Below are 45,747 nucleotides of genomic sequence, written 5' to 3'. Positions count from 1 at the left end.
CAACAAGTTTTGCGGCGATGGTCTCATTGGCCTGCGCTATGCGGTGCTTGCGACAATACTTTACGTACAGAGCCTAGTAATGCCGCACAAAGAGCAATTAGAGCGGGCAAAATACGGCGTGCTCTGGCCATATAGAATCCGATTACAGAGAACGGCGTAGTCTTACTGCGCTCTAGGCCCTCAACTACAATGCCAGTCATCAGGAAACCAGATATCGCGAAGAATATATCTACACCAACAAATCCGCCTGCAAATCCATACACGCCGAAATGGTAGAAGATGACTGCTATTACGGCTCATGCACGAAGGCCATTAATGTCATCTCTAAATTTTCTACTCTCAATGCTCATTCTGAAATTGCTTTCCTTGCTGTAGCGTGGCTGGGGGGGGGCGATTTAAAGGCAACGCATAATGCCTGAATGCTGGTGAATGTTGAAATAGAGATCTATCTGAACCTCTACATCAGAATCAGAAACCAGATGTGCGACCATCGGAGCTTGACTTTCACTTTTTCACTAGAGACGCCCAGGGAGAATGTCGGACAGTGTGATCCCGCGACCTTAGCAGAAGATCTTTGGATCTCATAAAAGGACGTTGATGAGTTCAAGATGCTAAATCCCTGGGCATGGAGCATGGAGAGAGGAGAAATAACCTCAGTGGCATTGCGAGTGACATCGTTACTCGTTATCCAGCAGCAATGGGCGCCGTTGCCGCGAGCGCCCATTGCTGGAGTCCCGTTCTTGCTGGCGCGAAGTTAGCCCAGCTTGAATAGGGTGCTAGGGTCTGCAGACTTTTTTATTGGCTACAGGAAAATGAGGCGTTCCGAAGCTTTAGGGGTGGCGTCCGAATGAGTGGGCATCATTTACCAGGACTCCCGCATACCGCTTTTGCTGAGAATGAGATAAGGCGTGGTGTGAGAAGCATTGCGCGGCATGCTGGGGTCAAGCAATAGCCCGAGACCGCTGCGACCGATACGGGTGTCAGTTGAATGCCCGGCGCTTGCCCGTTTTGGGCCATGGCGTGTTGATTGCGAGGCAGAGGGGCAGCAGTTGCATAAGAGATATCTGTCAGAAAAGGCTTACTTACAGCCTTGAAGTCGGGTGCTAGGTTCTGCGCTTTAGCTTCTGGAGCATAAAGGTGCGACCTATTTACAGAAGAGTGCTGGTAGCCCTGGCTGTGATTCTGAGCATCGGATTGCTGGTCGCGCTGTTCAGTTATTACCGCTTTGGCAGCAATCCCCGGTTGGCCTATGGAATGTTCGAGAACTGCGCAGCGGCGGTATTTAAACTGGTCAAGAACCCCGAAGAGGTGGTCCTGCTCAGGGCGCGCATCTTCCCCGAAGGGCTTGAAACCTTGCCCGTGGCTGATACGACTGCATTGGAAATTCGTACGCGCTACAAAACCATTGTTGAACAGGGGCAGGGCACGTTTCTTTACCCGGCCATCAGGCTCGCATTCAAGGCTGCCAATGATTCCGGGTCACCGCACAATGATGAGGTGACCTGCCAATACGGAGGGGTCAAGCATAAGGACGGCACCCTGTTGAGCATGCGCCTGATGTATGTCGACCTCGGAACCGGCGCAGTCAAAAATCCGTTTGTTTACAAGGAAGACGGCTATCAGGGCTGGGTCAGCCAGAGGCTTGAGGAATGGGTCGAACTGCGGAACAGAAGTTGTGCTGAATCTACCTGAGTACGGCGGCCAGGCACCGGGCTGGATCTGAGCGGTTGGCGAAGCCGCTTTCTTCGACCCGCCCGGTCTTGGTGCAAAAGCGTGTCTGCCAGAGGTGCTCCCTGTCCAGCCATGGTTTGTCGATCACAATGGAGCGGGCCGCGTCTTTACCTGGGCAAGTTCAGAACAGCCGCCCCTGCGACAGGTCGTCCTGCTGCGCGCTGACCACAGGTCTGGAGCCTAAATAACGGAGAAAGGCCGCTGGCGACGCAGTGGCCTGTTCGAGGTGGTTTCTCTGCTGCAGGGATACGAAGAGCGCAACCGAGTAAGCCTGGCAATTGATGGACTTTTGCGGGTTGAACTCAATGTCGGTGAACGCAGAATAGGCCGAGAGTGGCTCCGCCAGGTCCGCCCGGTGTTTCAGCGCGCTGATATACAGCCAGTCATAAAACGCTGTTTGCGGTTCCAGTGGCCATTGCACGTTCGCGAACTCGAAGCCTGTAAGCCTGCCAGAACAACGCAGCCGCTCATCACGTTTTGCCTCGCGGGAGGTCATTGCATAGATATCGGTAAAAGGGCCGCCTTGTTCGAACACCTTGCTGCCCTGGAAAGCGCATTCGACACTCAAGAAATGGCCGGGCACCGAGTGAGCAAAGCACAGATTAAACGCGCTGAGGGCGACGCCCAGAGGCTCCGTGGACTTGCTGGACACCTCCAGCACCTTGTCCATACCGGGTAATGCATGGGCTGCCTGATGCAGTGCGCCGATGGATTTTTGTTTCTGGGACAGGCTCAGGCCTGCAAACCATTGGAAGTCCAGGTTGCGTGTACTCACCAGTGCCTGGCCTTCAAGGGCAGGGATAAAAACGGGTCTGCTGGCCATCAATAAGTCCATCCGGTTTTGCGCGCATAGGTTCTTGCGCCGAGAAAGCCACGGCTCTCAGTGTGCAGGTGCGCAGGTTTGTCTGCTATGCAGTCTTTATACGTTTGCAGGCTGTGCGGGTCACTGAAAACCACGCCCTTGATAAGCTCGGGCGGCAATATGTCGAAGACTAAAACCTCGGCTTGTACATCGGTAGGGTCGCAGGGCAACAGCCTGCTTTCTTCACGGGAGGGCAGATGGCTCAACGGCATAAACAGGCTGTCGAAGGCGTCCAGGGTTTTAAGGTCATCGAGGGGGCGTTGGCGAATTCGGTGATCTGCAGCATTCAGAGTGCAGAATGCCGTATCCAGTGCCCATAAAACGCTGCGATCAATCACCAGTACGGCCCAGCCTTGCTCAGGGTTTTTCCAGCGGTAACTGGCGAACATTTTGTCATTGGGATGGCCGATAGATAGGCAAATGGCGCTGGGCTGCCCCTCAAGACGTAAATGATCGTTAAACCTGAAGTCAATCTGTTGCTTATTCAGGGTGGTGATGGAGCACAGGCCATGCTGCATGATCGAAGGCAGGTTCTCGACCCGGGTGAAATGAACCAGATAGGGCAGTTGCAGGGCGCGCACCCGTGTCTCGAGTGCCTGTTTGCGCAGAAGCCCGGGGAAATAGCCTATTGAGACAGGGCTGAGTACCACGGGTGTGTGACCATCAGCCGTTGACGTCTGCACCTTGCCCAGTACCGCGCCGAACGTAAGACGCGCAGGCGGTTTGTGGACCTGCGCCGCTATGCGGGAAATGCACTCCCAGGTCTTTTCGCCGCCCATCTTGCACAGCTCATCAGCCATGGCAGTGCGAAGGGGGACGTTAGCCCAGACTTGCTCAACAATATCCCTGAAAAACCTGTCCCGCTCGCTTTGAAGCTGGCGCTTTTTGGCCTCAATGGCAATCGCCAGAGGGCTATCTCCCTCACCGGGGGCGCGGGAAAAATCGGCAAGCCTCCACTCGGCTGCAGATGCGGCCACGGCGCCGCTGGTACTGAGCTCGAGCGCTTTGCTGTACATGGCCTGCGCTTGCAGATAGTGCGCCCAACCTTTCTCGCCATGTTCCTGGCGCCAGGCTGCCAGCTTTAACACCGCTTGCGCGCGTAGCAGGGCCTTTTCAGTGCCAAGTTTCTCAGTGAACACCACGGCTGCGAGCGAGGCAGTGGCTTTATCAACCTCAAGGCTCAAGCAGACCGAGGCATTGAAGGACGAGACGGCAGTGTTTAGCGTCTCGATAGAACGAAGAAAAGCGCCCTCCGCAGGCGGACTTTCAATGGGCGTTGCGGCTGTCGGCTGCTCATCGGCAGGCGCTGAGGCAGGCGCCTGCACGGTGTTGTTTTTTTTGCGCTTAAAAAGCCAATAGCAGGCCCAGATAGTCAGCAACTGGAGCAGGAGCAAGCCGGGGATAAACACCTTTGCAAGGGTAAATAAAGACCATGCAGCACAGGCAATAACCAATGACTTTTTACCGACGAGGCTCGCGAGGTAAAGAGTAACGATGATTAAAAGCTGAAAATAAAGAATGGCCATCCATTGCACCTGACGAACGCTGTGAGGGCTGCCCCCGGTACCCAGGGATATAGAAGGGGGGCAAAACCGCTGGCGTGGGTAACCGCCAGTGGTTAATCGACAAGCTCCGGGGTGGGCTCTGTGACAGCTTTGGGTATGGCCTGTGGGGTGGGCTCAGATGTAGAAATATGCGCCTGGGTATAAGGCGTTAGATCCCCCGCTTGCCAGCGCTCCAGCCGGTGCATTTTTACCCGAACCCACAGCCAATAGCAGAAGCTCAGCAGCGCAACCCCCATCCCGATCTGCAGGCTGAGGGTTTCCAGTAAAGGCACGCCCTTTTGCGCGTTGGCGCCGTACCAGGTCAGCACAGGAATCGCCAGCAAGGCCCAGGTGGCGAACCAGGCCAGCAGGCCGGCAAGCAGGGTTCTGAACAGCATTTTATAAGGGCTGCTGATTGCGCGATTGCGCAGCAGGCTGTGCTCTTGGCCGGCAGGCCGTACAGCGGCGATAACCAGCGCTTTATTGAACCCGGGGGCGTAAAACCAGACCCGGCTTTTGCCACTGCGGTCAGCGCCCATCAGGTGGTGATAAAGGTCATGGGTCATGGCCAGGCGTTTGGCCGTGCGCCCATTGATACGGGCAGTGAACTCGTCACGGTGAAAGTCTATTTGTTTAAGATCGGTTATTACGCAGTCCGTATAAAAGAACTTCGGCACACAAAACATCCTGTTTGGGTGGGGGTTGATTGATGGGATGATATCATATCGCCATGTATGTTTTCTGTCGAGAAGATGAGATTGTTTTGTTGAGTGGTTAGAGTGGGTTAATTGGCGGGTATATTGACGCCAATTTAATGGCTGGCAACTAAAGATGGATAAGAGTGTTGGAGTTGTTATTGCGGAGGGGGTGTTGAGTGCGAATTTGAAGGAAGAGTCACGGAGGGAGTAAGGGGCGGGAGGTACGGGGGGAGTGAAGCTATTCAGTGGGTGGGAGCGAGCCTGCTCGCGAAGTTTTAAAGAACATCGCGAGCAGGCTTGCTCCCACAGAGGTAGGGCGCTCTACTGTCAGTAAATATCTTTCGAGATCAAAGTCAGCGGTGTCTTGATCATGATTTTGATATCGAGCCAGAGCGACCAGTTATTAATGTAATCAAGATCGATCTCAACGCGTTTTTGCATCTTTTCAATGGTGTCGGTTTCGCCGCGGCAACCGCTGATTTGTGCCAGGCCGGTAATACCGGGTTTGATACGGTGGCGGGCCATATAGGCGTGAATCTTGCCAGTGTAATAGTCGTTATGGGCAACGGCGTGAGGACGTGGCCCCACTAATGCCATATCGCCATGTAACACATTAAACAGTTGCGGCAGTTCATCCAGCGAAGTGCGGCGGATAAAGCGGCCAACTGCTGTTACCCGTGAATCGTTGCGGCTGGCTTGTTTAACCTGTTTGTCATCATGAACTTGCATGGAGCGGAACTTCCATACCTTGATGACTTTGCCATTCCAGCCATGGCGATGCTGTTTAAACAGGATAGGGCCGGGGGACGATAACTTCACGGCAATGGCAATCGCTGCAAGCACCGGGCTCAGGCAGATAATGGCGACCAGTGACAGCGAGCGCTCCATCAATGCCTTGCTCAAGGCAGCAGTTGGATAGCTGGTAAGCGGGCTTTCATTCAAATGGATGGCCGGGCGGCCGCCAATTTCACTGACCGAATGGTTAAGCAGCATCATGCTGTCCAGGTCCGGTACCCAGACCACGTCGACATTCAGGTCAAGCAGATCGATATAAAGGGCTTCAATACGCTGGGCTTCTTGTAGGGACAAGGAAATATACAGCCGGCGGATATTGTGCTCGGTAATCAGTGAGCGTAGCTGGGCCAGTTCACCCACGATCAGAGGGGAATTGGTGGCGTCCTCAAAAGGCGAAGCGCTGACCACCCCCACCAGCGGAAAATGATTTTGCTGAATAAAGCTGTCGGCCAGTTTAAGGGCAACACCATCAGAACCAATAATAAGGCTGTTGTAATGGTGGTTGTTACGCTGGTGATAAAATCTGGACAGCCGATGCAATATCAAATACGGCGGCACCTGTACCAGAAAGCCCAGCGCGGCCCAGCTGAGCAGGGTTTCCCGGGAAAACAGTTCGCCGGATTTGGTCAGAAAACCAATGGTGCTCATGCACGCCAGGGTCAGGGTCCAGCCGAGAAACAGGCGGACGCAACCGTTAAAAGCCGTGTGCCTTTTATAGTAAACATGGGTGGCGGAATAGGCGGGCACTGATACCAGCAGGGTCAGAACGGCGAGGATGCGGTAATGGATATCGACGCTGCCGAATTTGGTATAGACCAGTGACATCAACAAGGCAATGACAAAAGCCATGGCGACAGCCCACTGCCCCCAAAAAGTAAGCCCTCTGGCCACGGTTTTACGATCTAGACGTGTATGAATCAAGGTAGCAGCCTTGTGATAAGTACTTGACTATGGGAGCAACTGACAGGAATAAATCACAGCACTCTTCCATGTGCAGGCGTTGAGTGGCGCTATAACTGAAGTAGATAGTGGCCACACGAAACCTTGATAGTAAAGGTTATCAGTAGCAGGGGGTCGACGTTTTATAACAATGCTTGGGTCAGATGTTATTTTCAATAAATCAAAAAATTATGGCGTGGAGTGATGTCGATATAATAGCTAACTGCCTGTATCTGGTAGTTAGATGATTGCGTTATGCCACTTATTAGGCGACTTGCACATCTTGAACCAGGCAATAACCACGATTGCGTACCGAGCGAAACAGGCGCTCGCCAAACACCGCTTTAAACTTGCTCTGCAGTCGGCTCAGGCACATTTCCAAGCCGCTATAGCTGTATGTGTCTTTATTAATGCCGATAATAAGTTCCTGCTTGCTGCAAATGCGCTCATCTCTTTGGCTTAAGGTCTTGATCAGCAGTGATTCAATGGCGGTCAGCTGAATGCAGGCGGTGTTATTGCACAGCTGTTGTGCCTCAAAGCAAAATAACCAGGTATCAGGGCTGCTGGAATAGTGTGCGGTGGCGGTAGTGGCTGGGGAGGTCGGGGTAGTTTTCAAAGTAGGAATAACAGTCAGGCCCGGGGAGTAGGGGTGGATGTCCAGCAAGTAAGGTTTGCTTACCGTTATCGCGCGAGAAACCTCTGACACGTGATTGAAGGTAGATACCATGCCATGTTGTGCATTTGCCCAGCAACCCCAGGGTGCGAAATGCGTCTTGCGCCATAGATGACGGTCGGATTCGCAGGTCTGCTGGTTTGCAGGCTGTAGTTGATAGGTTGCGCAGGGCAAGCCATAGGTATGTGCAATCGGACTGTGATTGGCCGAGGGTAGATAGGCGGAAAATCTGAGTGTTACCTTCATGCTTCAACGTCTCCATTCGTCGGTGTCAGGCTGATGCCTAGTGGCGAACTACAGCGGTCTGCAGCGCAGCTCATGAAGTAATAGTTATTTCAGGATAGTGCCCCGACGCAGTCGATATCCGAATGCGCGAACACTAAAGATCAATTCCAGGTTATAAGCTTTTTTAATCTTTGTTCTTAGGCGACTGATGGTTTTTTCCAGTGCCCGCGGGTCATAAAAAACAATATTGGGATCCAGGGTTTTGGCAATGCTGTCCTGGCTCAGTACATGCTGAGGCGCCTGTATCAGTGCGTCGATAATGATCATTTCTGTGTATGAAATTTCAATTTTTTGCCTGTCGCTGCACAATAACAGTCGTGTGCGATCAAGGGTCAAACGGGTGTTTGTGGCCCAGTGTGATTCCTCGAAAGTGCGTAACAGCACGGCCTGCTTTTCCAGCAGGTCAGTTGGTAACTTGATGCAGTGGTCGGCGCCGGCAAGGTAATAATTGATACTGCTGAAAGACTTGTTATGGGTTACCAGAATAAAAATACAGGCGACCTGATTGAGCAGGCGGATATGCTTGAGCAATTCCAGACCATCATTGATGGCCTCCGGTGCATTCACTTCAATAAAAACAGCTTCTGTGCGACTAAAATCGTAAGCCATATTCCCCAGGGTATCGCAGGCGTCAAGATGCCTCACCTCAGCAGTGACAAGCTGTGCTATATCTTCGACCAGCGCTTCGCTGTAAAAAAAATTAAGCGCTTTGGGGGCCTGAATATCGGTAGTGCATCCTGCGGCAAGCATATCACCTAACCCAAGTACTTAGAGGCTGTGGGATTTTGCCATATAAGCCGATATCGAAGCAGACATTTTATAACATTTACTACATTTAGTGTTGTTTTAGCTGGCAATTTGTCAGCTTATAAATATCGAAGGTCGATTTTTCAGGATAAATACCGTTGCCAACAGTAAAATCGGCCCGCGATAGCATGCCCATAGCGCTTATTCAATCCTTAATGCTATGGCGCGAACAGCACCCTGCCACTGCAAGGCCCAGGGCTACCCCTGCCGTATTGGCAAGCGCGTCGTAAAACGAAGCAGTGCGCAAGGGCAGAAGAGCCTGGGCATATTCAATCAGCAGTCCTGCCAGCACGCAGCTAATGGCGAGCCAAAGTAGCCGGATATGCAAAAATGCAAGGCGGCAACTGAATGCCAGGGCGAAAAAACCAATAAAGTGATGCAGCTTGTCTTCCTGGGCAAAAACCTGCGGAATTGGCCGCGTGCGCAAACCGGTAAACAGCAGGCCAGCGCACACGGCCAAAAACAGCAGTGCGCGCAGCCAGAAGGGCAGATCAACCAGGCGTTGAATCAGCTGCCTCACTCGGTGATCTTCTCGAAGTTTTCATAGAAGGCATCACGATTGCGGCCATCGGTCATGGTATGCAGCGAGTACTGGCGATGCAGCATGGCGCCACCGTCCCGCGTAAGCGGTGCCCAGGCGATATTGGCGCGGCTCATGGTCGAGACACTCATCATCTCGTCGAACGGAATCGAGATATAGATACCCTTGTCGAAACTACCTTCGCCATATTCTTCACTGGATGCCGTTGTGCGGGTTACCCAGCCACCGAACTTAACCCCATTGGTAAATTCGCGGGAGATATCAATGGTGGTACCCCAGTCCCGGGCCAGATATCGACCTACGCTGACTGCGGCGTCCAGATCGAATGGCAGCTTGGTGTAAGAGGTGATATGGCCGGTTACTGTGCGGTAATCACGTAGGCCAAAGCCCTGGTCAAATTCCCGCTGCCGCACATAGTTCAAATCGGCACCGATCGACCAGCGTTCACCCATGGGGCGATACAAGAGTTCGCCGCCGACACCGGCATACATGGACTCCAGATAGCCGCCGTAGACCATGCCATATAGATCCTGGTCCAGGCGTTTGGCCTTGTTAAGTTGCAAGGCGGGCATGGTGATATCTGAGGTGGTGACATATTGGCGCAAGTCAGTACGTACGCGGGGCAGGTTGCTTGGCGCGTCATATTTGAACTTGTCGAAGTTGTTCAGCAGGTTGACGCTGATCCCGCCACTTGCCCATGTATTTGGGGTAAAGCGATATTGCCCCTCGGCATAAGCGCTTATCTGGTAAAGCAGGAACCCATCAGGCCCACCGAGGTTTTGCTGGTAGCCCAGACCAAAGCCATAGGTAAAGGGGTCAGGCTTGTGCTGATACAAGGTTTTATCATAGTGGGCAGTAGCGCGGTTGACCTCGGTGGTGCGATGCAGATTGACCAGATCCTGTTCGTTATTGACCACGTCACGAAAGGTCGAGCGCGGGACGCTGATTTCTTCCACGGGCATGTCATAACGCTTGTTCACCATCGTAAACCACTGGATCTGATCATTGGCGGTATTGTCCAGAATACGACTGGCCCGGCCTGCGCCTTTAGCTGCGTAGAAATATTTGGACTGCTCGCCATATACCATCAGTTCGGAATCGCGCTGGGCGATTCGCTCGACTTTATAGCCGGCATTTTTTTCCAGCTGTTGCGATACCGTAGCCCAGTCGACCTCTCCCAGAGGCGCGACAGGTGCCTGTGCTGGTAGTGGTTGCGCCGGCGGATCATAACTTTTGACCGGAGCCTTGCGGCTGACAAAGTTGGTATGCAAGGTGATACCGAACAGGGCGGTATTGCCGCGCTCCCAGCCTGCGGTCAGATCGATATTGTCGTTCAGCTTGTAGACTGCGCCGATATTGATCGGGGAGTCTTGAACCTGGTTGTTGTTTTTAGGCTCATGTTTGTAGTCGTTACCGTCGTATTCAATCTTAAGGCTTAAAGGCGCCCACGGTGTTTGATACGCAACGCCGCCGAACAATCCCGGCTTGCCCCGAAAATAAGAACTGGTGTTTACATCCCCCGTCCCTTCAGTATCGGGGCGGGTGTCGAAGCGATCATCGAAATACCCTAGCGGGTTGTCCAGGTCGCCACGGTTACCGATATAACCCCAGGCAATCCCCAGGCTGAAATCCAGGTTCTTGTAACGTTTGTTGGCCACAAAGTATTCACTGGAGAACAGGCCGGTACCGCCGATATCGCGAAAACCCAGTGCTACTTCCGGTAGCCAGTGGCTTTCTTGCCAAAGGCGTGCTTTCGCATCTACCGCTTTATCCTTGTAGCTTTGGTTGCCAGTAATATCGGCCGGTCCGTATTTAATGTTACTGATAGAGGTATAACGAAACGTGCCTTCCAGCCAGTCAAGAGGCTGCAAGGACAGGCTATAGCGTGAATAGGGTTCGGTGCGGTTGGCGTTCAGGCTTAACTCACCTGCAGGGGCCATGCGTGCAGTGGGTGTTTGCAGCAGGCCGACACCACCAAAGTCATTCTGGGTATAGCGTGGCTCCGCATGGGCCAGGCTGTAGGGTAACAAGGCGACAACAACAAAACGTAACTTCAAGGTGCAACCTCAGCCAGCGGTTGGGTGGCGAGGAATTGCGCCAACTGCTCGTTTAAATCAGGTGTGGGCAAATCGGCATTGTCATTGCGCACGGGCACCAGAATCTTGCTGCCCGCCACGGCATATATGCCGTCCTCACGGTTCCAGGCAGCAATGGCAACACGCTTGTAAGTGCCATCAGGGTGTATCAGCCACAAGAAGTCCGACTCTGCCTCTTTTAGCCGCGGGCAGCTGTCGAGGTAGTCACGTACTTGCTGCAGAGGTTGATAGGGCAGGGTGCAGTCGTGCTCCACGGCGCCCAGTACGGTCACGCTATCGGTGCGCGCCGGGTAACTAACCTTGTCGCCATCACTGAGCAGATAGTTGTGGGCAAAACCGACTTCCAGCGCGATCGGGTCTAGGTTAACCACTTTACGGCCAGTGACAGGCAATTGGCTGATGTCCTGGTGCAGGCGTGCCGCCACCGCCGCGAGGCCGTGGTTGTTATTGAGCAAGGCGCCGCGCTGCAGCATTTTCAGGTCAAACAGCACCCCTACCTTCAGCCGCGTTTGTTTCTCAACTTCCGGCTGATGCAGCCATGCGGCTGCCAGCCAGTAGCTTTCAGGGTTGGGCCGGGCCTGACTGATTACATCCAGTAAACGCATGCCGGGTTTATAAGCCACGCTGACGGGTTTAAGCACATCACCGCTGACGGATACGGCGGCCTGACTGATCGCGGTATGACTAAGCAGCACGCACAGGGCCAGTTTTTTAAAAGAGATCACTGGGCAGCCTCCCAGTCAGGGCGCAGATGGACAATGCGTAGCTCAAGCCCTGGCGTAACATATTGTTCGCTTTGCAGGATCACCCCGTCTTCGGGTCGCACCCAAAAATGGTTGGTGCCGCTAAAGCCCAGGGCCGGAATTTCAAATTTTTCATCGATGCGCTGCAGCACATAAGGTTTGTCGAGAATGGTCACGGTTTCCAGGCCTTTACGCACAAAGCGGCTATTCACCGCTAGGCCAACCTGCTCACCCTGATAGATATCGATCCAGCGCGTGCTGCGCTCGCCATCCGCCACATGCTGCAAACCGCGCTTGAATGGTGACTGCCCGTCGAAACGGGTGCCATCCAGGCCGGGTTGCAGCCCGGTGGTACGAACCACCAGGCCGTTACGCATCAGCAATACTTGTTTGCCCGAGGCGACCCAGTACTGCAGGTCGCCCTGCTGGCGAAGTCTGGCCATAACACCTTCACTGGAAGGTGTTGTCACCAGGATTTGCGCATAAGGCACGGCCGCGACATCGGCGGCTGTCAACTGCAGCGGCTCCACGCCTTGCACGGCGGCCTTAAAGGTATCGAGAGAACCCTGCATCAGCGGGCTACAGCCACACAGCAACAGGCACGCCATCAGGCATGAGCGGTTACGAAGAGTTTTCAAAACGGCTCAAACCTTATCGGCTGCTGGCTTCACTGAGGTTGTTACCGGCTGCAGCGCCTGTACCCAGAATGGTTGCCGATGGCAGCAATTGACTGATCAGACGGTTCCAGCGGGTGACTTGTGCAGGGCCAACGTAGACGATGTCCTGAGGCTTCAGCTCAAAATGGCGGGCAATCGCAAAGGATACCGGCGACTCTCCATTTAGCTGGAAGACCTTGACTGGTTGCGTCTCAAGGTTCTCGGCACCACGTATCACATAAAGCGCATTGCCGTTGGAGGTGGTCTGATTCAAACCACCAACGGAACCGACCACATCAGCAAGGTTGATGTTTTTGGTTTTGAAGCGTATTGCCTGGGGAGAAAGCACTTCACCCATAACATAGATTTTTTTGCGGTCATTATAAGGCAGGTACAGTTGGTCGCCGTCCTTCAAAAACACATTCTGTAGCTGTGAACCGTTGTTGTTCAGAGCATCGATATCCAGCACGTATTCCTGACCGTCACGGGTCAGTATGAGGCCGGACATATCTGCAGTTGATGACTGAATACCAGCTGCACCCAGAGCTTCAACCACACTTAGCGGTGAAGTAGTGATAGGCATCGGTCCGGCTTTGGTGACGGCACCGGCAAGAATTGCCTTTTGGCTGGCAAAACGCAAAACGTTCAAGTCCACCTGAGGGCTGTCAACGTATTGCTGAAGGCGATCAGCAATAGTCAATCGCAGCTCTTCAATGGTTTTGCCCGCTGCTTCTACCCGCCCAATATAAGGATAAAAGATTGTGCCGTCAGGACGCACCAAGCGACCGTTAGAATCAATTTGTTGTTGCGGGCCGGAAGGCGCTGTCAACTCCGGATGATCCCAAACGGTGATATACAGCACATCGTTGGCACCGATCCGATAAGCCTTAGGCTTGAATGCGAGCAATTCTGCCGGCACCGAGCTTGAAACGTAGGTCGCCGCGTTTTGCGCAATCAGTTTTGGGGTGATGGGGATTAACTCGACCCGACTGCTTTCTGGAGAGCCTTCAGTTCCGATCTCACTGGTATCCAGGTACTGACCGGGCGCAAACATACAACCTTGCAGGGCGAACCCTGCAAGTACCGCGAGCGACAAACTACGAATCATCATTGAGGACACTTGTAAAGGAAACACATCAAAATCAAATGCCTGGAATTTTCCAGGTGGTTTAGTCCTTTCGACCTGGCAGGTACTTAGTTGGTACCGGTAGTGCCCGTGGTGCCAGTAGTGCCTGTAGTACCAGTAGTGCCGCCGTTGCCACCGCCACCACCACCACCGCCCGAAGCTGCGGCTGCAATGCCGGCTGCTGCGGCAACGCCCAAGCCAACTGCGGTAGTAGTGCTTACGCCACCCAGAACGCCGGTTTCAGTTGCCAGGGAACCTGCTTCTGCAGCGGGTGCTTCAGCTACAGCGTCGTCAGCAGGTGCTGCAACAGGTTCGGCGGCAAAAGCAGTAGTGCTCAAGGCCAGGGTCAGTGCGGAAACGATAAATTTATTCATAGGGAAATCCTTTTGAAAATCCAGTCAGTATTGACGTTGCTGCTTGAGCGTAAGTACTTGATGTTACGAACTCACATCAAGTGCTCGGGTGCTGCATGATACGACAAACTTTTAGCCAAAGTCGTTTCATCGCGAGCATTTAATTTCACAATACCGCCCTAAGACTACCCGCGCCAACAGGTGCGGGTAGCTGACGATTTATAACGTAGAGCTTCATATAGCAGTGAATATCGCATGCTTGAGCGGGTATAAACGGCAAATGAGTTCAATCGTCATCTGCTCTCTGAATGCTGACTCATGCTCTAGGGATAGCTTTTCTCAGAACACCAGAAATGATAATGGACGCTAAACCTACCTTTCCAGTAACTGGCGTAGAGTAGGGTTGGATTGATCCTTTGCAGACAACTTTGGTGTCTCCATCGGCCAAGGAATATTGACCTCAGGGTCATTCCAGATCAGGCCGCCTTCGTCCTCAGGATAGTACAGGTCTGTGCACTTGTACTGAAAATCAGCAGTGTCACTTAGTACGCAGAATCCATGTGCGTAGCCCGGTGGAACCCAGAATTGACGATGATTATCATCGTTGAGCTCTACGCCTACAAATTGACCGCAAGTCGGTGACTCCGGATTAATATCCACCGCGACATCATAGACTGAACCTCGGCTTACACTGACCAACTTGCCTTGTGGTCGCGATCGCTGAAAATGCAAACCGCGCAACACTCCTTTCTGCGAACGAGAGTGGTTATCCTGGACGAAGGGCTGCGTGATACCGGCTTCACGATAACGTTCGGCCTGAAAGGTTTCGAGAAAGAAGCCGCGCTGATCACCGAATACCTTAGGCTCAATGATCAATACGCCTGGCAAAGCTGTTTCAATAACCTTCACTTACTAGCCTCCAGAGTAAGCAGGCGCGCCAAGTATTGTCCGTAACCAGTCTTGCTGAGGGCTTCGGCCTGAGATGCCAACTGCTCTGCTGATAGCCAGCCCTGGTTATATGCTATTTCTTCAAGGCAAGCAACTTTCAGGCCTTGGCGCGCTTCAATGGTGTGAACAAAGTGGCTGGCTTCCATCAACGAGTCGTGAGTGCCTGTGTCCAGCCATGCAAAGCCACGGCCCAACAAGCTCACATGCAAGTCGCCGCGCTGGAGGTAAGCGTTATTTACATCGGTGATCTCCAATTCGCCACGGGCAGAGCGCTTTACTTGTTTTGCAATTTCGACAACTGAGTTGTCATAGAAATACAATCCTGTTACAGCATGGTTTGATTTCGGTTGAGTGGGCTTTTCCTCGATGGACATTGCTTTTCCAGTCGTATCAAACTCAACTACTCCGAAACGCTCCGGGTCGCTAACGTGATAGCCGAAGATGACTGCACCAGTCTTGCGATTGGCTGCCTGCTCCAGCATCGCGCTGAATCCGTAGCCATAGAAAATATTATCGCCAAGGATCAGGCATACGTTGCTGTCGCCGATAAAATCTTCACCAATCAAGAAGGCTTGGGCCAGTCCATCTGGCGATGGCTGTTCTGCGTAGCTAAGTTCAATACCGAACTCTGAACCGTCACCAAGTAATTTGCGGAAGTTAGGCAGATCTTCAGGTGTGGAAATGATCAGTACTTCACGGATACCAGCAAGCATTAAAACCGATAAGGGATAGTAGATCATTGGTTTGTCGTAAACAGGCAGCAATTGCTTTGATACGCCACGGGTAATAGGGTGCAAGCGTGTGCCGGAACCGCCCGCAAGAATGATGCCTTTCATATTTAATATCCTTTGATATTTGAATCGGGAACTGGCTGTTACCTGACACTTAGCTCGAGTAGTGCTGATTGGTATAGATTGAATTCAAACGTCGGTGCCCAATCGGCCTAAACGATAATCACCAGTCAACACTCGCTGCCACCACTGGTCATTATCTAAATACCATTGCACTGTTTTGCGCAGCCCAGTTTCAAATGTCTCTTGCGGCACCCAGCCTAGCGTTCGTTCAATTTTTGAAGCATCGATTGCATAACGCCGATCATGTCCAGGCCGGTCCTTCACAAATGTAATCAGCTCTTTGTAAGTTCGAATACCTTCATTGCTCAATGCGAGCGGCACTAGCTCATCGAGCAAATCGCAAATGCTCTCCACTACTTCCAGATTGCGCTTTTCGTTGTGGCCGCCGATATTGTAAGTCTCGCCAACGATGCCTTTGCATGCAACTTCAAACAGCGCCCGCGCATGGTCTTCCACGTAGAGCCAATCGCGAATCTGCGAACCATCACCATAAACAGGCAACGGTTTGCCAGCCAACGCATTGAGAATCACATGGGGAACAAGTTTTTCCGGAAAGTGATAAGGGCCATAGTTGTTAGAGCAGTTGGTCAGCAGCACCGGTAAACCATAAGTGCGCTGCCAAGCACGAACTAGATGGTCCGAACTTGCCTTGGATGCTGAGTAGGGCGAACTGGGGGAATAGGGTGTCGTTTCAGTAAATAGTTCAGTTGTACCATCCAGATCGCCATACACCTCATCTGTGGATATATGGTGGAATCGGAAATTTATCTTGGCATCGGAAGGTAACTCATTCCAGTAACGGCGTGTTGCCTCCAGAAGGTTATATGTACCAACAATGTTGGTTTGGATGAAATCTGATGGCCCATCAATTGAGCGATCAACATGAGACTCTGCCGCTAGATGCATAACTGCTGTTGGCTGAAATGCACAAAATGCATCATCGAGTGCTTGAGCATCACAGATGTCGATCTGATAAAAATGGTAGCGCGGGGATGTCTCTACCGATGCCAGAGATTCCAAGTTTCCAGCATAGGTTAGCTTGTCTAGGTTGGCAACTTCAGAAGTGGTATTTTCGATCAGATGACGAATAACGGCTGAACCGATAAAACCGGCGCCGCCGGTAACAATAACGCGCATTATTTTTTCTCCGCGTGTGGGCTATCCCAATAGCGTTTGTACATACCTAGTCTCTTCTTGAAGGGAATAGATAGCTTGCTCTCCTGTTGGCCAAGTTTGTAAGCTAATAATTTACAACCATTGCGGATGGCAGCTGAAGGCCATAGGTAAAACCGAGAGAGCCCTAGGAATTTAAACTCTGACTTTACATAACTAAGTCCTTCACCGCCTGCGCCACCAAAACTATTTCTAATCCAAGGCTCGCGAGCATGGAAAACGCCCATGTCGAAATAACGTTGGAACTCTTCAGTTATTGTATAGTTATGTGAATGCCGGCAGCTAGCTTCTCCCTGATAAGCGATTTTCCAACCAGCTAACAACATTTTTGCTGTAGTGTACATATCTTCAGCGAAAATTACATGTTGCGGAAATCCACCGACCTCTAATAGAGAGTCGCGACGATAAGCAGCAAAGGAGTTTGACATGAATGCTGTTTTTATGCCGAGTTTTGGTGCGTCATTAAGCGACTTGATTCTTGTGTGTGCCGGATAATTATAGGCGCGAGCATGTTGAGCTAATGGCGAAGCATCTAGATGAGGAAGTTGACGGCCGCATACAGCTGCAACTTTTGCATCAATAAATGGAGAGACAATTTTCTCAATGGCTTGGTGATCTTCTAGATAAGCATCTTGAGTGAGGAATACATATATGTCATATCCAGGGTTGCGATCAATCATTAATTGCCGCGTCCCGCCATGATTGAATTCTGCGCTAGGGATGCTTAGTACGTTGCTGCAGTGTGATTTGGCAACTTCTAGAGTTCCGTCTTTAGAGCTGGAGTCAACAATGAAAAGGTCGAAGGTACTAGTTTGACTCGTCAGCGACTTAAGTAGCCGTACTAGATCATTTCTACCGTTATAGGTCGGGATAATGCAAGCTATCTTTGGAGTAAGCATGGTTTAAGCCCACTCTTCAGGGCAGTCTTTTTTCCAGTCGGCCAGTGCGCCTTCTAAGTCATACTGATAAATGTATCCATTTTCGACTAAGAAGTGGGGAAGTATGTTGTTGGATCTTACCAGTTTACGAATGCGCACAGGACTAAATGGGTGCTTGATACCTAGTGGGCGGGCAACAAGGTCAATCGCATAAGCCACTGTTAGTAATAGCGGATAAGGAATACTTGGGACGGAGCGTTTAACATTGGCGACCCTGCAAACAGTATCTACATACTCCTTGATTGAAGGTCCAGGATTCATTGACATATTAAATAAGCTGACTTTTGAATCGGTTTTGTTTTGATGTTCTAATGCCCACAGCATAGCGTTACATAGTTCTTTAACGTAAGTGCCAGCTTTTCGAGTGTTTTGATTGCCAGTATAGAAAAAATAACGGTGTAGCACTGCCTTGATTAAGCGCGAAACATTGCCACCTTCGCCTGGTCCGAAAACTACACCCGGGCGAGCAATGACGAGGTGTCGTTTTTTTGATTCGCGGGCCTGCCATATTTGATGTATTTTTTCAGCTGCTAATTTTGACCCCCCATAGGCCGTTGTTGGAACAGGTAAGCTACTCTCATCTTTCTCTTGTTCGCTAGGCCCATATGGAGAGATAGAGCTGGTGAATATTAAGTGTGAGCAGTCAACTTTTTCTGCCCAATTACATACGTTTTCGGCACCTAATAGATTGGTTTCATAGTACTCAAATCCAGCATGCCCTGGTTCGCGATGCACTGCTGCAAAATTCACTGTTAAGCTTACATGGTCTCTGGGAGCCCACTCAATAGTTTCGCGGACATCACCTTCAACTATCTCGATTCGCGAATCGGAAGATACTAAGTTTCTTCTAAAGGCACTGGTTTTCTTATCGATGGCTTCCCTGTCGAACAGGTAGACTTTATTGACTTCATTTTTTTCAAGTAAAAGCTTTGCGAAAAAAACACCGATAAACCCTGTTCCACCGAATATTACGGCGCTCTTCATACCGCTCTCCATAAATAAATTAATTGCTTAGTTTTAAATTTGTGCACCGTCTGAAACAAAATGCCAATATTAAAAACTGTGTGACGATATTTAAATTAAAAAAGCCATTAGAGAAAATAAGTAGCATAGTGGTTTGCATGAATACTGAGTAGCTCAAGATATTCATTATTGTGGGCTTGACTCTGGAGAAGAAGGCTAATGCAGCACTTCCGTGCAGAGTGCTAAAAATAACAATGCCTGCCACTCCCCAAGATGTAAATAATGAGATATATCCAGTTGCAATATTAAATGCACCTGATATCTGATAGTCGTTATCGAATCCAATTCCAGCGTTAGAGCAGCCAATGCTTTCTCGTATAACGCCAGGCAACATAGAGCATGCAAACTGAAGGTCGTAAGTATGTGTTGATGTTGTGTATATGGCGTTTGTTAGGTTGAGCAATGGGGTTGTTATGTATATATATACCCACATAAATCCGGAAGGTAGCCAGTCGGGATATTCAAAATTTGGGTGAGCTAAGGATATAAAAGCTTCTCTACCAGTTCGGATGTCGCCAACCACTCCGAACGTCACAATGCCAATAATAGCAAGCGTGGCGAATAAATATATTTTCTTTGCTGGAGGTTTGCCTCTTAAGCAGATGTATACAAAAAACATTTGAATGATAGATATGACCATCATTTTGCGGGTAACTAAAAGAGCAAAGACAATAAAATATAGGAATACAAAAAAAAGGAAATTCTTCTCTTTGTATTTTAAGTAAACGTAGTAACTTGCAGTAATATTTATAGCGCCAAGTGCGAGGAGAAATCCGTGGACACTTGAGATGCCAAAATCAAATTGAGAAATACTTTTGCCCAATAACATTGTGATCAGAGGTATGTAGCCCTCTACTGCTATCTCCACCACTAAGATTATTATGAAGAGATAAGTCATAAAGCTAACTCGTTGAGCTACCGCCTTTTTATTGTCCTCTAATACTCCTCGGTATGTATTCTTTATAAGGTTTGATTTTTTAATGATTGAGCGGAATGCAGAGGTGAAAAAATAACCAAGAGTAAATGGTGTTAGTATTAGTAATGTTATGCCTATAGTTGTGATGGTGTCATAAGCTAATATATCACTGGCGTTTAATGCGTAAAGAAATAGTACAAGTAACCAGGCGCCGATAAATGATGAAAAGGGTGAAATGATTTTTACGTTATTCTGGATGCGCATAATTTAGAGGTCACAGCCTTTTCTTTAATTTATTCAAGCTGAGAATAAGTTTTATTGGGAGTTTGCTGATTATGCTGTAAGTGATCAATTCTAGAGTGCTAAGCATGCCCTTTGCTTGACTTATATAGAGTGCTCCTGCACGTTTGTTGCCTAGAATGAAGTTGGCATTAGCTAATTTTAAAAGTATATTTTTATGTAGTTCTTTGGATTTTTTGAATGCATCTGAATGTTTGTTGTAGATGTGTAGCAGTGCTTCGTGTCTCGCCGCATCATTTCTAGAAATTGAGTCAGGTAGGTCAAGAGACTCTATCATTGGGTCCTGAAAGCAATAAACTTGGTATTTTTCAGAAATTCGAATGAATAATTCCCAGTCTTGAAAGCGTGGTAGTTTTTCATCAAAGCTGCCAACTTCATCTATAGCGTCGCGCCTAACTACTGCTGTTGGAGTATCAATGAAATTTGAATGCAATAAATTATTGTTCACCCAACCATTGTATGTTTTTTTAGGCTGTATTTCTTTTTTTCCGGCAGGAGTTATTTTGTAGAAAGTTGAATATACGCAAGCGTATTCAGGGTTGGACTCTAGCTTGGATATTTGCTTTTCAAGTTTGAAGGGTAGCCAAGTCACATCGCTATCAATGAAGCTAATATATTTACCTTGAGACTTTTCTATGCCTTTATTCCTGGCCCCGCCGCCACCATGTCGCTTTTTAAGAGCGATGTACTTTACTCTAGAATCACTTACAGAGTTCATTATCTCTGAAGTGTTGTCAGTTGAGTTGTCATCGACTACGATTACTTCTATCTGGAAGCTTGTTTTTTGCGCTAAAACGCTATCAATTGCTTCGATTAAAAATTTTGCACGGTTGTAGGTTGGTAGAATAATACTTACTAATGGTTTTCGGTGGTGGGTGTTTTCTTCGTCTTGTTTGACGTCGTTACTTAATTTATTTGTCATTGTTGCCTGCTGATTCTTGACTTGTTAGTTATGATATTTTTAGTAGTTGCTAATTTAAATAAGTTCGATGTTGATGTTATTAGAAGCTGCTAAGTTGGCCATTGTACGTATGAGAAATAAGCTTCAAGCTTTGCTAATTATCAGTGCGGTAAGTGCGGAGTAAATTATTACGTTACTTAAGCTGAAAGCCATTATTGCACCTAGTGCTGAATCAAACCAAAAATAACCTAGTAGTATTGCTACTATGCGTATAGCTACTGCAATTACCTCAAATACTAAAAAAAGTCCTTGTAGGGACAGCGCTGGAATGGCAGCAATAATTGGTCGGGTTGTCAGCACTACAAATAACCAGGCTGACATCCAGCGAGAGTACTCTCCGGCTTCTCTCCACTCGTCTCCAAAAATTAATGAAAATAGCCATGGTCCAAAGGCAATTATAATGAGGTATGGAATACATCCTACGGCAGCTAATGATGCGCATGCTTTAATTAGTATTTCTCTTCCGCTTTTACCTTGGTGAAGTGTTTCGACAAATTTTGGGTAAAAGACTTCTGCTACTGAAGCGCCTATTAAGTTAGAAGGGACGAAAAGTACTGTTCGCGCTAAAACATAGAATCCCACTGAGGCTGGGGTGAATAAATTTGCGAGCATAAGTATTGGTAAGCTTTGGCCAACACTATTGAGCAGTATCTGTGGCGAGCGAAAAATAGCGAAATCGCGGTATTGTCTTAGTAGATCTTTAAACCTGATATTGCTTTGTATTTTCTTCGGTTCCTTTTTGTTTTTTATCCTTATCCCTGCCCACGTCAGTCCGGCTTGTAACAGGTATCCGAAGGAAGTCGTACCTATAAGTATGATAGCTGAAGGGCTAATCAGTCCCAAACCTGATTTCATCATGTTGATTATCAGAGATTGAATTATAGTCGACTTGGCCTTGAGATTAAAAAGCTTTTTCCTGATGGTCCATTGACCTGTAATGGCCACAAGCACTGAAAAAAACATAGTAATTGGAAGTAGTAAAATATAGGGCTCTATAGATTGCAGGTTGAATGTGTGGATGATAGGGGCTTTAAAAAAATAGAGCGCTAGGGTTATTGCTATCGAGGTCAACAGAGCAATCCATAGCGATATCTTTGCTAGCCCTATTGCCTCTGAGTCATGCTTTGGTAACACCATGGCTAGCGGATAGCTTAGAGCTGCCAGTGGACTGATAATATCGAAAATGGCTATGAACGTACCCATGGCTCCAAAAGTATCTGGACTATAGATTCGGGTAATAACCGGTGAGAAGGCCATTGCAATTGCTTGAGCGCCTGCAGTTCCCGTTGCAACTATGGCTACATTGCGAACAAATTTGTTTTGAGTTAGTCGCTTGATGTATTTGAGCAAGGAGGGATAGGCCTTTGTAGAGTGATTTTTTGGTTGAGTATTGGCGTTAGATTTGTCGACCAATTGAATAGTATGTAATGTTCTTTTTGTCCATTCGTTTGACCTCGAAAAGGTTTCTTCCGTCAAATATTAAAGGCATTTTTAGGTGTTGCTTAATTAACTCAAAGTCTGGTGCCTTAAACTCTTGCCATTCTGTCACGATTACTAATGCATGAGCGCCTTTAAGTGCAGATTCTTTAGTGCCGCATAGGCTCAGATCATCTCGGCTCCCGTAAATACGCTGAGTTTCTTCCATGGCTTCTGGGTCATAGGCTTGCACCTTAGCTCCGGCTTCCCATAGCGATTCCATCAGTACTCGACTTGGGGCTTCGCGCATATCGTCAGTATTAGGTTTAAAGCTAAGCCCCCAAAGCGCAAATGTTTTACCATGCAGTTCCCCGTTAAAGTGTTTCAAGATCTTTTTGAATAGTACTGACTTTTGTTCATTGTTCCTCGTTTCCACGGCTTTTAGCACTTTTGCGTCAAAGTCAATGCTATCAGCGGTACGGATGAGGGCCTGAACATCCTTGGGAAAGCACGAGCCCCCGTAACCAACTCCCGCATACAGAAATTGATAGCCAATACGTGGATCTGAGCCGATGCCTTGGCGAACCATTTCGATATCGGCACCGAGTATTTCTGCGAGGTTAGCCATTTCGTTCATAAAGCTGATTTTTGTGGCGAGCATGCAGTTTGCAGCATATTTGGTTAGTTCTGCACTACGTACGTCCATTACAATAATTTTTTCGTGGTTGCGATTGAAAGGAGCGTACAACTCGCGCATCACGTCTTCAGCTGCTGTGCTGCTGGTACCGATAACTATGCGATCAGGGCGCATACAGTCGGCAACTGCAGAGCCTTCTTTAAGGAACTCAGGGTTGGACACTACATCAAAGCCCAAGTCTTCGCGCTGACGTTGCACCAGCACTTGTGCGATACGTGCACTGACTTTGTCTGCAGTACCGACAGGAACAGTAGACTTGTCGATGACGATCTGATGCTTTTCCATGTGTTGAGCAATAGTTTCAGCTACTGCCAACACATACTTTAAGTCTGCCGAGCCGTCTTCGTCGGGTGGTGTACCGACGGCAATAAACTGTACTTCACCATGTTTTACGCCCGCCGCAGCATCTGTGGTGAAGTTTAAACGCCCCGCAGAGTAGTTTTCTTTTACCAGTGCTTCGAGACCTGGCTCGTAAATTGGAATATGACCTTGCTTAAGACGTTCGACCTTGTCGGCATCAATATCGATACAGACTACATCGTGACCAACCTCAGCGAGGACGGCACCTTGGACCAAACCGACGTAACCGATGCCAAAAACTGTGACTTTCATGTCGATTCCCTTTGAACGTGTTACGGATAGTAAAATGAATATGTGTTTTTTGGTCTTTACGACTTTATTGAGTTTAGGTTTCTACGCAGTATTTATGATTGACAGGTGAGCCTAAAACTGTAGCGCCTTACTTTTACCCCGCACTACTGCTTATCTACTCTGCGATGATGGCGCTAAGTGTTCTGCAGTATTTCTTCCTGATTTGCAACCTTTGGCTGCTTCTTTGTACAGTTAAGATTAGGGCTTTTGAGATTTAAAAGTTAAGTGTCCGCGCAGTTTTAGTATTTAGTTGTTGTATGCTTGTACTATGAGTGGGGAGCTAAAAAAGATTAGGCACGCTACCGCCCCAGGATTATTCGCAAGTCCCTGAGAGCGTAAAGATTTACTAAGCGTAAGTGCTGTATTTGTCTCGCATAGTCATTGAGCGTGACTTAATAATTAAGGACGCTCATGAGAACTTTAATAGCTACTTTAACTAAATGCTATCCGACTTGTATTCGTAGTTGTAATAGCCGTAAGCGCCATACCCATACTTTGCAGAGGCCCGCTTCTCAACTCCGTTAAAAATTGCGCCTTTAAGTTGAATGCCATTTTGGGCAAATCGTCGCATTGTTAGTTCTATTTCGCGTGCTGGGTTCAAGTCAAAACGGGTCACAATCAAGTTGGTACCGGACTGGCGACCAACAATGGCGGCATCGGCTACAGCCAAAAAGGGTGGGGTGTCTAGAATCACTTGATCGTATTTTGAGCTGATGAGTTCGAGGAACTCACTGAAGTTCTTATGCATTAATAATTCGGACGGGTTGGGTGGGACTTGTCCGCGGCCGATTACATCAAGGTTTTCAATTTCGGTTTTATGAATCGCAGTGTTGATATCGCATCGCTTGGCTAGCAAGTCAGATAAACCGTTCTCTGTAGTTATGCCAAACATCTTATGTATGTAGCCTTTGCGCATATCTACGTCTACTAAGAGTACACGTTGGCCGGATTGTGCAATCACTGCGGCTAGGTTGGCTGAAACAAAGGATTTTCCAACTTTTGGGCTTGGTCCGGAAATCATCAGACGGTTGTTTTCTGCCTCGAGCATGGCGAAGTGCAGGCTGGTTCGTAAGCTGCGTAAGCCTTCAATGGCCAGATCTGTTGGATGGCTGCTCGTCAATAGGGGGGATGCTCTTGTCCCTCGTTGAGGGGTCTTTTCATCTTCGATTTTCTGTAGTGAGCTAAATGGAATCGAGGCGTACACTGGTAAACCTAGCTTCTCGATGTCATCTGGATTTTCGATGCCGCGATTGAGCGCCTTACGGAACAGCACGTAGCCAATAGATAGCAGTGCGCCAAGTAGGGTCGCGATTATTATAATCATTGCTTTTTTGGGTTTGACAGGATATCGCAAATCTACATCGGCGGTATCGATCAGACGTACGTTACCTACTGCGCCTGCTCGCATTACATCCAGCTCTTGGGATTTGTTCAGTAACTGAGTATAAATCTCTGTGCTGACTTTCAAATCACGGGTCAGGCTCAGCAGTTCTTGCTGGGTAGTAGGAAGATTTTCAACTTGCTTGGCCAGACGTTGTTGTTTGCTGGTCAGTTCGGCCAATTGGCCCATTAATGCTCGGTAGGCCGGATGCTGGGGGGTGAATTTCCGGTCCATTTCGGCCTGTTGTAGCTTCAAGGTCGAAATGCTGGTATCCAGCGCCACGATCTGGTCGAGAATGGCTTTGGCTTCAAGGCTGATGTCAATCGATTTGCTGCGTATCTGAAATTTGTTAAGCGCGTCTTCAGCTTTTTCCAGATCTTTACGCACCTGCGGCAATTGGTCTTTTAAGAAGCCCAAGCTCTGCGCTGCCTCTGCAGAGGTGCGTTCGATATTTTGTTGAACATATAGACGGGCGATTTCATTTAGGGTTTGAATAGCAATGTTTGGTTCGGTGTTTTCGAGTGCTAGCGATACCATGCCGGACTCTTTACCTTTCTCGGAGACATCCAGAGCTTTCTGGTAGGTCAGAATCGTGGTCAGTCGTGGGTACCGGACTATATTAAATGTTGTGCCGGGATTCGCTCGCAGATTTTTAACCTGCACCTTTACTCTATTTTGGTCATAAGTTTGGCCCACTTGACCGCTGACTAATAGATTGTTGTCTTCATCGAGCAGCGTAAAGTTGCCACCTTCGCCGCTGATCAGTGTCAGGTCTGTATCAAGCAGCTCTTGGGGGAGCTCAAGCTCAGAAAGTTCTAGCTCTTCTCCACCCCAGGCAAAACTGTTCATGCCAAGCAACGGGCTAGCCACAGTATTTTCAATATCTGGCTTGAAGCGCCGAGCGATGAATTCACCGATCAGCGGGAAGTAGTTGGGCTCAATCTCAATATCTAACTTCAGGTTATCGACGGCGGCGCCAATATTCTTACGGGACTTGATCAGCTCAATTTCTGTAGCGGATGGTGACTCTTTACCCAGCATGCTGCCGATATCGGAGAAACCCAGCATATCGTTTTTCTTGGCTTCTACCTGAATCAACGCATTGGCCTGGTACACGGGTGTAGCCAGCAGGGCATAGACAACGCCTGCCGCCATAAACACGCCCGTGACGCCGGCAATCAGCCATTTATGGTCGATCAGCGTACCCAACAACCCCATCAGGTCGATTTCGTCGTTATCGTCATCTTGTTCATGGGGCTTTGTCACGGGTGCTTGCTGCATAAGTCGGTTTCTTATCTTCACGGTAATTCGAGGGATGACTCAGCGTTTGATCCGCTGGGCCCATGCATTTACGGCGGCGTCAATCAGTGCGTACGCGTGCACAAAAGCAGGCTTGCCCTGGCGGTACGGGTCGTTGATTTCGCGGTTGTCTTGCCATTTGCCCAGCAGGAATACTTTGCCCCGTGCCTCTGGAGCGAGGCTTAGGACACCATTAATATGATGTTGTTCCATGACCAAAATAAGATCGGCTTCATTTATCTTGGCAGCAGTCAGCTGGGTGGAAATGTGTTCAGGCACGGCGTGGCCATGTTCTTCTAGAACGGCCGCCGCTGTGGCTTCGATGGGCTTGCTTTTTACGGCGCTCAGGCCTGCGGAGCTCACGACGATGTCGGAGGGCGCAAGGGCGACCCGCAAGAGGTGTTCGGCGGTAGGGCTGCGGCAAATATTGCCAATGCAGACAATCAAGATTCGTTTAAACAAGGCAGCTTCCTTTGTGCCAAACATGCTCAGCCGGCGAGAGCACTTAACGAATCGTCACGACCATTACTCCCTGTCCAGGGAGTGGCTGTGCCTATCAATAAAGGCTGCCGGCATCAGTATGATGTGGCGATGGCCTGGGCAGGAGCACAGTTGCTCCGGCTTTATTACAGATAAAGGGTCGGTACGAAGTTGAACGGGCAAAATATTAACTGCGAACCGATTGCAATATCAACCTTTAAATCCGCTGGCGATTTTATTTGAGCTATATAGGCGTATTTCAATATCTATTGACTGACAATAAATAACATTTCGGCCATTTTCGACCAAAAATAACTCCGCCCAGTGGCAGGTGTCTTGAGCATGGCCCTGTGCTAGCGGGCGCTGCCCCGGCCCTTGCCTGGGCCGTGTACGGATGGGAGGTTTGCGCAGGCCGGTGTTTTTTTGGCCTGAAAGCGGGTGTTTTTTGCAGCGGTTTTGCTGTGTGTGGCGATAGTGGCACTGTGATATAGAGGTGTAAATAGTGTTTTTTAAACTTGTTGGGGGAGGCGGGTATATGGGGTTAAGTGCGCGGTGTTAGTTCTGTATATAAGGTTAGATGTATTTACTAGTTGTCAGGTGGGTGCTTTAAGTTAGTGCGGGTTTATGGGTATGTGCTCCAGTATTGCGCTAGCGCCTGTGACTTTTATTGGGGATATGGTCGCTATTTGGTCGGTTTTTTGGGTGGGGGTCGTGGTTTGCTCGTTTTTTTGGGGCAGGCGCGTTATTGGGCTGCTGAATAACTGATCCTCCGGGTACATATCCGGCATTTGTGTCTAACTGAAATATTGGTTTCGCTTTTACAGCGAGTCACTTTGCAAAAGCGGCAAAGTAACCCAAGCGCTTTCGCCCCTTCGTACGGCCTTCGCTGCGCTCAGGTTCCCTCGCTCCGGTCCTGCTCCGTGGGCACGCCGCCACGGGCCATCCATGGCCCATCGCGGCTCTCCCGGCATCCATGCCGGTCGACCCACTCCTCAGAACCTCCTCTCGGCCTCCCGGGAGGGCTGGCAGATCAACAGCACTGCGCCACGAGGCGGCCGACCGGCCGGCCTGTTTGAATGCAGGATTTTCGACCGACATATTTCCCTGTGGGAGTCGGGCTTGCCCGCGATGCAGGCACCTCGTTCTATCTGTATGACCGAAGTGCTGCCATCGCGGGCAAGCCCGCTCCCACAAGGGATTGGTGTTGTTTAAAAGTTTTGCTGTTGCTGTTGCTGTTGCTGTTGCCACGCGATTAATCATGCGACGCGAATGCCCCTCACAGAAGGCCGAACGCAGGTGCTGTTATGGGGGTGGCGCGGCAGGACGCTGCGCCAGCCGCGATGGGCCATGGATGGCCTGTCGCGGCGTGCCCCCATAACAGTGCCGGAGTGAGGGAACCACCGAGCCTTGGCGAGGCGGCCGTATGGTAGGGCGAGGACTTTTTGGTTCCTTTTTGGTCCTTCAAAAAGGGACTCGCTGTAAAAGCGAAACCAATATTTCAGTTATATGCAAATGCAGGATATGTACGCGGTGGCGCAGTTGTTTTGCAACCTGTTCATACCGTTGTATCGCAGGTCATGGCAGGCATTTGGCCCTCTATTTCAGGCGTTTCGTACGACGTTTCGCTTTCATTGTCGTGAAGCATCCTAGAAAATCCCGTTCCCTTGCGCCGTTTTACATCGGGGAATAATCTCGGCCCATCGCTGCAAATCAGCGGTCGGGTTTAGTAGCCCGGCTTGTACAGTTGGCGCAAGGCGCCACCTCCGCGAGGCGCTTTTTACGGCCTGCGTTTATGGTGGCCGTGCGCAGGGCGCCATCGAGCGCGCCGGTTTTGCCGACTGTACCGGTCTACTAACCTGCGTACGGCTGCCTCCCATTCGTTTAGTAGCGAGTGCGGGCAGCTCCTTATACAAAGTCGGAGTTACGCTATGAACAAAATCGTCCCCGATCCACCCGCTTTCCCCCTCGATGCTGCTGACAGTAACAAACCGTTGCTGGACCGTGCCGCCACCGAACGTGCGCTCAATTACTACCTGCAAAACCATAAGCCCGTTCGCCCCACGGGCATGGCCCTGTTGGCCATCCCGCACAGTGTCAATTCAGAAGCGGCCCTGGCCCAGGCGTCAGACTTGTTGCGCTGCGCGGGCGCCTGCGCGAATGAGGCGGGGAATGGCTTGAGCGGGCCCGCGCGCGATTTGGTGTTGTCGGTCATGCACTTGGTGGAGCTGGCCAAGGGTTATGTCGACAAGTCGCTGGATACGCTGGTAACGCACTGATGCAGCACGCGCCTGATTGGCGACAGGCGCGTTATTTGGATTTGTGGGGGTCTTAAGATAACTGACCCACCGGGTACATATCCGGCATTTGTGTCTAACTGGGGTATTGGTTTCGACCTTACGTCGAGTCCCTTGTGGAAGGACCTGTACGGTCCGGACACATGGTGACGGGTGTACGGGGACATGGTGAACACTTTTCGGCAGTGTTATGGGCATTCCGGTTTTCTGGGCAATCCCGTGGCTACAGCAAAAACAAAAACAAAAACAAAAACAAAATAGATCTTGGACACGAGCACATACATATCAGTTAAACAAACAAGAACAAGCAGATCACACCCGGCAAGCAGCAATTGCCAAACCTGTACGAAAAATCCCGAAAAAACCTGAGCTTGTAGTTTCAAGCAGCTGCCGAGGAACGAAGGCTGCGTTCGGCGTGATGCGGCACTCCGACGAATTCATCGCAAAATCAGGCAATGGGTTGTGTCTGTTAACCAGGTTCTCAGGGTTTATGACTGCTGCGTGGCAGTGGCGCACCCTCTTGATCGCAGCCTTCGTTCCTCGGCAGCGGCTACAAGGTCTGAAGGAAATTCAGACTGTGGGAGCCTGCTCGCGAACGACCTTCGCGAGCAGGCTCGCTCCCACAGTTGCAGTGTTCCTGTAGCAGTTGACGAGTAGAGCGAGTCAGCTGCTACAAAGAGCCCTTGACCGGCCACAGAGTATCTACAGGTTTTGTGCAGGGTTCTAGGTTGGCTTTTGCTATAGCCACGGGATTGTCCAGACAACGGGAATACCCATAACACTGCCGAAAAGTGTCCACTATGTCCGCGCACACCCGTCAACCATGTGTCCGGTCCACACCCTCCCAGAGGGAGAGGGCGCTGTTCAGTCGGCCGCGTAGGGTGATCGCAGCCCCGTTCCTTCGCCAGGGCCTGCAGGTGGCGGGCGCCGGCGGGCGCTTATGCGCAAAAGCACAACACTTCATGCGTAAAAGCCGGATAATGGCCGCCATTATTTGTTAGCAACTCTGGTAATCCCGCATGGAAATCAAGGTCAACTTTCTCGACAACCTCCGACTTGAAGCCAAGTTCGATGACTTCACCGTGGTTGCCGATCAGCCCATCCGCTACAAGGGCGATGGTTCGGCTCCTGGTCCGTTCGATTACTTTCTGGCTTCGTCGGCGCTGTGCGCGGCTTATTTTGTGAAGTTGTACTGCTCGACGCGCAATATTCCCACCGAGAATATTCGTCTGTCGCAAAACAATATTGTCGACCCCGAAAACCGCTATAACCAGATTTTCAAGATTCAGGTCGAGTTGCCGGCGGATATTTCCGAGAAGGACCGTCAGGGCATTCTGCGTTCCATCGACCGCTGCACGGTAAAGAAGGTGGTGCAGGCCGGGCCCGAGTTTGTCATTGAAGAGGTGGAGAACCTCGACGCCGATGCCCAGGCCCTGCTGATGCCGGCGTCCACTTCCGGGGGCGGTACCTTTATCGCCGGCAAGGATCTGCCGCTCGAGCAGACCATCGCCAATATGTCCGCCATTCTGGCCGGCCTGGGGATGAAGATCGAAATCGCTTCGTGGCGCAATATCGTGCCCAATGTGTGGTCGCTGCATATTCGCGATGCGCAGTCGCCCATGTGTTTTACCAACGGCAAGGGCGCCACCAAGGAGGGCGCGCTGGCGTCGGCCCTGGGCGAGTTTATCGAGCGGCTGAACTGTAACTTCTTCTATAACGACCAGTTCTGGGGCGAGGAGATCGCCAATGCCGAGTTTGTGCATTATCCGGACGAGCGCTGGTTCAAGCCGGGCCCCAATGATGAGCTGCCAGGGGAGATTCTCGATCCGTACTGCCTGAAGGTTTATAACCGCGAAGGTGAGTTGCGCGGCTCCCATCTGATCGATACCAACTCGGGTAATGAAGCGCGGGGTATCTGTTCGCTGCCTTTCGTGCGCCAGTCCGATGGCGAGGTGGTGTATTTCCCGTCCAACCTGATCGAAAACCTGTTTCTCAGTAATGGCATGAGTGCCGGTAACACTCTGGCCGAAGCCCAGGTGCAGTGTCTGTCGGAGATTTTCGAGCGGGCGGTAAAACGCGAAATCATCGAGGGTGAGTTCGCTCTGCCGGATGTGCCGCAAGCCGTGCTGGCCAAGTATCCGGGCATTCTGGCCGGGATCCAGGCGCTGGAAGAGCAGGGCTTTCCGGTGCTGGTCAAGGATGCGTCCCTGGGCGGTGAGTTCCCGGTGATGTGTGTGACGCTGATGAACCCGCGCACAGGGGGGGTGTTCGCTTCGTTCGGGGCCCACCCGAGTCTGGAAGTGGCCCTGGAACGCAGCCTCACCGAGTTGCTGCAAGGGCGCAGCTTCGAAGGGCTCAACGATCTGCCGCAGCCGACCTTTGAAGGTCAGGCGGTGACCGAGCCGAACAATTTCGTTGAGCACTTTATCGATTCCAGCGGTGTGGTGTCGTGGCGCTTCTTTAGTGCCAAATCCGATTACGAGTTTGTCGAGTGGGATTTCACCCATCAGGGCAAAGACGCCAATGCCGAGGAAGCCGCGACCCTGTTCGCCATTCTCGAGGGCATGGGCAAGCAGGTGTATATGGCGGTGTACGAGCATATTGGCGCCAAGGCCTGTCGGATCCTGGTGCCGGATTATTCGGAAATCTACCCGGCTGACGATCTGATCTGGGACAACACCAACAAGGCGCTGTTTTTCCGTGCCGATATCCTTAATCTGCACCGCCTTGACGAAGAAGAGCTGCAGGGGCTGGTCGAGCGTCTGGTGGAAAGCGAGCTGGATGATTACACCGATATCACCACGTTGATCGGTATCGAGTTTGACGACAATACCGCCTGGGGCCAGCTGACCATTCTGGAGTTGAAACTGCTGATCTGGCTCGCCCTGGAGCAGTATGAAGAGGCGAAAGAGGCGGTGGAGATGCTCCTGCAGTACAACGACAACACCGTGGAGCGCGGTTTGTTCTACCAGGCGGTGAATGCGGTGCTGGAGATGAAGCTGGACGAAGACCTGGAGCTGGAAGATTACGAGGCCAATTTCCGCCGTATGTTTGGCCATGAACGCATGGACGCCGCCATCGGTTCGGTGGACGGCACTGTGCGTTTCCATGGTTTGACCCCCACCAGTATCAAGCTGGAAGGGCTGGACAAGCATCTGCGCCTGATTGACAGCTACAAGAAGTTGCATGCGGCACGGGCCAGGGCTGCGGGCCTGGCCGGCTAGGCCGCGGGGCACACAAAAAAAGCACCTCAGGGTGCTTTTTTTGTTTTTGCCGTTCATGGTGAAGTGCGGTTATCGGTGCTTTACTGGATCTTTAAACGGTCACGAGCCGCTGGCCAGGGAGGCCGGCAGGTCAGGCACCCCACAGCCTCTTATCTGAGCGCGCTCCATGTCCAATACCGCTGCCACACTCTTGATCGTGGATGACGATGTTCATGTTCGCGAGTTGCTTGAAGCCTTGTTGCAAGAGCAGGGTTACCACACGCTGACGGCCAGCTCGGGGGAGCAGGCCTTGAGTCTGGTTGCGCAACAGCAGCCGGATCTGATTTTGCTCGATGCGATGATGCCGGGCACTGACGGTTACCAGGTCGCCCGCCAGCTCAAGGCCAATTCTTCGACGGCCAATATTCCGATCATCATGTTGTCGGGCCAGGGTGAGCAAAGTGCGCGCCTGCTGGGGCTGGAGGCGGGTGCCGAGGACTTTCTGTGCAAGCCTGTGGCCAGTGACGAATTGTGGTTGCGGGTGCGCAATCTGTTGCGGCTCAAGGCGTTTGGCGACTATCAGGCGGTGCATACCCTGATGCTGGAGCAGCAGCTGGAAAAACGCACCAGCGATCTGGAGCGCTTTCGCACGGCGATGGGCACCGATGAGCGGCTGCTGAAAATGGCCAATTACGACCCGCTGACCGGCTTGCCCAACCGTGACCTGTTTTACACCACCCTGCAGATGGGCCTGACCCAGGCGGTGCTGCGGGGCTGGCAGCTGGCGGTCGTGACGGTGGGCCTCAATGACTTCAAAAATATCAACCTGACCTGGGGCCATTTGATGGGGGACCAGGTGTTGGCCGAGTTCAGTCAGCGCCTGTCCAACTGCCTGAATGTCAGTGACACCCTGGGGCGGATGGACGGTGACGAGCTGGCCCTGATCCTGATGATCCGCAAGGGGCAGCCCGGCCCGCGGCAGATGGTTGACCGTATCCGCGAGGTGCTGCGCGAGCCGTTCAGGCTGCAGGGGCATGACACGCCGATGACCGCCAGTTACGGGATAGCCCTGTACCCGGACGACGGTGCCGAGGCGCATCGGCTGATCAAGCACGCCAATACCGCCATGGGCCTGGCCAAGCAGGCGGGCAAGGACACGTATCGGTTTTACACGGCACAAATGAATGTCGAGGTACTGGCCCGGCAAGAGCTGGAAACCGCACTGCGCGATGCGGTGCGCAAGCAGGCGTTCGAGGTGTATTACCAGCCCAAGATCAGCCTGGCTGACGGTCAGATCAGCGGGGTAGAGGCACTGCTGCGCTGGCACCGACCGGGGCATGCCACGGTGTCCCCTGTGGTGTTTGTGCCGCTGCTGGAAAGCCTGGGGCTGATCTCGAAGGTGGGCCAGTGGGTGATTGACCGGGTTTGCAGCCAGATTGCCCAATGGCAAAGCGCGGGGCTGGGTGGGGTGGAAGTGGCGGTGAACGTGTCGGCGCTGCAGATTTGCGAGGGGGATCTGGTGGATGATATCGAGCGTTCGCTCAAGGCCCATCAGCTCGACCCGCACTTGCTCGAAGTGGAGCTGACCGAGGGCTCGCTGATGGAGAACACCCCTCATACCGTGGCCAGCCTGCTGACGCTGCGTGATATGGGGGTGAAAATTTCCATTGATGACTTTGGCACGGGGTATTCGAGCCTTGCCTACCTGAGCCGTTTCCCGATCGACAAGCTGAAGATTGATATTGCGTTTATCCGTGAAGTTACCTTGAGTCCGCAGGATGCGGCCATCGCCCGGACCATTATCGAGCTGGCCCATAGCCTTGATTTGCAGGTGATTGCCGAAGGAGTGGAGACACGGGAGCAACTGGAGTTCCTGACCGCCAACGGTTGCGATCAGGTGCAGGGCTATCTTTTTTGTCGCCCTCTGCCGGCGGTGGAACTGGAGGCCTTGTTGCGCGAGCCACGCAGTTTTATCTGACATATAGGTCTGTAGCCGCTGAGGAGCGGAGCGAGGCTGCGATCGGCGTGATGCGGCACTCCGACTAAGCCGTCGTAAACTCAGATAACCGGTTTTAACTGACACGCCGCAGTGCCTGATTTCACGACGGCGCCGCCGCCGATCGCAGCCTCGCTCCGCTCCTCAGCGGCTACAGGTTGCGGATGGTGCGGATAGTTGCGAATTTCAATTGCGGTTTTCAACGACCCTGCACTAACCCGCTACCCCACGTTATGCACGCCGATTCCTTTAACTGTTGCCTTGAGCCAACTTGTCGCCCACTGCCGGCGGTTGAACTGGAGGCCTTGTTGCGCGAGCCACGCAGTTTTATCTGACATATAGGTCTGTAGCCGCTGAGGAGCGGAGCGAGGCTGCGATCAGCGTGATGCGGCACTCCGACTAAGCCGTCGTAAACTCAGATAACCGGTTTTAACTGACACGCCGCAGTGCCTGATTTCACGACGGCGCCGCCGCCGATCGCAGCCTCGCTCCGCTCCTCAGCGGCTACAGGTTGCGGATGGTGCGGATAGTTGCGAATTTCAATTGCGGTTTTCAACGACCCTGCACTAACCCGCTACCCCACGCTACCCCCGCCGATTCCTTTAACTGTTGCCTTGAGCCAACAGTGAAGGATGCCCACGTGAATACAGCCGCTTTACCTTTTTCCCCCATTATCGACGCCCGGTTGGTCCAGGAGGTCGTGGCCAGTCAGTTTGCCTTGCGCCCCAATCTGCGGGTTGTGGTGCGCCAGTTGTTGCTTGAGCAACTGAATGCGGCGTTTGCGCCCCAGGTCTTCGATATCTTTCACACCTGGCTGGTGCAAACGATGGCCCCGGACGGTACTGCCCTTGAGCAGCCCGGCTATCGGCTGCTGAGTAATGTGCTGCTGGAACATATCGCCAGCCAGCAACCGCTGAACTACGACTACTATTCGGACGACGAGTGTTTTATTGGCGTGAGAACCGCCCATTCTCAACTGAGCCAGATCCAGCCCATAAGCCGGGTCGTGCCACTGATGCGCACTGTGGTGCAGGGCTGGCGCGTGGCACTGCAAAAAGCGCTGGTGGGGTACTGGAATCAACCCGCCGAGGCCGGGCCGAGCCGTCTGATCTGGTTGTCGCGGATCATCCAGGAGCAGTTGCTGGCCACTGCCGAGACCAAGGTTAACCTGAGTGCCCGGCAGCGCGGGGTACTGCGCGCGGTGTTCCGTTACCCCGACCGCCTCGATCGGCACGCTTTGCCTGGCCTTGACAGCACGACCCGGGCCTACAGTGTGGCCGCGAAGATTGTGGCCGGGGGCAAGTCCTGGGAGGTGCTGACCCCGGATGTGCTGATTGTGCATCCGCTGAGTGGCGAAAATGGCGTTTTCCACTGCAAGGTGGACGGCAGCATTCAGGCTTATGCGTCCATCAGCCGCTTTACCCAAAGCTGGGGCAGCGATATGGCCGCGCGCTTTGAACTGGACTCTGTCACCCGCGTACTTTATGAGCCTGAAGGCAACCTGGTGCAGGCTCAGGCCCTGTGCCTGCTTGAGCGTCATCTGGATGCAATCATGGCGCCCGAGCCGCCGATGAGTGCAGAGGCCCTGGAGATTCAGGTGCTGGACATTACCGATACCGCGGCCGTATTCAGCGCCACAGAACAGCTCGATCCGCGGGATTTGTCCAGCCTCCACGCCGGACTGCCCGAGTGGCTGCGGCAGGCATCTATAGCGGATCGTTTCGCTTATCGCAGCCATCTGACGGCCCTCGCCAGTGCCAATCAGCAGGCCAATGGCCGTCGTTTTAACGACGATATCCCCAGCCTGCACGATTATACGGCCAATGCCTTGCGTCGGCAGATGGACCGGGACCAGCCACAGGCACCGGGTTATAACCCTGACGAGCTGCTGCTGACATTTATCAACCCGGTGGGGCCGGGAGGAGAGGGCACTGCTGGCACCCTCAACCCTTACACCCTGACCCTGACCGAACTGGCCGTGCAAAATCTCAGGGGCGCAATGAGCCGGCCCCAGCGCATCACCCATGCCAGGGGCCAGTTGATCCAGGACTGGTGGATGACCCCGGACTACGTGCGGCGGCTGATCCAGTCAGTCGATATTGGCCAGACCTACCCGCAATGGATCAGGCGCTGCCTGCTGGATAACCCCGAGCATGCCCGGGAGCGGGAACGCTTGTTTATCGATGAGCTGCGGGTGCAGTTACCCTTGCTGGCCCTGGAATGCAAAATCCGCAAGCGCGGCAACTTCACCGAGCGCGGTTATCACTGCGTAAAGGGCTTGATGATGCTCGACCCTGCGTTGCGCAGGATGCCGGGGCAGGTGGTGGTGATCCGGCCGCTGGCTTTTTTGACGGCGCCCACGGCGCGGCCGGATGTGGTGCGCAATATGTTTGTGATCGGCCCGCAACAGGTATCGGCGGGGCCCCATGTGCTCTATCGGCCCTTGTATGAAGACGCGCTGGTGGAGTATCGGTCCTGGGCCGCACTCGGGGCCGCCATTGTGGCGTCGGGCCCGCTGCAGCAGAGCGTGCTTGACTGGCTGCCCGGCGGTGCCCGGCGTATTTATGAGAACGGTGGCTTTCAACGGGTCCACCAGGCACCGTCATGGGTGTTTGATGAATTTCCCGTGCCCCCTTCATCCCGTCCGGCCCTGATAAGCGACTTTGCCCTCAAGGACGACTTTGGGCATACCTTGTATACCGAAATGGCCCTGGCCCTGAGCGAGCTGGCCGACCGGCAAACCGTCTCCAACAGCAAAAGGCGCTGGGCATCACTGATCCAGGGGGGATGGCTGTTGTTCAATACCCTGGTGCCCATGCTCAAATTGCCGTGGGCGCTGCATGCGCTTAACGCGGTGGTGATGACCGTGCTGGCGTTGCAAAGTGATCTGCAAAGCCTGCGCAGCCCGGACTCGACCTCCAGGGCGCCGGCGCTGATTGATCTGCTGTTCAATATCGGGCTGACCCTGTTGTATCTGCGGCCTGAGCAGGTGCAGCTGACGGGCAGAGTGGCCCGACCCGATGATGTGCTGCTGCCCGCCGAGTTTGCGCAACGACGCATTGCCCCTGACACCGGGCCGGTGAATGCTGGCGAAATCAGGGAGGGGGTGACTTTCCTGCCGGCGGTGCCCGTGGGCAATTATAAAACCCAGCTGGATTTTGCCTGGTTCAGTGACCGTTGGGAGCATTTCAAACCTTCGCACCTGGAGTGGCTTGACCGAAATCGCGGTCAATGGTCCGACACGCAAAATAGCTATGTAAAGGAAGGGGTCTATAAGGGCCTGTACGCACTGGACGGCAAATGGCATGCCCTTGTTGAGGACTTTCCCTATCAAGTCGGGATTGATTCTGATGGGGTGTTTCTGGTCAATCCCCGTGACCCCTCGGATAAAGGCCCGCGCATCACCGGTGATGACGCAGGGGTCTGGCGATTCTCCCGAATGGCGGGGCTGCGCGGAGGAGGCGATGTACCCGAGCCTTTGCCCAGAGGAGGGGCCCGTATCAAACGCATCAATGAGTTGCGCACAAAAATGGCCCAGTACAACGAGCGAGTACCGGCCCTGCAAGCCGAAATGGATGAAGCTACCCGGGCCTATGCGCAACTCGATGCCCAGGGTGCCCCGCCGGCAGCGTGCATCCAGGCGCTGGAGCGCTGCATCAGAGTGATTGAGCAACAGCAACCGCAGTATGTTGCCGTACTGGATCAGCTGCTGCAAAAACATGCACTGCTGGCGGAAGACAATGACCATGTCATTCTGTCGCAGAGTTACAAAAACATGATCCTTCTGACGGCGCATCTGTTTGATTCAAGGGTGACTATCTGCCGCTCTTTGCAAGAGATGCACCCGGAGGTGTTCCGGGACGAGACGCAGGTGGTGGATGCCGCGCTGTTCAAAACGGTGGGGTATCGGGCGGATTGCCTGAAGATTTTCCAGCAGCTGGAGGGCGCCGTTAAAGACTTCCAGGCCATGCAGGCTTATCTGGTGAAGCTGCGCGGGGTGCCCAAGTCGGGTTTCAGGGAGGCGCTGGACGCGCGAAGACGTCATATCCGCTATGAGGTTGAGATTGAGATTGAGGGGCAGACCGTAACCCGTTACCGCTCCGATGTGCTGTGCAGATCCCATCAGTTGGTGGTGCTGCGCGATCTTGTACCGCTGGAGCCGGCGGGCGAAGACCGGCGCGCAGTGGATGAGATTGTCGGGCCGCTGTATTTCAAGGCTAAAAACCAGTCCGAACTTGAGGACGAAACCTTGTTCAGCCACAGCGAACGCCTTGAAATCCTCAATGATGTGCGCGAGCACTATGCCGCGGCTGAAGAGGCGTTGAGCCTTTTCCTGGCGCGACCCGGTATACAACTGGATCAACGCCATGTGGATAATGTCAAAACAGTTATCAAGGCGCTGGACTCCCGGGCCGAGGCCATGCAGCTGGAGCAGGCCAGGGCCCTGCAAGAATGGCTCCCGGCGCAGCCTGGGCCTTCCCGTGTGCCTCAGGCCAGGCGCAAAATTGTGCGCACGCGCAACAAGGGGCTGCTGATCGGCACCGTCAGGGCCAGCCATGCCCAGGGCGAGCCCGAGATTGTCGATATCGGTGAACGGCCTGCGGCGCAGCCACCGGGCGGCATATCGACGAATGTTCTGACCGCCTATAAACAGATGGCTGCGGGTCAATGGGTCGAGCTGCAGACCCCTCAGGTGGCGCTGGTGCGACCCTACGGGACGGTCAGGGCCCAGGCGGCCACCTTGTTAAAGCAGGTCAGTGGTGAAATCCATCGAGTAAAAAGCCGCGTCAAGCGCACACAGTTTGCGCCAGAGCTCTATGGCACTCTGGATCGCTTTGCCCATAACCTGGATCGGCTGGTGGCTGAAATCAAGGCCTTGCATCCTGACCTGCTGCCAGTGGGCGCACCCGTGCCCGGCACGCCCGAGGCCTTGATTGCCCGTCTTGAAAACGCAGCAATACTGTTACGCAGCGAGGGGCTGAAGATCTTGCGGTCATTGCCGCCGAGCTCGCGCAATGTGGGTTTTTTGCTGGATCTGGGGGAGGTGCAGCTGGTGAAAATCAATCAGCGTATCGCCATGACCGGTGAGCGGCAGGACTTCGTGCAGGAGTATGAAGTGCAGGATCGTGCCGGCCAGGTGCTCTGGTACGCGCATGTGCACTATGCCCAGGCGATTGGCGGTGACAACCACCCCAGAGCGGCCCACTTCAAACTGCCCGAGCAGCGCATGGACAGCAAAAAAAGCCTGGAGGCCAAGGCCGGGCCCGGGCAGAAAGTGCCCGAGATGTATTACGGAAAAATCACCGAGGAGTTGTTCAAGGAGCACTTTTTGCCCAAACAGCCCTGATAACGCATCGGGTACGTGGGTTCCAGGCGCAATTGACCTATCATTACGCCTTTCCAACAGGTGATTGATCAATGAGCGATTCAAACCAGACCTTGCGCACAGCCCTTGAAACCAGCGATATGCTGGTGATTGACGGGCTGCATGCCTGGGATTTTTCTCTGGACGATGTGCAGTTGCTCATCAAGTGCATGGACGGGCGCGCGGAAAAACGCTGGCACTTCACCGCGGCGCAGATCGACGCGGCGGTATTTGACCAGGGTTTGCAAAGCTGGACCCTCACCGGTGACTCGGGCGAGCATCGCCTGGTTTGCCTCAGCGCCCTGAGCGCAAACAACGACGACGATGAAGCCGAGGTCGCAGATGAAGTTTAAAACCCTGCCCATGCTGATGGCGCTGAGCGTGGGGGCGATGTCGGCCCAGGCCGAGACTCGCGATGAAGTCGAGCTGTTGGTGGGTTCCTATACCCAGGGCAAAAGCCAGGGCATCTACCGCCTGCAGTTTGACAGTAGCAAGGGGCGTATCACCCCTGAGCCGCTGCAAGTGTTCAAGGCTGCCAACCCGTCGTGGCTGACCCTGTCCAAAGACCAGACCCGTCTGTTTGTGGTCAATGAAAACGGCCAGGGCCAGGCCGATGTTGTCGGGCGCGCCAGTAGCGTGGCGATTGACCCGAAAACCAACGCGCTGACCCTGATCAACCAGGTCAAGACCCTGGGTGAAGAACCGACCCACTCCAGCCTGAGCGCAGACGAGCGTTATCTGTTTGTCGCCAACTACGGCGTTCACGCTGACCCTGGGGGCAGCCTGGCGGTATTGCCGATCAATGCCGAAGGTCAGTTGCAGCCTGTAACGCAGATGAGCAGCCACCCGGCCAGCCTGGTCAACCCTGAGCGGCAGATGTCGGCCCATGTGCATTCGGTGGTGTCATCGCCTGACGGCAAGTTTGTCTACGCCAGTGATCTGGGCGCGGACAAGGTGTTTGTCTACCGCTACGACCCGGCCGCCAACCCGGAGCATCCGCTGGTGGTGGCCGACCCGGCATTTGTTGAATTGCCGGCAGGCAGCGGTCCACGTCACCTGTTGTTTTCCAGGGATGGCAAGCACGCTTACCTGACCACTGAAATGAGCGCTCAGGTGTTTGTGTTCGACTATGACAATGGTCGCCTCAAGCAGCGCCAGGCGCTGGAGCTGGCCAAGGGCAAGCCGGCGCAGAACCGTGCGGCCGGTGCCTTGCATGCGTCACAGGACGGCAAGTTCCTGTACGTCAGCAACCGTGGCAAGGCCAATGAAATCCTGGTGTTTGCGATCAATCCGGAGAATGGCGAGCTGACAGAGATCCAGCGCCGCTCGGTGGATGGCGATCCCCCGCGGGAGTTTGCCCTGAGCCCCAACGGCAAGTTTTTGCTGATTGCCAACCAGATGAGCAATGCCATTGTGGTGCTGGAGCGCGACCCTGCGACCGGCAAGCTGGGCAAGACCGTACAAACCCTGGCGATGGATGCGCCGTCTGATGTGAAGTTTATCAACCGCCCGTAATCATGGGCGTGCAGCCTTGTATCAATCGCACTGATAGACGCTAGTGCTGCAATGAATTTCTGCACCAGGGCCCTTGGCGTTAAGTTGGTTTCACGGCCTGAAAAGGCAAGCAAGCCAACTGAATCGTCGAGGGTGCCATGAACTTCAATCTTTTCTCCGTTATTGCGGCTTCCGCCATCTCCGCCACCGTGGCCCTGCCTGCCAGTGCAGCGACGGTGCTCAGCGACAAAAAACCCACGGCTTACACCCAGAAATACCTGCAACAAAGCGCCAATTTCTATGCGGCCCTGGATCATAAAACCCGGGGTTGAGAGATCGCAAAAGGTTTGTAGCCGCTGCCGAGGCACGAGGCTGCGATCGAGGGCGAAGCCGTCGTAGATTCTGTCAATGGGTTGTTTCAGAAACAACCCAGTAACTGGATTGACGAGGACTGCGTCCTCGATCGCAGCCTCGTGCCTCGGCAGCGGCTACAGGTTATGGGCCAGGCTGCTTAAGCCTTATGGGAGAGGGTTGGGGTGAGGGGCTTTTGGCCATCACCGAAGCAAACAACTCCGATGCCAAAAACCGCTCCAGCCAGGCATTCAAGTGCGGCAAGGGCGCTTGCGCAAACCATTCTCGATCGACATGGGCAAACTGCCGCACAAAGGGCGCCAGGGCCACATCGGCCAGACTCAGCGCCTCGCCAGCAAGGAAGGGATGGCGTTCAAGCCGCTGCTCAAGCCCTTGCAAATACTCGACCCCCCGGGCCCGGTAATGCTCCATCGGCTGCTCCGGATAGCGAATGGCGTATTTGTAGCGATCCAGCAGCACCTTGAAGACGCTGTCATTCGCTTCGATCAGCCCCATGTAATCCGCTTGCAACCAGTTGTCCGGGTCATGCTGGCCCAGCGCCCAGTGCATGATCTCCAGGCTTTGCTCGATCACCCGGCCATCAGCACAGACCAGCACTGGCACCGTGCCCTTGGGCGAGGCCGCGAGCATTTCGGCCGGCTTGGCCTTGAGACTGACTTCGACAATCGACAACGGCACACCGCTGTAGCCCAGGGCCATGCGCGCACGCATGGCATAGGGGCAGCGACGGAACGAATACAGTACGTGGCGGCTCATTTCACCTCCACGGTGCTCAGGCCATTACCCTGGCGGCGCACCTCAATCTGTACCGGAATACGTTCATGCATTTCCTGCACGTGGGAAATCACCCCCACCTTGCGCCCTTGGGCCTGCAGGCCGTCCAGGGCGTCCATGGCCAGTTGCAGCGATTCAGGGTCGAGGCTGCCAAAGCCTTCGTCGATAAACAGCGATTCGATTTTCAGGGTGCTGGAGGCCATCGACGCCAGACCCAGGGCCAGGGCCAGTGATACCAGAAAGGTTTCACCCCCCGACAGTGAATGCACCGAGCGCAATTCATCGCCCATCTCGGTGTCCATCACCAGCAGGCCCAGCATGCTGCCGCCACGTTTGAGGCGGTAGCGGCGTACCAACTGGCGCAGCTGTGCGTTGGCATGGTGCACCAGCAGGTCGAGGTTGTAGGCCTGGGCGATTTTACGGAATTTATCGCCGCTGCCCGAACCGATCAGTTCACTGAGCCGCGCCCAGCGTTGCCATTGGTCATAGGCCTGGGCGATGCGTTGCGCCAGTGCCTGGTTGGCCTGCTGGCGCCGTTGGTCTTCGCTTTGGCGGGCGCGCAGTTCGGCACATTGCTGTTCACTGGCGTTCAACTGCGCGTGCAGTTCCACAAGGGCGTTGTTGAGCGCTTCGGCGTCAAGGTTGCCGTTGGCTTGCGCCTGATGCTGGGCCAGGCGCTGCTCGCGCTCTTGCAGCAAGACGCGGGTTTGCTCGACGGCTTTTTCGCTGTGTTGCAGTTGCTGGCGCAGTTCGCGCACCTGACTGTCGTCGTAGGCCAACAATTGCTGCAGGCGACTATCGTCGAGTTCTGGGTGTTGGGCGCGCCATTGCCCCAGCAGGGTGCCGAGTTGGGCATGTTCCTGTTGCAGGGCTTGCTGGCGCTCTTGCCCGGCCTTGAGCTCGGCCGCCAGTTGCAGCAACTGGTTGGCGGTGGCTTGCAGGGCCTGCTCGGCCTGGGTCTGGGCAGTGCGGGCCTGTTCAACCGCTTGCTCCAGCGCCTGTTGCCATTGCCCGGCGCTGGGGTGGTCGCCCAGCAATGCCTTGAGGCTGTGCTGGCTGGCCTGTTGCTGGACGCCCAGGTCATTGACGCTGCGTTGCAGATCGTCCAGTGCCTTGCGGCGATTGGCCTGCAGGTAGTGTTCGCGTTCAATGCTGCTGGCGCGCTCCGCTTGCTCGGCCTGTTCGTCGCGCTGTTGATCGATTTGAGCCAGCCGATCAGCCACTTGCCGGTCCAGGGTCATAAAGCCGGTGGACGGATTTTCGCGCAACGCATCCAGGCTGGCCGGACTCAGCAGGTTGGCAAACTCGCTTAGCTCTTCTGCAAGGCGCTGGCTGTCGGCATTCAGATGCAATTGCTGCTCGGCCAGTTGTTGTGCGGCGAGCTGGCTGGCCTGGGTGCAGCGCTGCACTTGTTGCTGTAAATGCGCCGCCTCTTTTTGCAACGCCAGCAGCACGTTCTGCCGTTGTTCGTCCTGGGTAATGCTATGTTGCAGTTGATCGAGGCGCAGGCTCAGCCAGTGCCCGCGCTTGCCCGGCTCCTGGGCCAGCCACTGCTCATGGAGCGGGTGAGCTTCAAGGCTCGGTGCGAGCGCCTGCTGTTCTTCAATGATCTGTTGGTGCTGCAAACGCAGCTCCTGGATCTGCGCCTTCAGTGCGCTGAATTGATCGCGCAATTGATCCAGTGTCTGCTTGAGGTCATCGACCGCTTTGCGGGCGTTGCGCTCTTCCAGCTCATCCTGGCGCGACAGGCTTTGCAGCAAGGTTTCGGGCTGGTGATACGGGTGCTCCTGGCTGCCGCATACGGGGCAGGGCTGATCATCCTGCAGTTGTTCGCGCAACTCTTCAACACTGGCACTGCGCGCAAGGCGCTGGCGTTCCAGCAGTTTGCGGGTCACGTCCAGTGCCTGCTCGGCGGCCGCGAAACGGGCTTTGGTCTGGTTGCCTTGCTCGATCAGGGTTTCGCGTTCGGTTTGCAGTGTTTGCAGTTTGGCCTGTAGAGCCTGCAAGCGGCTATCGAGGGTCTGCTGGCTGTTGCTCAGGCGTTGCAGCTCTTCAAAGGCGCGCTGTTGCTGGCGGTTGTCCTTGAGCAGGCTGCCCAGGGTGTGGATTTGTTCGTTGACCGCATGGGGCTCGGCCGCAGCTTCCTGAAACAGGATTTCCAGGCTGTTGCGCAGTTCGTTCAGTTGTTGCGCAGCCTCTTGGGCGCGCAGCTCCAGGCCGGGCAGTTCTTCGCGGCCTTTGGTCAGGCTATTGCTCAGCAGAACCAGTTTTTGCAGGCGCGGACGGTAGGCGCCCCAGGCAGTGGCCAGGGGCGCCAGTTCACTGCTGCTTTCCAGCTGGGTGGCAATCTGTGCCAGGCGCTCGGTGCCTTGTTGCTGACGCTCAAGCAGGGCATCAAGCGCCTGCTGTCCGGCGTTGCAGGCCTGCTCGGCCTGTTGCTGGAGGCTTTGCTGGCTGCTCAGGGTCTGGGTCAGACGGTCAAGGTTGGCCTGCTCCAGATGGGCTTGCTGCACACGCGGCGCGGCCTCCCGTTGTTGTTCCTGCGCCAGGGAGGCCGCCTGTTTGGCGTTTTCCAGGTCGGCTTGCAGGCGGGCCTGGCGTTGGCCCAACTCGGTCTGTTGCTGCAGATGGGCGCTGATTTGCTCGGCCAGCGGGCTCAGTTGCTCAGCCAGTTCGGCCAGCCGGGCAAACTGATGGCGTTGCGGCGCCAGGTGTTCCAGCAGGTGCAAGGTCTGGCGCTGTTCGGCCTGGCTGTCCCACAGGGCTTGGGCCTGGTGCAACTGGTCGGCTGCACTCTGTCGCTGTTCTTGCAGCTCGCTCAGGGTTTTGAGCCAGCTGTGCTGCTGCTCAAGTTGCTTGAGCTGGCCTTGCTGATTCTTCAACTGCTGCTGGGCTTGCTCGAAGCGCTGATCCAGTTCGGCGCGGGCCTCGGGTTCCAGCGGGGTGACGCCGACGGCCTGATCCAGCAGGAGTTTGTGCGCATCTCTGGCCTCTTTGGCCTTGTCGAATGCACGTTTGCCCAGGCGCGTGTAAAGGGCAGTGTCGGTGAGCTTTTCCAGCAGTTCGCTGCGTTCGTTGTCATCGGCCTTGAGAAAGGCGCTGAACTCGCTCTGGGCCAGCATCACCGCACGGGTGAATTGTTCGAAGTTCAAGCCCAGGCGCGCTTCGAGCTGGACTTTGTAATCGCCTTTCTGGCTGGCCAGCAGTTGGTCGCTGTCCAGGTCGCGCAGGCTCTGGCGGCTGGCCTGCAGCTTGCCGGTGGCCTTCTCGCGGGCGCGGTTGGCCTCCCAGCGGGCGCGGTAGCGGCGGCCGTCGATGCCGATGAAGTCGACTTCGGCAAAGCCACTGCCGGTGCCCCGGCGC

General features: G+C 53.3%; 34 protein-coding genes and 1 pseudogene. 9 read left to right on the top strand and 26 right to left on the bottom strand.

Going from position 1 to position 45,747, the window contains the following annotated elements; genetic code table 11:
- Positions 1–74 precede the first annotated feature (74 nt).
- Positions 75–290, bottom strand: a pseudogene (locus GHN92_RS24265) (acyltransferase family protein); the annotation flags it as partial.
- Positions 291–1,176: 886 nt separating this feature from the next.
- Between GHN92_RS24265 and GHN92_RS20345 the strand changes: the two are divergent.
- The gene (locus GHN92_RS20345) at positions 1,177–1,692 is read left to right on the top strand and encodes a hypothetical protein (protein ID WP_153380980.1); all 516 of its coding nucleotides are present in this window, start codon (positions 1,177–1,179) and stop codon (positions 1,690–1,692) included.
- Between the two features lie 160 nt (positions 1,693–1,852).
- Here GHN92_RS20345 and GHN92_RS20340 read toward each other — a convergent pair whose 3' ends face one another.
- From GHN92_RS20340 to GHN92_RS20230, 23 genes are all read right to left on the bottom strand, one after another.
- The gene (locus tag GHN92_RS20340; protein WP_153380978.1) at positions 1,853–2,554 is read right to left on the bottom strand and encodes a hypothetical protein; all 702 of its coding nucleotides are present in this window, start codon (positions 2,552–2,554) and stop codon (positions 1,853–1,855) included.
- Positions 2,554–3,777, bottom strand: a complete 1,224-nt coding sequence (locus tag GHN92_RS20335; RefSeq protein WP_256666522.1) for a DarT ssDNA thymidine ADP-ribosyltransferase family protein — start codon at positions 3,775–3,777, stop codon at positions 2,554–2,556. Before GHN92_RS20335 ends, GHN92_RS20340 begins: the two co-directional genes overlap by 1 nt.
- Before the next feature lie 434 nt (positions 3,778–4,211).
- Entirely contained in the window at positions 4,212–4,814 is a 603-nt protein-coding gene (locus tag GHN92_RS20330) for a hypothetical protein (RefSeq protein WP_153380974.1), read from the bottom strand.
- A 348-nt stretch (positions 4,815–5,162) separates the two neighbouring features.
- Positions 5,163–6,479 carry an undecaprenyl-phosphate glucose phosphotransferase gene (locus tag GHN92_RS20325; RefSeq protein WP_256666521.1) on the bottom strand — a complete coding sequence of 439 codons (1,317 nt, stop codon included), beginning with the start codon at positions 6,477–6,479 and terminating at the stop codon, positions 5,163–5,165.
- A gap of 355 nt (positions 6,480–6,834) precedes the next feature.
- On the bottom strand, positions 6,835–7,488 hold the full coding sequence (locus tag GHN92_RS20320) for a helix-turn-helix domain-containing protein (protein WP_237148836.1): 654 nt from the start codon (positions 7,486–7,488) through the stop codon (positions 6,835–6,837).
- An 84-nt stretch (positions 7,489–7,572) separates the two neighbouring features.
- Positions 7,573–8,277 (bottom strand): winged helix-turn-helix domain-containing protein, encoded by a 705-nt coding sequence (locus GHN92_RS20315; protein WP_153380970.1) that lies wholly within the window; start codon positions 8,275–8,277, stop codon positions 7,573–7,575.
- 202 nt (positions 8,278–8,479) lie between these two features.
- On the bottom strand, positions 8,480–8,854 hold the full coding sequence (locus GHN92_RS20310) for a VanZ family protein (RefSeq protein ID WP_178102661.1): 375 nt from the start codon (positions 8,852–8,854) through the stop codon (positions 8,480–8,482).
- On the bottom strand, positions 8,851–10,932 hold the full coding sequence (locus tag GHN92_RS20305; RefSeq protein ID WP_153380968.1) for a YjbH domain-containing protein: 2,082 nt from the start codon (positions 10,930–10,932) through the stop codon (positions 8,851–8,853). Before GHN92_RS20305 ends, GHN92_RS20310 begins: the two co-directional genes overlap by 4 nt.
- On the bottom strand, positions 10,929–11,696 hold the full coding sequence (locus GHN92_RS20300) for a capsule biosynthesis GfcC family protein (protein WP_178102660.1): 768 nt from the start codon (positions 11,694–11,696) through the stop codon (positions 10,929–10,931). Before GHN92_RS20300 ends, GHN92_RS20305 begins: the two co-directional genes overlap by 4 nt.
- Positions 11,693–12,352, bottom strand: a complete 660-nt coding sequence (locus GHN92_RS20295; RefSeq protein ID WP_306108748.1) for a YjbF family lipoprotein — start codon at positions 12,350–12,352, stop codon at positions 11,693–11,695. Before GHN92_RS20295 ends, GHN92_RS20300 begins: the two co-directional genes overlap by 4 nt.
- 13 nt (positions 12,353–12,365) lie before the next feature.
- Entirely contained in the window at positions 12,366–13,478 is a 1,113-nt protein-coding gene (locus GHN92_RS20290) for a polysaccharide biosynthesis/export family protein (RefSeq protein WP_153380984.1), read from the bottom strand.
- 86 nt (positions 13,479–13,564) lie between these two features.
- Positions 13,565–13,870: a hypothetical protein gene (locus GHN92_RS20285; protein ID WP_153380966.1), complete on the bottom strand. Its 306-nt coding sequence runs from the start codon at positions 13,868–13,870 to the stop codon at positions 13,565–13,567.
- A 351-nt stretch (positions 13,871–14,221) separates the two neighbouring features.
- Positions 14,222–14,758 (bottom strand): dTDP-4-dehydrorhamnose 3,5-epimerase, encoded by a 537-nt coding sequence (gene rfbC / locus GHN92_RS20280; RefSeq protein ID WP_178102658.1) that lies wholly within the window; start codon positions 14,756–14,758, stop codon positions 14,222–14,224.
- On the bottom strand, positions 14,755–15,633 hold the full coding sequence (rfbA, locus tag GHN92_RS20275; RefSeq protein WP_153380964.1) for a glucose-1-phosphate thymidylyltransferase RfbA: 879 nt from the start codon (positions 15,631–15,633) through the stop codon (positions 14,755–14,757). Before rfbA ends, rfbC begins: the two co-directional genes overlap by 4 nt.
- A gap of 84 nt (positions 15,634–15,717) precedes the next feature.
- Entirely contained in the window at positions 15,718–16,788 is a 1,071-nt protein-coding gene (gene rfbB / locus GHN92_RS20270) for a dTDP-glucose 4,6-dehydratase (RefSeq protein ID WP_153380962.1), read from the bottom strand.
- The gene (locus tag GHN92_RS20265; protein WP_153380960.1) at positions 16,788–17,723 is read right to left on the bottom strand and encodes a glycosyltransferase family 2 protein; all 936 of its coding nucleotides are present in this window, start codon (positions 17,721–17,723) and stop codon (positions 16,788–16,790) included. Before GHN92_RS20265 ends, rfbB begins: the two co-directional genes overlap by 1 nt.
- 3 nt (positions 17,724–17,726) lie before the next feature.
- The gene (locus tag GHN92_RS20260; protein ID WP_178102657.1) at positions 17,727–18,746 is read right to left on the bottom strand and encodes an NAD(P)-dependent oxidoreductase; all 1,020 of its coding nucleotides are present in this window, start codon (positions 18,744–18,746) and stop codon (positions 17,727–17,729) included.
- 19 nt (positions 18,747–18,765) lie between these two features.
- Positions 18,766–19,965: an O-antigen polymerase gene (locus tag GHN92_RS20255; RefSeq protein ID WP_153380956.1), complete on the bottom strand. Its 1,200-nt coding sequence runs from the start codon at positions 19,963–19,965 to the stop codon at positions 18,766–18,768.
- Positions 19,966–19,975: 10 nt separating this feature from the next.
- Positions 19,976–20,923 (bottom strand): glycosyltransferase family 2 protein, encoded by a 948-nt coding sequence (locus GHN92_RS20250; RefSeq protein WP_153380954.1) that lies wholly within the window; start codon positions 20,921–20,923, stop codon positions 19,976–19,978.
- Between the two features lie 123 nt (positions 20,924–21,046).
- Positions 21,047–22,312 carry a lipopolysaccharide biosynthesis protein gene (locus tag GHN92_RS20245; protein WP_153380952.1) on the bottom strand — a complete coding sequence of 422 codons (1,266 nt, stop codon included), beginning with the start codon at positions 22,310–22,312 and terminating at the stop codon, positions 21,047–21,049.
- 46 nt (positions 22,313–22,358) lie between these two features.
- On the bottom strand, positions 22,359–23,687 hold the full coding sequence (locus GHN92_RS20240; RefSeq protein WP_153380950.1) for a UDP-glucose/GDP-mannose dehydrogenase family protein: 1,329 nt from the start codon (positions 23,685–23,687) through the stop codon (positions 22,359–22,361).
- A 475-nt stretch (positions 23,688–24,162) separates the two neighbouring features.
- Complete coding sequence (locus GHN92_RS20235) at positions 24,163–26,388, bottom strand: polysaccharide biosynthesis tyrosine autokinase (RefSeq protein WP_153380948.1); 2,226 nt, start codon at positions 26,386–26,388, stop codon at positions 24,163–24,165.
- A gap of 39 nt (positions 26,389–26,427) precedes the next feature.
- On the bottom strand, positions 26,428–26,868 hold the full coding sequence (locus GHN92_RS20230) for a low molecular weight protein-tyrosine-phosphatase (protein WP_176464697.1): 441 nt from the start codon (positions 26,866–26,868) through the stop codon (positions 26,428–26,430).
- A 1,946-nt stretch (positions 26,869–28,814) separates the two neighbouring features.
- On the opposite strand from GHN92_RS20230, the gene GHN92_RS20225 reads away from it, so the two are divergent.
- The 8 genes from GHN92_RS20225 (at position 28,815) to GHN92_RS23910 (ending at position 41,570) form a co-directional block, all read left to right on the top strand.
- On the top strand, positions 28,815–29,162 hold the full coding sequence (locus GHN92_RS20225) for a DUF6124 family protein (RefSeq protein ID WP_153380946.1): 348 nt from the start codon (positions 28,815–28,817) through the stop codon (positions 29,160–29,162).
- Positions 29,163–29,370: 208 nt separating this feature from the next.
- Positions 29,371–29,823 (top strand): hypothetical protein, encoded by a 453-nt coding sequence (locus tag GHN92_RS20220; RefSeq protein ID WP_153380944.1) that lies wholly within the window; start codon positions 29,371–29,373, stop codon positions 29,821–29,823.
- A 376-nt stretch (positions 29,824–30,199) separates the two neighbouring features.
- Positions 30,200–32,404, top strand: a complete 2,205-nt coding sequence (locus GHN92_RS20215) for an OsmC domain/YcaO domain-containing protein (protein WP_153380942.1) — start codon at positions 30,200–30,202, stop codon at positions 32,402–32,404.
- A gap of 166 nt (positions 32,405–32,570) precedes the next feature.
- A complete protein-coding gene (locus GHN92_RS20210; RefSeq protein ID WP_153380939.1) occupies positions 32,571–34,361 on the top strand; it encodes a bifunctional diguanylate cyclase/phosphodiesterase in 1,791 nt (596 codons plus the stop codon).
- 658 nt (positions 34,362–35,019) lie between these two features.
- Positions 35,020–39,726, top strand: coding sequence for a dermonecrotic toxin domain-containing protein (locus GHN92_RS20205; protein ID WP_153380937.1), 4,707 nt, complete (start codon positions 35,020–35,022; stop codon positions 39,724–39,726).
- A 71-nt stretch (positions 39,727–39,797) separates the two neighbouring features.
- Complete coding sequence (locus tag GHN92_RS20200) at positions 39,798–40,097, top strand: DUF5629 family protein (protein ID WP_153380935.1); 300 nt, start codon at positions 39,798–39,800, stop codon at positions 40,095–40,097.
- Complete coding sequence (locus tag GHN92_RS20195; RefSeq protein ID WP_153380933.1) at positions 40,087–41,259, top strand: lactonase family protein; 1,173 nt, start codon at positions 40,087–40,089, stop codon at positions 41,257–41,259. The genes GHN92_RS20200 and GHN92_RS20195 overlap by 11 nt, the downstream gene beginning before the upstream one ends.
- A gap of 137 nt (positions 41,260–41,396) precedes the next feature.
- Positions 41,397–41,570: a hypothetical protein gene (locus tag GHN92_RS23910; RefSeq protein WP_178102656.1), complete on the top strand. Its 174-nt coding sequence runs from the start codon at positions 41,397–41,399 to the stop codon at positions 41,568–41,570.
- Between the two features lie 163 nt (positions 41,571–41,733).
- On the opposite strand, the gene GHN92_RS20190 is transcribed toward GHN92_RS23910, so the two are convergent.
- Together GHN92_RS20190 and GHN92_RS20185 are read right to left on the bottom strand one after the other, a co-directional pair.
- A complete protein-coding gene (locus GHN92_RS20190; protein ID WP_153380931.1) occupies positions 41,734–42,366 on the bottom strand; it encodes a glutathione S-transferase in 633 nt (210 codons plus the stop codon).
- A partial coding sequence (locus tag GHN92_RS20185) for an SbcC/MukB-like Walker B domain-containing protein (protein WP_153380929.1) occupies positions 42,363–45,747 on the bottom strand: 3,385 nt, incomplete at its 5' end. The genes GHN92_RS20185 and GHN92_RS20190, both read right to left, overlap by 4 nt.

Origin of the sequence: Pseudomonas sp. FSL R10-2964, assembly GCF_009600035.1 — a bacterium.
GTDB lineage: Bacteria > Pseudomonadota > Gammaproteobacteria > Pseudomonadales > Pseudomonadaceae > Aquipseudomonas > Aquipseudomonas bubulae.
Note: the sequence above shows the minus strand (reverse complement) of the source record. Positions and strands in the feature narration are given on the sequence as shown.

Excerpts from the sequence above, each read along its gene's own strand:
- GHN92_RS20340 (WP_153380978.1), bottom strand. The coding sequence starts at position 2,554 with ATGGCCAGCAGACCCGTTTTTATCCCTGCCCTTGAAGGCCAGGCACTG.
- GHN92_RS20325 (WP_256666521.1), bottom strand. The coding sequence starts at position 6,479 with ATGGCTTTTGTCATTGCCTTGTTGATGTCACTGGTCTATACCAAATTC.
- GHN92_RS20320 (WP_237148836.1), bottom strand. The coding sequence starts at position 7,488 with ATGAAGGTAACACTCAGATTTTCCGCCTATCTACCCTCGGCCAATCAC.
- GHN92_RS20315 (WP_153380970.1), bottom strand. The coding sequence starts at position 8,277 with ATGCTTGCCGCAGGATGCACTACCGATATTCAGGCCCCCAAAGCGCTT.
- GHN92_RS20290 (WP_153380984.1), bottom strand. The coding sequence starts at position 13,478 with ATGATTCGTAGTTTGTCGCTCGCGGTACTTGCAGGGTTCGCCCTGCAA.
- GHN92_RS20285 (WP_153380966.1), bottom strand. The coding sequence starts at position 13,870 with ATGAATAAATTTATCGTTTCCGCACTGACCCTGGCCTTGAGCACTACT.
- rfbA (WP_153380964.1), bottom strand. The coding sequence starts at position 15,633 with ATGAAAGGCATCATTCTTGCGGGCGGTTCCGGCACACGCTTGCACCCT.
- rfbB (WP_153380962.1), bottom strand. The coding sequence starts at position 16,788 with ATGCGCGTTATTGTTACCGGCGGCGCCGGTTTTATCGGTTCAGCCGTT.
- GHN92_RS20265 (WP_153380960.1), bottom strand. The coding sequence starts at position 17,723 with ATGCTTACTCCAAAGATAGCTTGCATTATCCCGACCTATAACGGTAGA.
- GHN92_RS20260 (WP_178102657.1), bottom strand. The coding sequence starts at position 18,746 with ATGAAGAGCGCCGTAATATTCGGTGGAACAGGGTTTATCGGTGTTTTT.
- GHN92_RS20255 (WP_153380956.1), bottom strand. The coding sequence starts at position 19,965 with ATGCGCATCCAGAATAACGTAAAAATCATTTCACCCTTTTCATCATTT.
- GHN92_RS20250 (WP_153380954.1), bottom strand. The coding sequence starts at position 20,923 with ATGACAAATAAATTAAGTAACGACGTCAAACAAGACGAAGAAAACACC.
- GHN92_RS20240 (WP_153380950.1), bottom strand. The coding sequence starts at position 23,687 with ATGAAAGTCACAGTTTTTGGCATCGGTTACGTCGGTTTGGTCCAAGGT.
- GHN92_RS20235 (WP_153380948.1), bottom strand. The coding sequence starts at position 26,388 with ATGCAGCAAGCACCCGTGACAAAGCCCCATGAACAAGATGACGATAAC.
- GHN92_RS20225 (WP_153380946.1), top strand. The coding sequence starts at position 28,815 with ATGAACAAAATCGTCCCCGATCCACCCGCTTTCCCCCTCGATGCTGCT.
- GHN92_RS20220 (WP_153380944.1), top strand. The coding sequence starts at position 29,371 with ATGGGCATTCCGGTTTTCTGGGCAATCCCGTGGCTACAGCAAAAACAA.
- GHN92_RS20215 (WP_153380942.1), top strand. The coding sequence starts at position 30,200 with ATGGAAATCAAGGTCAACTTTCTCGACAACCTCCGACTTGAAGCCAAG.
- GHN92_RS20210 (WP_153380939.1), top strand. The coding sequence starts at position 32,571 with ATGTCCAATACCGCTGCCACACTCTTGATCGTGGATGACGATGTTCAT.
- GHN92_RS20200 (WP_153380935.1), top strand. The coding sequence starts at position 39,798 with ATGAGCGATTCAAACCAGACCTTGCGCACAGCCCTTGAAACCAGCGAT.
- GHN92_RS20195 (WP_153380933.1), top strand. The coding sequence starts at position 40,087 with ATGAAGTTTAAAACCCTGCCCATGCTGATGGCGCTGAGCGTGGGGGCG.
- GHN92_RS23910 (WP_178102656.1), top strand. The coding sequence starts at position 41,397 with ATGAACTTCAATCTTTTCTCCGTTATTGCGGCTTCCGCCATCTCCGCC.
- GHN92_RS20190 (WP_153380931.1), bottom strand. The coding sequence starts at position 42,366 with ATGAGCCGCCACGTACTGTATTCGTTCCGTCGCTGCCCCTATGCCATG.